The sequence below is a fragment of the Streptomyces sp. NPDC055025 genome (assembly GCF_053608565.1).
Window position 1 is genome coordinate 1 of record NZ_JBSGVS010000039.1, and the last position, 56,729, is coordinate 56,729.

The 56,729-nt window shown below is 69.0% G+C and carries 51 protein-coding genes, 1 tRNA gene and 4 pseudogenes (1 of these 56 running past the window's edge); 24 read left to right on the forward strand and 32 right to left on the reverse strand.

The window, feature by feature from the left end:
• Positions 1-84: 84 nt before the first annotated feature.
• The 3 genes from ACWGDX_RS23330 to nth all read right to left on the reverse strand — a co-directional run bounded on the left by ACWGDX_RS23330 (position 85) and on the right by nth (position 3,337).
• Entirely contained in the window at positions 85-1,284 is a 1,200-nt protein-coding gene (locus ACWGDX_RS23330) for a MarP family serine protease (protein WP_383034269.1), read from the reverse strand.
• 234 nt (positions 1,285-1,518) lie between these two features.
• Positions 1,519-2,223: an NUDIX hydrolase gene (locus tag ACWGDX_RS23335; RefSeq protein WP_453628424.1), complete on the reverse strand. Its 705-nt coding sequence runs from the start codon at positions 2,221-2,223 to the stop codon at positions 1,519-1,521.
• Positions 2,224-2,461: 238 nt separating this feature from the next.
• A complete protein-coding gene (nth, locus tag ACWGDX_RS23340) occupies positions 2,462-3,337 on the reverse strand; it encodes an endonuclease III (RefSeq protein ID WP_453628426.1) in 876 nt (291 codons plus the stop codon).
• A gap of 284 nt (positions 3,338-3,621) precedes the next feature.
• Between nth and ACWGDX_RS23345 the strand changes: the two genes are divergently transcribed.
• A complete protein-coding gene (locus tag ACWGDX_RS23345) occupies positions 3,622-4,296 on the forward strand; it encodes a Crp/Fnr family transcriptional regulator (RefSeq protein WP_015034542.1) in 675 nt (224 codons plus the stop codon).
• Positions 4,297-4,507: 211 nt separating this feature from the next.
• On the opposite strand, the gene ACWGDX_RS23350 is transcribed toward ACWGDX_RS23345, so the two are convergent.
• The 4 genes from ACWGDX_RS23350 to ACWGDX_RS23365 form a co-directional block, all read right to left on the reverse strand.
• Positions 4,508-5,338, reverse strand: coding sequence for an MBL fold metallo-hydrolase (locus tag ACWGDX_RS23350; protein WP_453628428.1), 831 nt, complete (start codon positions 5,336-5,338; stop codon positions 4,508-4,510).
• The gene (locus ACWGDX_RS23355; RefSeq protein ID WP_453628430.1) at positions 5,338-6,375 is read right to left on the reverse strand and encodes an NUDIX hydrolase; all 1,038 of its coding nucleotides are present in this window, start codon (positions 6,373-6,375) and stop codon (positions 5,338-5,340) included. Before ACWGDX_RS23355 ends, ACWGDX_RS23350 begins: the two co-directional genes overlap by 1 nt.
• Positions 6,376-6,666: 291 nt before the next feature.
• On the reverse strand, positions 6,667-7,137 hold the full coding sequence (locus ACWGDX_RS23360) for a RidA family protein (RefSeq protein WP_453628432.1): 471 nt from the start codon (positions 7,135-7,137) through the stop codon (positions 6,667-6,669).
• The gene (locus tag ACWGDX_RS23365; RefSeq protein WP_093601778.1) at positions 7,134-7,295 is read right to left on the reverse strand and encodes a DUF4177 domain-containing protein; all 162 of its coding nucleotides are present in this window, start codon (positions 7,293-7,295) and stop codon (positions 7,134-7,136) included. Before ACWGDX_RS23365 ends, ACWGDX_RS23360 begins: the two co-directional genes overlap by 4 nt.
• 71 nt (positions 7,296-7,366) lie before the next feature.
• Here ACWGDX_RS23365 and ACWGDX_RS23370 point away from each other — a divergent pair, with 71 nt between their 5' ends.
• Both ACWGDX_RS23370 and ACWGDX_RS23375 read left to right on the forward strand, forming a co-directional pair.
• The gene (locus ACWGDX_RS23370) at positions 7,367-8,332 is read left to right on the forward strand and encodes an ArsA family ATPase (protein WP_383034264.1); all 966 of its coding nucleotides are present in this window, start codon (positions 7,367-7,369) and stop codon (positions 8,330-8,332) included.
• A complete protein-coding gene (locus ACWGDX_RS23375; RefSeq protein WP_453628434.1) occupies positions 8,329-9,858 on the forward strand; it encodes an ArsA family ATPase in 1,530 nt (509 codons plus the stop codon). The genes ACWGDX_RS23370 and ACWGDX_RS23375 overlap by 4 nt, the downstream gene beginning before the upstream one ends.
• A 379-nt stretch (positions 9,859-10,237) precedes the next feature.
• Here the strand turns inward: ACWGDX_RS23375 and ACWGDX_RS23380 are convergent, their stop codons facing one another.
• Positions 10,238-10,582: a WhiB family transcriptional regulator gene (locus tag ACWGDX_RS23380; RefSeq protein WP_030353248.1), complete on the reverse strand. Its 345-nt coding sequence runs from the start codon at positions 10,580-10,582 to the stop codon at positions 10,238-10,240.
• A gap of 397 nt (positions 10,583-10,979) precedes the next feature.
• Between ACWGDX_RS23380 and ACWGDX_RS23385 the strand changes: the two genes are divergently transcribed.
• Positions 10,980-13,274 (forward strand): transglycosylase domain-containing protein, encoded by a 2,295-nt coding sequence (locus tag ACWGDX_RS23385; protein ID WP_453628436.1) that lies wholly within the window; start codon positions 10,980-10,982, stop codon positions 13,272-13,274.
• Positions 13,275-13,683: 409 nt separating this feature from the next.
• On the opposite strand, the gene ACWGDX_RS23390 is transcribed toward ACWGDX_RS23385, so the two are convergent.
• Positions 13,684-14,145 carry a GatB/YqeY domain-containing protein gene (locus ACWGDX_RS23390; protein WP_405985243.1) on the reverse strand — a complete coding sequence of 154 codons (462 nt, stop codon included), beginning with the start codon at positions 14,143-14,145 and terminating at the stop codon, positions 13,684-13,686.
• 77 nt (positions 14,146-14,222) lie between these two features.
• Here ACWGDX_RS23390 and ACWGDX_RS23395 point away from each other — a divergent pair, with 77 nt between their 5' ends.
• A complete protein-coding gene (locus ACWGDX_RS23395) occupies positions 14,223-15,149 on the forward strand; it encodes a metallophosphoesterase (RefSeq protein WP_453628438.1) in 927 nt (308 codons plus the stop codon).
• Between the two features lie 85 nt (positions 15,150-15,234).
• Positions 15,235-15,308, forward strand: a tRNA-Pro gene (locus ACWGDX_RS23400).
• A 96-nt stretch (positions 15,309-15,404) separates the two neighbouring features.
• On the opposite strand, the gene ACWGDX_RS23405 is transcribed toward ACWGDX_RS23400, so the two are convergent.
• The 9 genes and pseudogenes from ACWGDX_RS23405 to ACWGDX_RS23445 form a co-directional block, all read right to left on the reverse strand.
• On the reverse strand, positions 15,405-16,574 hold the full coding sequence (locus ACWGDX_RS23405; RefSeq protein ID WP_453628440.1) for a site-specific integrase: 1,170 nt from the start codon (positions 16,572-16,574) through the stop codon (positions 15,405-15,407).
• On the reverse strand, positions 16,574-16,762 hold the full coding sequence (locus tag ACWGDX_RS23410; RefSeq protein WP_453628442.1) for a helix-turn-helix domain-containing protein: 189 nt from the start codon (positions 16,760-16,762) through the stop codon (positions 16,574-16,576). Before ACWGDX_RS23410 ends, ACWGDX_RS23405 begins: the two co-directional genes overlap by 1 nt.
• A complete protein-coding gene (locus ACWGDX_RS23415) occupies positions 16,759-18,039 on the reverse strand; it encodes a replication initiator (protein WP_453628540.1) in 1,281 nt (426 codons plus the stop codon). The genes ACWGDX_RS23410 and ACWGDX_RS23415 overlap by 4 nt, the downstream gene beginning before the upstream one ends.
• A gap of 161 nt (positions 18,040-18,200) precedes the next feature.
• Positions 18,201-18,455: a SpdD protein gene (locus ACWGDX_RS23420; RefSeq protein WP_093500522.1), complete on the reverse strand. Its 255-nt coding sequence runs from the start codon at positions 18,453-18,455 to the stop codon at positions 18,201-18,203.
• A 25-nt stretch (positions 18,456-18,480) separates the two neighbouring features.
• Positions 18,481-18,674: pseudogene (locus ACWGDX_RS23425) on the reverse strand (hypothetical protein).
• A gap of 16 nt (positions 18,675-18,690) precedes the next feature.
• On the reverse strand, positions 18,691-18,882 hold the full coding sequence (locus ACWGDX_RS23430; RefSeq protein ID WP_123975881.1) for a mobile element transfer protein: 192 nt from the start codon (positions 18,880-18,882) through the stop codon (positions 18,691-18,693).
• Between the two features lie 17 nt (positions 18,883-18,899).
• The gene (locus ACWGDX_RS23435) at positions 18,900-19,514 is read right to left on the reverse strand and encodes a DUF2637 domain-containing protein (RefSeq protein ID WP_453628445.1); all 615 of its coding nucleotides are present in this window, start codon (positions 19,512-19,514) and stop codon (positions 18,900-18,902) included.
• Positions 19,515-19,581: 67 nt separating this feature from the next.
• Positions 19,582-20,962, reverse strand: a pseudogene (locus ACWGDX_RS23440) (FtsK/SpoIIIE domain-containing protein).
• Between the two features lie 321 nt (positions 20,963-21,283).
• Complete coding sequence (locus ACWGDX_RS23445; RefSeq protein WP_453628447.1) at positions 21,284-22,072, reverse strand: GntR family transcriptional regulator; 789 nt, start codon at positions 22,070-22,072, stop codon at positions 21,284-21,286.
• A gap of 110 nt (positions 22,073-22,182) precedes the next feature.
• On the opposite strand from ACWGDX_RS23445, the gene ACWGDX_RS23450 reads away from it, so the two are divergent.
• From ACWGDX_RS23450 to ACWGDX_RS23460, 3 genes are read left to right on the forward strand one after another with little or no spacing between them, the layout of a single operon-like run.
• Positions 22,183-22,590 (forward strand): NUDIX hydrolase, encoded by a 408-nt coding sequence (locus ACWGDX_RS23450; protein WP_453628542.1) that lies wholly within the window; start codon positions 22,183-22,185, stop codon positions 22,588-22,590.
• A gap of 46 nt (positions 22,591-22,636) precedes the next feature.
• Entirely contained in the window at positions 22,637-23,065 is a 429-nt protein-coding gene (locus tag ACWGDX_RS23455; RefSeq protein ID WP_453628449.1) for an ATP-binding protein, read from the forward strand.
• Complete coding sequence (locus ACWGDX_RS23460) at positions 23,065-23,442, forward strand: hypothetical protein (RefSeq protein WP_453628544.1); 378 nt, start codon at positions 23,065-23,067, stop codon at positions 23,440-23,442. The genes ACWGDX_RS23455 and ACWGDX_RS23460 overlap by 1 nt, the downstream gene beginning before the upstream one ends.
• 346 nt (positions 23,443-23,788) lie before the next feature.
• On the opposite strand, the gene ACWGDX_RS23465 is transcribed toward ACWGDX_RS23460, so the two are convergent.
• On the reverse strand, positions 23,789-24,580 hold the full coding sequence (locus tag ACWGDX_RS23465) for an SMODS-associated NUDIX domain-containing protein (RefSeq protein WP_453628451.1): 792 nt from the start codon (positions 24,578-24,580) through the stop codon (positions 23,789-23,791).
• A 9-nt stretch (positions 24,581-24,589) separates the two neighbouring features.
• Positions 24,590-26,068 (reverse strand): RNA-directed DNA polymerase, encoded by a 1,479-nt coding sequence (locus ACWGDX_RS23470; RefSeq protein WP_453628453.1) that lies wholly within the window; start codon positions 26,066-26,068, stop codon positions 24,590-24,592.
• Between the two features lie 386 nt (positions 26,069-26,454).
• Between ACWGDX_RS23470 and ACWGDX_RS23475 the strand changes: the two genes are divergently transcribed.
• On the forward strand, positions 26,455-27,150 hold the full coding sequence (locus ACWGDX_RS23475; protein WP_453628455.1) for a DUF4145 domain-containing protein: 696 nt from the start codon (positions 26,455-26,457) through the stop codon (positions 27,148-27,150).
• A 299-nt stretch (positions 27,151-27,449) separates the two neighbouring features.
• Positions 27,450-28,505, forward strand: coding sequence for a YaaC family protein (locus tag ACWGDX_RS23480; protein ID WP_453628457.1), 1,056 nt, complete (start codon positions 27,450-27,452; stop codon positions 28,503-28,505).
• Positions 28,506-28,906: 401 nt separating this feature from the next.
• Here the strand turns inward: ACWGDX_RS23480 and ACWGDX_RS23485 are convergent, their stop codons facing one another.
• A complete protein-coding gene (locus tag ACWGDX_RS23485; protein ID WP_453628459.1) occupies positions 28,907-29,266 on the reverse strand; it encodes a hypothetical protein in 360 nt (119 codons plus the stop codon).
• A 306-nt stretch (positions 29,267-29,572) separates the two neighbouring features.
• Positions 29,573-30,091: a hypothetical protein gene (locus ACWGDX_RS23490; protein ID WP_453628461.1), complete on the reverse strand. Its 519-nt coding sequence runs from the start codon at positions 30,089-30,091 to the stop codon at positions 29,573-29,575.
• 38 nt (positions 30,092-30,129) lie between these two features.
• Here ACWGDX_RS23490 and ACWGDX_RS23495 point away from each other — a divergent pair.
• Both ACWGDX_RS23495 and ACWGDX_RS23500 read left to right on the forward strand, forming a co-directional pair.
• Positions 30,130-30,999: pseudogene (locus ACWGDX_RS23495) on the forward strand (hypothetical protein).
• A gap of 114 nt (positions 31,000-31,113) precedes the next feature.
• Positions 31,114-32,034 carry a phosphorothioated DNA-binding restriction endonuclease gene (locus ACWGDX_RS23500; RefSeq protein WP_453628463.1) on the forward strand — a complete coding sequence of 307 codons (921 nt, stop codon included), beginning with the start codon at positions 31,114-31,116 and terminating at the stop codon, positions 32,032-32,034.
• 33 nt (positions 32,035-32,067) lie between these two features.
• On the opposite strand, the gene ACWGDX_RS23505 is transcribed toward ACWGDX_RS23500, so the two are convergent.
• Positions 32,068-32,550, reverse strand: a complete 483-nt coding sequence (locus ACWGDX_RS23505; protein ID WP_453628465.1) for an NUDIX domain-containing protein — start codon at positions 32,548-32,550, stop codon at positions 32,068-32,070.
• 163 nt (positions 32,551-32,713) lie between these two features.
• On the opposite strand from ACWGDX_RS23505, the gene ACWGDX_RS23510 reads away from it, so the two are divergent.
• The 5 genes from ACWGDX_RS23510 to ACWGDX_RS23530 all read left to right on the forward strand — a co-directional run bounded on the left by ACWGDX_RS23510 (position 32,714) and on the right by ACWGDX_RS23530 (position 42,228).
• Positions 32,714-33,514, forward strand: a complete 801-nt coding sequence (locus ACWGDX_RS23510; protein WP_453628467.1) for a flavoprotein — start codon at positions 32,714-32,716, stop codon at positions 33,512-33,514.
• A gap of 254 nt (positions 33,515-33,768) precedes the next feature.
• Positions 33,769-35,397 (forward strand): TIGR02677 family protein, encoded by a 1,629-nt coding sequence (locus tag ACWGDX_RS23515; RefSeq protein ID WP_453628468.1) that lies wholly within the window; start codon positions 33,769-33,771, stop codon positions 35,395-35,397.
• On the forward strand, positions 35,394-36,719 hold the full coding sequence (locus ACWGDX_RS23520; protein ID WP_453628469.1) for a TIGR02678 family protein: 1,326 nt from the start codon (positions 35,394-35,396) through the stop codon (positions 36,717-36,719). The genes ACWGDX_RS23515 and ACWGDX_RS23520 overlap by 4 nt, the downstream gene beginning before the upstream one ends.
• Positions 36,716-40,960 carry a TIGR02680 family protein gene (locus tag ACWGDX_RS23525; protein ID WP_453628471.1) on the forward strand — a complete coding sequence of 1,415 codons (4,245 nt, stop codon included), beginning with the start codon at positions 36,716-36,718 and terminating at the stop codon, positions 40,958-40,960. The genes ACWGDX_RS23520 and ACWGDX_RS23525 overlap by 4 nt, the downstream gene beginning before the upstream one ends.
• 125 nt (positions 40,961-41,085) lie before the next feature.
• Complete coding sequence (locus ACWGDX_RS23530) at positions 41,086-42,228, forward strand: TIGR02679 family protein (RefSeq protein WP_453628473.1); 1,143 nt, start codon at positions 41,086-41,088, stop codon at positions 42,226-42,228.
• 70 nt (positions 42,229-42,298) lie between these two features.
• Here the strand turns inward: ACWGDX_RS23530 and ACWGDX_RS23535 are convergent, their stop codons facing one another.
• From ACWGDX_RS23535 to ACWGDX_RS23550, 4 genes are all read right to left on the reverse strand, one after another.
• A complete protein-coding gene (locus ACWGDX_RS23535; RefSeq protein ID WP_453628474.1) occupies positions 42,299-44,080 on the reverse strand; it encodes an ABC transporter ATP-binding protein in 1,782 nt (593 codons plus the stop codon).
• A gap of 28 nt (positions 44,081-44,108) precedes the next feature.
• Positions 44,109-45,200 carry a hypothetical protein gene (locus ACWGDX_RS23540; protein WP_453628475.1) on the reverse strand — a complete coding sequence of 364 codons (1,092 nt, stop codon included), beginning with the start codon at positions 45,198-45,200 and terminating at the stop codon, positions 44,109-44,111.
• Positions 45,201-45,227: 27 nt separating this feature from the next.
• Positions 45,228-46,286, reverse strand: a complete 1,059-nt coding sequence (locus ACWGDX_RS23545; protein WP_453628477.1) for a DUF1611 domain-containing protein — start codon at positions 46,284-46,286, stop codon at positions 45,228-45,230.
• A gap of 730 nt (positions 46,287-47,016) precedes the next feature.
• A complete protein-coding gene (locus tag ACWGDX_RS23550; protein ID WP_453628479.1) occupies positions 47,017-47,595 on the reverse strand; it encodes a TetR/AcrR family transcriptional regulator in 579 nt (192 codons plus the stop codon).
• A gap of 90 nt (positions 47,596-47,685) precedes the next feature.
• Between ACWGDX_RS23550 and ACWGDX_RS23555 the strand changes: the two genes are divergently transcribed.
• Positions 47,686-48,132 (forward strand): anthrone oxygenase family protein, encoded by a 447-nt coding sequence (locus ACWGDX_RS23555; protein ID WP_453628481.1) that lies wholly within the window; start codon positions 47,686-47,688, stop codon positions 48,130-48,132.
• 286 nt (positions 48,133-48,418) lie between these two features.
• The gene (locus ACWGDX_RS23560) at positions 48,419-49,141 is read left to right on the forward strand and encodes a dienelactone hydrolase family protein (protein ID WP_453628483.1); all 723 of its coding nucleotides are present in this window, start codon (positions 48,419-48,421) and stop codon (positions 49,139-49,141) included.
• A gap of 535 nt (positions 49,142-49,676) precedes the next feature.
• Here the strand turns inward: ACWGDX_RS23560 and ACWGDX_RS23565 are convergent.
• Positions 49,677-50,450, reverse strand: a complete 774-nt coding sequence (locus ACWGDX_RS23565; RefSeq protein ID WP_453628485.1) for a DUF4328 domain-containing protein — start codon at positions 50,448-50,450, stop codon at positions 49,677-49,679.
• 354 nt (positions 50,451-50,804) lie between these two features.
• Here ACWGDX_RS23565 and ACWGDX_RS23570 point away from each other — a divergent pair.
• Positions 50,805-51,197: pseudogene (locus tag ACWGDX_RS23570) on the forward strand (L,D-transpeptidase); the annotation flags it as partial.
• Between the two features lie 68 nt (positions 51,198-51,265).
• The gene (locus ACWGDX_RS23575; protein ID WP_365903440.1) at positions 51,266-51,514 is read left to right on the forward strand and encodes a hypothetical protein; all 249 of its coding nucleotides are present in this window, start codon (positions 51,266-51,268) and stop codon (positions 51,512-51,514) included.
• A gap of 215 nt (positions 51,515-51,729) precedes the next feature.
• Here ACWGDX_RS23575 and ACWGDX_RS23580 read toward each other — a convergent pair whose 3' ends face one another.
• The 4 genes from ACWGDX_RS23580 to ACWGDX_RS23595 all read right to left on the reverse strand — a co-directional run bounded on the left by ACWGDX_RS23580 (position 51,730) and on the right by ACWGDX_RS23595 (position 54,017).
• Positions 51,730-52,086 (reverse strand): ArsR/SmtB family transcription factor, encoded by a 357-nt coding sequence (locus ACWGDX_RS23580; protein WP_453628487.1) that lies wholly within the window; start codon positions 52,084-52,086, stop codon positions 51,730-51,732.
• A gap of 157 nt (positions 52,087-52,243) precedes the next feature.
• On the reverse strand, positions 52,244-52,552 hold the full coding sequence (locus ACWGDX_RS23585; protein ID WP_453628489.1) for a twin-arginine translocase TatA/TatE family subunit: 309 nt from the start codon (positions 52,550-52,552) through the stop codon (positions 52,244-52,246).
• A 199-nt stretch (positions 52,553-52,751) separates the two neighbouring features.
• Complete coding sequence (locus tag ACWGDX_RS23590) at positions 52,752-53,414, reverse strand: hemerythrin domain-containing protein (protein ID WP_453628491.1); 663 nt, start codon at positions 53,412-53,414, stop codon at positions 52,752-52,754.
• 453 nt (positions 53,415-53,867) lie between these two features.
• Positions 53,868-54,017: a hypothetical protein gene (locus ACWGDX_RS23595; protein WP_453628493.1), complete on the reverse strand. Its 150-nt coding sequence runs from the start codon at positions 54,015-54,017 to the stop codon at positions 53,868-53,870.
• 73 nt (positions 54,018-54,090) lie between these two features.
• Between ACWGDX_RS23595 and ACWGDX_RS23600 the strand changes: the two genes are divergently transcribed.
• Together ACWGDX_RS23600 and ACWGDX_RS23605 are read left to right on the forward strand one after the other, a co-directional pair.
• On the forward strand, positions 54,091-55,953 hold the full coding sequence (locus ACWGDX_RS23600) for a prolyl oligopeptidase family serine peptidase (RefSeq protein WP_453628546.1): 1,863 nt from the start codon (positions 54,091-54,093) through the stop codon (positions 55,951-55,953).
• Positions 55,954-56,108: 155 nt separating this feature from the next.
• Positions 56,109-56,729, forward strand: partial view of an SURF1 family protein gene (locus tag ACWGDX_RS23605; protein WP_453628495.1) — the 5' portion only. The gene runs 132 nt beyond the window's last position; only the first 621 of its 753 coding nucleotides appear in the window; the start codon lies at positions 56,109-56,111; its stop codon lies off the right edge, out of view.

Consider the following 56,729-nt stretch of genomic DNA (forward strand, 5'->3'; position numbering starts at 1 on the left):
GGTCCGTCCGGTCGGACGGACCTGGAGCCCGGGACCAGGACCTGGAGCCCGGGGCCCGGGGCCCAGGACCCGGGAAGCTGATGCCTACAGCGCGCACTGGTCGGTGTCGACCTGCTGGTTGGCGGTCCTGCCGAGCGTGATGTCGTCGCGGATCTCATCGGCCGTCAGGGCGTAGCCGGTCTGCGGGTCATCGAGCGACCTGGCGAAGATGACTCCGTACACCTTGCCCTCCGGGGTGAGGAGCGGGCCTCCGGAGTTGCCCTGCCGCACGGTCGCGAACAGCGAGTAGACATCGCGCCGCACCTCGCCGCGGCGGTAGATGTCCGGGCCGTTGGCGTTGATACGGCCGCGGACGCGCGCGGAGCGCACGTCGTACGCGCCGTTCTCCGGGAAGCCCGCGACGATCGCGCCGTCGCCGCTCACCGCGTCCGCGTCGGTGAACTCAAGGGGTGTCGCCGGAAGGTTCGGCACGTCCAGTACGGCGATGTCGCGCTGCCAGTCGTAGAGGACGACCTTGGCGTCGTACAGCCGCCCCTGACCGCCTATCTGGACCGTGGGCTCCTCCACGCCGCCGACGACATGCGCGTTGGTCATGACCCGGCGGTCGGCGAAGACGAAACCGGAGCCTTCGAGGACCTTGCCGCAGCTCGGCGCCGTACCGACGACCTTCACTATCGAGCTCTGGGCACGGGCGGCGACCGGGCTGCCGGCGAGCGCCGGGTCCGGGGGCCGGACCTCGGTGATGGGCTCGTTGTCGAAGGGGCTGAAGACCTGCGGGAAGCCGTTCTGCGCCAGTACGGAGGAGAAGTCCGTGAACCATGCCGACGCCTGCGTGGGCACCACCCGGGAGACCCCGAGCAGCACCTTGGAGCCGCGGACCTCCTTGCCGAGGGTCGGCAGCGATGTCCCGGCGAGGGCCGAACCGATCAGCCAGGCGACCAGCAGCATGGCCACGACATTGACCAACGCGCCGCCGGTGGCGTCCAGGGCGCGGGCCGGCGACCACGTGATGTGGCGCCGCAGCTTGTTGCCGAGGTGGGTGGTGAAGGCCTGGCCGACGGAGGCACAGACGATCACTATGACGACGGCCACGACGGCGGCCGTGGTCGAGACCTCCGAGTCCGCCGTGAGCCTGCCCCAGACCACGGGGAGCACATAGACCGCGACGAGACCACCGCCGAGAAAGCCGATCACCGACAGGATGCCGACGACGAATCCCTGGCGGTATCCGACGATCGCGAACCACACGGCGGCGAGCAGCAGCAGGATGTCCAGCACGTTCACCGTCAATAGCCTCGCTAGCCTCGCAGATACGTCTCGGTCGCACCGCCCGGCCGGCGGTGCGGGCTGCCGCCCTCCGGCGTACGGACCCCCGGCCGCCGCCCGGCCGACGGCCCGGCAGCACACCGGTGGCCCGGTCAGCGCAAGGGCCCCGCGGCCGGTGGCGGAGATCGCCACGGTCGCAGAGCCCCGGAAGGGTCACCGCCCCCGGAAGGGCACAGCTTGAGGGTCAGCCTGTCATGCGCGCCAGTCCAGCGGGACCTGCTTCGACCGGTCCCATGGACGCTCCCACCCCGCGAAATACAGAATCCGGTCGATCACTCCGGCGGTAAAACCCCAGACCAGGGCAGATCCCACCAGAAAGGCCGGGCCATGATGTCCGCTGGGGTGGTGGGCGGTCGCGCGGTTGGCGGGATCCGTGAGATCCGCCACGGGCACGGTGAAGACACGGGCCGTCTCGGCGGGGTCGACGACGCCGACCGGGGTGGGGGTGCGCCACCAGCCGAGGACCGGCGTCACCACAAAGCCGCTCACCGGGATGTAGAGCCTCGGCAGCACGCCGAAGAGCTGGACCCCCGACGGATCGAGACCGGTCTCCTCCTCGGCCTCACGCAGCGCCGCCCGCAGCGGCCCCGTGGTCGCGGGATCGCCATCCTCGGGGTCGAGAGAGCCACCGGGGAACGAGGGCTGGCCCGGATGCGAGCGCAGGCTGCTGGCCCGTTCCATCAGCAGCAGCTCAGGGCCCTGGGGGCCCTCACCGAAGAGGACGAGGACGGCGGACTGCCGTCCGTCGCCGCTCGCCGGCGGCAGAAAACGGCTGAGCTGCTCCGGCGCCACGGTCTGCGCGGCGCGCTCGACGGGCGTGAGCCAGTCGGGCAGCCCGTCGGTGGTGACGGCGACCCCTGTGACCGAATCGCCGTAGGTCCTGTCCGTTCGTGTCATACGCACCCCTGTCGCTCCCCTGTCCCTCAACGCGTTCCGCCGGTCGGATCGTTCCGCCCGTACGACCGGACCGTCCCGCCCGGCCCCTGCCCGTACGACCCTTGCCCGTACGGCCGGACCGCCCCGTACACGCGGACCGTCCCCCCGTACGTCCCGTCCCCGCGTACGACCGGACCCTTCCGCCCTCGGCGCCGCGACCGTCCTCGGCCCCGCGACGGCAGCGCGCGTAAGGCGTCGCTCATACGGCGCCCATCGGCGGGGCCGCCTTGCCCGGGTAGTCGGGGGGCGGGTTCAGCCGCTGGCCCGGATAGCCGCCCATCTCGTACTTGAGCAGCTTCCGCGCCTTCTCCGGGTCCGTCTCACCCTCGCCGTACGACGGGCACAGATGCGCGATCGGACAGGCGCCGCAGGCCGGCTTGCGGGAGTGGCAGATACGGCGCCCGTGGAAGATCACCCGGTGCGAGAGCATCGTCCACTCGCTCTTCGGGAAGATCGCCGCGATCTCCGCCTCGACCTTCTCCGGGTCCTCCTGCTCGGTCCACTTCCAGCGCCGGACGAGCCTGCCGAAGTGCGTGTCGACGGTGAGACCGGGGACCCCGAAGGCATTACCCAGGACCACGTTCGCCGTCTTGCGCCCCACGCCGGGCAGGGTGACGAGATCCGCCAGCCGGCCGGGCACCTCGCCGTCGAAACGGTCGCGCAGAGCCGTGGAGAGCCCTATGAGGGACTTCGTCTTCGCCCGGAAGAAGCCGGTCGGCCGGATGATCTCCTCCATCTCCTCCGGCGCGGCCGCGGCCATGTCCTCGGGCGTCGGATACTTCGCGAAGACCGCGGGCGTGGTCTGGTTGACCCGGAGATCGGTGGTCTGCGCGGACAGGACCGTCGCGACCAGCAGCTCGAACGGGTTCCGGAAGTCCAGCTCGGGATGGGCGTACGGATAGACCTCGGCCAGCTCGCGGTTGATCCGCCGGGCCCTGCGGATCATCGCCAGGTGCGACTCCGGCTTGACTTTCTTCACTTTTGTAGCTTTTTTCGGTTTCGCCGAGGGCTGTTCGCCCACAGCGGAATTGGGCTCCGCGGACACTCTTTCAGCCCCCTTGGCCTGCGCTGTCATCGGCGGATTCGACACCCGGCCAGCGTAAAGCCCCGCACTGACATCCGCCCCGGCCATGGCCGATCACCACCCGAATCGGCCCCGGGGGCACGCTTCCGGACGTACGTACGTCAAACTTGTGACCGATCGCATGGTTTCGGACAAGCGGAATCCGGTGGAGGGCCGAACGGTCCAGGGGTGCCAAGCCACCCGAGAAGAAGCGGCACGTACGGCATCATGGGGACGACGGTCCCCGCGCAGGTGGGGACCACGGTTCCCTGAGCAGGTCGACAAGGAGAGAACACGTGGACGACGTTCTGCGGCGTGCCCCGCTCTTCGCGGCGCTCGATGACGAGCAGGCGGCGGAGCTGCGCGCCTCGATGAGTGAAGCGACGCTCGCGCGCGGTGACGCGCTCTTCCACGAGGGCGACCCCGGCGACCGTCTGTACGTGGTCACCGAAGGCAAGGTCAAGCTCCACCGCACCTCCCCCGACGGCCGCGAGAACATGCTCGCCGTACTCGGCCCCGGCGAGCTGATCGGTGAGCTGTCCCTCTTCGACCCCGGCCCGCGCACCGCCACCGCGACGGCGCTCACCGAGGTCAAGCTCCTCGGTCTGGGCCACGGCGATCTGCAGCCCTGGCTGAACGCGCGCCCGGAGGTGGCCACGGCCCTGCTGCGCGCCGTCGCCCGCAGGCTGCGCAAGACCAATGACCAGATGTCCGACCTGGTCTTCTCCGATGTGCCGGGCCGGGTGGCCCGTGCGCTCCTCGATCTGTCGCGCCGCTTCGGTGTGCAGTCCGAGGAAGGCATTCATGTCGTGCACGACCTGACGCAGGAGGAGCTGGCCCAGCTCGTCGGCGCGTCCCGTGAGACGGTCAACAAGGCACTCGCCGACTTCGCGCAGCGCGGCTGGCTGCGGCTGGAGGCGCGTGCGGTGATCCTGCTGGACGTGGAGCGCCTCGCGAAGCGCTCGCGCTGACCGCGCCGGACACGGGAAGGGCCCTTCCACCTCGCCTCGGAAGGGCCCTTCCGCATGTCCGGACGACCTGCGGAGGGGCCCTTACGCCTGTTCGGACGACCTCCGGCCGATCGTGTCCGGGCGCCCCCCGGCCGATCGTGTCCGGGCGCCCCCCGGCCGATCGTGTCCGGGCGACCGGACAGGGCCTGGAGGACTAGAGGGCCTGGAGGGCCTAGATGAGCCCGTGCTCGCGCAGATACTCCAGTTGCGCCCTTACGGAGAGTTCGGCCGCCGGCCAGAGGGACCGGTCGACGGCCGCGTAGACATGGGCGACCACTTCGGAGGGCGTGTGGTAGCCGTTCTCGACGGCCGTCTCGACCTGGGCGAGCCGGTTGGCACGGTGGGCGAGATAGAACTCGACCGCGCCCTGCGCGTCGTCCAGTACGGGACCGTGGCCCGGCAGCACCGTACGGACCCCGTCGTCGACCGTGAGCGAGCGCAGCCGGCGCAGGGAGTCGAGGTAGTCGCCGAGCCTGCCGTCGGGATGGGCCACCACCGTCGTGCCGCGGCCGAGGATGGTGTCACCGGTCAGCATCGCGCGGTCGGCGGGCAGATGGAAGGAGAGCGAGTCGGCGGTGTGACCGGGCGTGGGCACGACCCGTAGCTCCAGACCGCCGGTGGTAATGACGTCCCCGGCCGCCAGCCCCTCGTCCCCGAGCCGCAGTGCCGGGTCCAGGGCCCGTACCGGCGTGCCCGTCAGCTCGGCGAAGCGCGCCGCGCCGTCCGCGTGGTCCGGGTGGCCATGGGTGAGCAGGGTCAGCGCGATCCGCTTCCCCGCCTTCTCGGCGACGGCGATGACCGCTCGCAGATGTGCGTCGTACAGCGGGCCCGGGTCGATGACCACGGCGGACTCGGAGTCCGGTTCCGAGACGATCCAGGTGTTGGTGCCGTCCAGGGTCATCGAGGAGGGGTTGGGGGCCAGCACATTGACGGCGCGCGCGGTGGCCGGGCCGGAGAGCACCACGCCGCGCGGCTGACCGGGGAGAGCGGCGGCATCGGTCATCAGGGGCCTCCGGTGGGGTCGACGCGCTTGGTGAACTCGTCATGTCCGGGCCAGCTCAGCACCAGTTCCCCGCCCTCCAGCCGCGCCGTGGCCAGTACGGGGGTCATATCGCGGCCCTCGGCACCGGCGAGCGCTTCGGCAGCAGTACCGTACGACTGGAGCTGACGCAGTGTCGAGACGGTCGGCGGCATCATCAGCAGCTCGCCCCTGTCGTACGCCGCCGTCGCCTCGGCCGGTCTGATCCACACCGTACGGTCGGCCTCCGTGGAGGCGTTCCTCGTACGCTGACCGGTCGGCAGCGCCGCCACGAAGAACCAGGTGTCATAGCGCCGCGGTTCGAACTCCGGCGTGATCCAGCGGGTCCACGCGCCGAGCAGATCGCTGCGCAGCACCAGCCCGCGGCGGTCCAGGAAGTCCGCGAAGGACAGCTCGCGGTCGACCAGGGCGGCCCTATCGGCCTCCCAGTCGTCGCCCGTGGTGTCGCTCACGACGCTCTCCGCGGACTCCCCCGCGAGCAGGACTCCGGCCTCCTCGTAGGTCTCCCGCACCGCCGCGCACACGATGGCCTGCGCGGAGGCGGCGTCGACACCGAGGCGGCGTGCCCATACGTCACGGCCGGGACCGGCCCAGCCGACGAGCCGGTCGTCGTCCCGTGGATCGACTCCGCCGCCCGGGTACGCGTAGGCGCCGGCGGCGAAGGCCATGGAGGCGCGCCGTCGCAGCATGTGCACGGCGGGTCCCGGGCCGCCGGAGGCAACCGTACGGTCGGCGTCGGCCGTACGGTCGGAGCCAGCCGTACCGTCGGCGTCGGCCGGAACGTCGGCGTCGGCCGGAGCGCTGAAGCCGCCCGGAGTGCCCGGCCCCGGGGCCGGAACCGGAACCGGTCCGGCACTCAGCACCGGAACCGGACCGGCGGGACCGTCGCGCAGGAGCATCACCGTCGCGGCCCGCCGGGGAGTCGCCGCGGTGATCTCACCGGCGGCGAGGGCACGGATCCGCACGGGCCATTCGGGCGGGTACCACTGACCATTGGGCATGGCCGGATGCTATGCGGTGAAGCGGTGATGTTCGAGGGGCACCCAGGAGACGTATGTGGTCCGGCCACACAGGCCGTCCACGCCCCGTCCGGCCCGTCCGCCCCGACACGTTCACGCCCCGTACGCCCCGCGACAGGAGTCCCGTCCGCTGACAGAAGATCCCGCCCGGTCCGCGTCCACACGCGCACCGAGCGGGATCTCCGAGGAATGTACGGGTACGTGCGGGCCTCAGACCTCAGGCCTCAGGTTTCAGACCTCAGGTTTCAGACCTCAGTCCTCAGGCCTCGGTCCTCAGTCCTCGGTCAGCTCGACCTGGATCTCGACCTCGACCGGAGCGTCCAGCGGCAGCACCGCCACCCCGACGGCGCTGCGCGCGTGCACGCCCCGCTCGCCGAGGACCTGGCCGAGCAGTTCGCTCGCGCCGTTCAGGACGGCCGGCTGCCCGGTGAAGTCCGCGGCCGAGGCGACAAAGCCCACGACCTTGACCACACGGGCGATACGGTCCAGATCACCGGTGACCGACTTCACCGCGGCCAGGGCGTTGAGCGCGCAGACGCGGGCGAGCTCCTTGGCCTCTTCCGGAGTGACCTCGGCGCCCACCTTGCCGGTGACCGGAAGCTTGCCCTCCACCATCGGGAGCTGCCCCGCGGTGTAGACGTACGCACCTGTCCTGACCGCCGGCTGATAGGCGGCCAGCGGCGGTACCACCTCGGGCAGCTTCAGCCCCAGCTCGGCGAGGGCGGCCTCGACGGCTCCGCTCATGCGGTTTTCTCCCGCTTCAGATAAGCCACCAACTGCTCGGGGTTGTTCGGCCCGGGAACGACCTGGACGAGCTCCCAGCCGTCCTCGCCCCAGGTGTCCAGAATCTGCTTGGTCGCGTGCACGAGAAGGGGCACGGTCGCGTATTCCCACTTGGTCATGGGCCGACTGTAGCCGCACCGCGCGGCGGCCTCGTGCGTAGCCCGGAGCCCTACTGGTTAGGCTCGAATACGTGAGCAGGCTCCAGGTCGTCAGCGGCAAGGGCGGTACCGGTAAGACGACGGTCGCCGCCGCACTAGCGCTCGCCCTCGCGACGGAGGGCAAGCGCACCCTCCTCGTCGAGGTCGAGGGCAGACAGGGGATCGCGCAGCTCTTCGAGACGGAGGCCCTTCCGTACGAGGAGCGGAAGATCGCCGTCGCGTCGGGCGGCGGCGAGGTGTACGCGCTGGCCATCGACGCCGAGCGCGCGCTTCTCGACTATCTCCAGATGTTCTACAAGCTCGGCAGCGCGGGCCGGGCGCTGAAGAAGATCGGCGCGATCGACTTCGCCACGACCATCGCGCCCGGGGTCAGGGACGTACTGCTGACCGGCAAGGCGTGCGAGGCGGTGCGGCGCCGCGACAAGCAGGGACGTTTCACTTATGACTACGTGGTGATGGACGCCCCGCCCACCGGCCGGATCACCCGCTTCCTGAACGTGAACGACGAGGTGGCGGGGCTGGCGAAGATCGGCCCGATACACAATCAGGCGCAGGCCGTGATGCGGGTCCTCAAGTCGCCCGACACGGCGGTGCATCTGGTCACGCTGCTGGAGGAGATGCCGGTCCAGGAGACCGCGGACGGTGTCGCCGAGCTCCAGGCCGCGGAACTGCCGGTCGGCAAGGTCATCGTCAACATGGTGCGGCCGCATCTCCTCGACGAGGCCGCCGTCCGCGCCGCGGCGGGCGACCGTCGTAAGGAGGTCGCCAGGGCGCTCACGGCGGCCGGGGTGAGCGCGCCGACGAAGCTGGTCGGTCCCCTGCTCGAACAGGCCGCGGAGCACGCCCAGCGCGTGGAGCTGGAGCGGGAGCAGAGGGCTGTGCTGACCAAGCTCGGACTGCCCACGTACGAACTCCCGCTGATCGGGGAAGGAATGGATCTCGCCGGTCTCTACCGACTGGCGAGGGAGCTACGGCAACTCGGGAAGGCCTTCTCATGACGCTGGATCCGGCAGCCGCCCCGCTGGAGATCGATCCGCTGCTCGACGACCGGGCCACCCGCATCATCGTGTGCTGCGGCTCGGGGGGCGTCGGCAAGACGACGACCGCGGCGGCCCTGGGCGTCCGGGCGGCGGAGCGCGGGCGGAAGGTGGTCGTCCTCACCATCGACCCGGCCCGCCGGCTGGCCCAGTCCATGGGCATCGACTCGCTCGACAACACCCCGCGGCGGGTGAAGGGCATCGAGGGGCCCGGCGAACTGCACGCCATGATGCTCGACATGAAGCGGACCTTCGACGAGATCGTCGAGTCGCACGCGGACGGACAGCGGGCCCGCGCGATCCTGGAGAACCCCTTCTACCAGTCCCTGTCGGCCGGCTTCGCGGGCACACAGGAGTACATGGCGATGGAGAAGCTCGGCCAGCTACGGGCCCGCGACGAGTGGGACCTGATCGTCGTCGACACCCCGCCCTCGCGCTCGGCGCTGGACTTCCTGGACGCCCCGAAGCGCCTCGGCTCCTTCCTGGACGGGAAGTTCATCAGGCTGCTGATGGCTCCGGCGAAGATGGGCGGCCGGGCCGGGATGAAGTTCCTGAACGCCGGCATGTCGATGATGACGGGCACGCTCGGAAAGCTCCTCGGGGGGCAGTTCCTGCGCGATGTGCAGACGTTCGTGACGGCGATGGACACGATGTTCGGCGGGTTCCGTACCCGCGCCGACGCCACGTACCGGCTGCTCCAGGCTCCGGGTACGGCGTTCCTGGTGGTCGCGGCGCCGGAACGGGACGCGCTGCGGGAGGCCGCGTACTTCGTGGAGCGGCTGGCCGCCGAGGAGATGCCGCTGGCCGGACTGGTCCTCAACCGTGTCCATGGCAGCGGCGCCGCCCGGCTGTCGGCCGAGCGGGCGCGGGCCGCGGCAGAAAATCTTGAAGAGGGCCGCATTGTGGATCAGATGGCTGGGAAAGCTCTTGGTCGTGGCAGTGCTGCCCCGGACGGCTTTTCTCCCGAAGCCGCCGAGGCGCACGAAGCCGGAGAAGCCGCCGTACATCCCTCGCCCGACCCCACCGCGCCCGCATCCCCCCCGTCCGAGCCGCCGCCCACATCAGCACCATCCGACCCGTCGGCATCGCCCGACCCGTCCGACCCATCCGAACGAGCCGCATCCGAACGAGCCGGCTTTGCACGGGCCTCCTCCGCCCAGCCCGAGCATGAGCCCGCACCCGAGCATGGGCCCGCACCCGAGCGTGAGCCCACGCTCGCAGTGGATCCCCCGTCCGCGCAGGCCGCGGTGGGCACTTCCGCCCAGACTTCTGTCACAAGTGTGGAACAACTGACCGCGGGTCTGCTGCGCCTGCACGCCGAGCGTATGCAGGTGCTCGCGCGTGAAGAGCGGACGCGTGACCGTTTCACCGCGCTCCATCCCGAGGTGGCGGTGGCCGAAGTGGCCGCCCTGCCGGGCGATGTTCACGACCTCGCAGGGCTCAGGGCCATCGGTGATCGTCTCGCGAATGGTCGTGCTACGACCTGAGCGGCGAAGACGTCGCATGGGCGGCGCGGCTGATCGAGTCGCGGCGGCCTCGCAGGAATTCCTTCGGGAACCTCCCTCGGGAACGTCCTGAACCAGTTGCTCAAAGACTTCTTGCTTGACGAATTCCTGCTTGATGACTTCCCAGCAGTCCCCCAGGGGCCTTGCAGGGATGGAGACATGACAGCCCGGAACCACGACGGACCGGAGCCCGACGGACCGGACCACAACAGACCGGAACTACGACGGACCGGAACTACAACAGACCGGAACTACGACGGACCGGAGCCACAACGGACCGAGCGCCGGCCATGAGCCCAGGCCGGACCGCGCCTACCCCCTCGTCGGCGTGTCGACCGTGGCCGCGTGGCCCGCGTGGCCGCTACCCGACCGCCGCGTACGTCTCGTACGTTTCGTCATCCTCCAAGCCCACGGGCAGCAGGCCCGCGCTGCGCTCGTACTCCGTGCGCGCGGTCTCAAGCAGCCGTCGCCAAGAAGTGACGGTCGGGCGCCTGCGCAGCAGTGCGCGACGCTCCCGCTCGGTCATCCCGCCCCACACGCCGAATTCGACGCGATTGTCCAGCGCGTCGGCCAGGCATTCCGTCCGCACCGGGCATCCGGTGCACACCGCCTTGGCCCTGTTCTGCGCCGCACCCTGCACAAACAGTTCATCTGGATCGGTAGTGCGGCAGGCTGCCTGCGCACTCCAGTCGGTTACCCAGCCCATGCTGGCGCCGTCCTCTCCCGAATTGAGGCTCCCCCACGGCGGCAGCGGCATATTCACCGTTGCCAGTTGAGGACGTTACGGAAGGCGGGGACAGCGCAACACCCCCTTCGGGCCCAATCTTGAATGGTCCGAACGGACTATGCGTACGCGGCAGATCACCCAGGGGAGTGACCCGAAGGCATAACCGACCCATCCGGCATAGCCGGGCATTTCACTTGAGTCACAACGGGCATCAGATAGCAGGTGGGGGTGTATCGGACATCGCTTCCCGTGCTTCGGGGTTCACCGGAAGTTCATGTCCGAGGCTTGATGCGCAACCGCGTGGCTGTGACAGTTGAGAACAGCTTAGGCCAGAGCCTTGACGCGTGTCCGGCGAATGAGAACGTAGGCTGCCCTCATGCCAAAGAAGCGCTCGGGCGGGGGTCTGACCGGGACCCAGCAGGCCGCCAAGTTCCTCGGTGTCAGCGTGCTCGCGGGAGCGGTGCTGGCAGGAATCGCCCTGCCGGCCTTCGGCGCGCTGGGGCTCGCCGCCAAGGGAACGGTCGAGGGATTCGACGAGATTCCCGCCAATCTCAAGACGCCGCCGCTGAGCCAGCGCACCACGATCCTGGACTCGAAGGGCGGCCGTATCGCCACGGTCTACTCCCGCGACCGTACGGTCGTACCGCTCAAGGACATCTCCCCGTACATGCAGAAGGCGATCGTCGCGATCGAGGACTCGCGTTTCTACGAGCACGGGGCCGTCGACCTCAAGGGCGTGCTGCGGGCACTCAACCGCAACGCGCAGTCGGGCGGCGTCGCCCAGGGCGCCTCGACCCTGACCCAGCAGTATGTGAAGAACGTATTCGTGGAGGAGGCAGGCGACGACCCGGAGAAGGTCGCCGCGGCCACCCAGCAGACCCTGGGCCGCAAGATCCAGGAGCTGAAGTACGCGATCCAGGTCGAGGAGGAGCTGGGCAAGAAGAAGATCCTGGAGAACTATCTGAACATCACCTTCTTCGGGCAGCAGGCGTACGGCATCGAGGCCGCCGCCCAGCGCTACTTCTCCAAGCCCGCCAAGGATCTGAAGGTGGAGGAGGCGGCGATGCTCGCGGGCATCGTCCAGTCGCCGAGCCGCTACGACCCCGTCAATGACGAGGAGGAGGCCACCAAGCGGCGCAACACCGTGCTCCAGCGGATGGCCGACGTCCGCGACATCTCGCAGGCGGAGGCCGACCGCGCGAAGGCCACACCGATCAAGCTCAATGTGAGCCGGCCCAAGAACGGCTGCATCACGGCCGTCAGCGGGGCGGGCTTCTTCTGTGACTACGTACGCTCGGTCTTCCTCAACGACCCCGTCTTCGGCAAGGACCGCGAGGAGCGCGCCAAGGTCTGGAACCAGGGCGGGCTGACGGTCCGTACGACCCTGGATCCGCAGGCGCAGAACTCGGCGCAGGAGTCGGTCAAGGACCATGTCTTCCAGAGCGACGCGGTCGCGACGGCGCTGACCATCGTCGAGCCGGGGACGGGCAAGATCCTGGCGATGGGCCAGTCGAGGCCGTACGGCTTCGGGAAGAACGAGACCCAGATCAATCTGTCCGTCGACCAGAAGATGGGCGGCGGCGCGGGCTATCAGCCGGGGTCGACCTTCAAGCCGATCGTCGCGGCGGCCGCGCTGGAGCGGGGCATCCCGGCGACGCAGACCTTCCCTTCCCCGTACGAGATGACGTACCCGACCCCGGTGCAGACCTGCAACGGTCCGTGGACGGACGAGGACGTCCCGGTCGAGAACGAGAACGAGTCCGAGGTCGGGCCGTACTCGATGAAGGAAGCGACCGCCAAGTCGGTCAATACGTACTACGTGCAGCTCATCAGCCAGATCGGTGTCTGCCCGGTGACCGAGCTGGCCGCGAAGATGGGCGTGAAGCGGGCCGACGGGAAGAAGATCCAGCAGGTTCCGTCGATCACCCTGGGCACGCAGGAGGTGTCGCCGCTGACCATGGCGTCGGCGTACGCCACCTTCGCCAGCCGCGGTACGTACTGCACCCCGATCGCGATCAAGTCGATCCAGGGCCCGAACAAGAAGGCGATGCCGGTACCGAAGTCGAAGTGCCAACGCGCGATGTCCGAGACCACCGCCGACACCATCAACACGCTGCTGAAGGGCGTGGTGGAGGACGGTACGGGACAGCAGGCGGGCCTCGGCAGCCGGCCGAGCGCGGGCAAGACCGGTACGACGGACTTCCGCTACGCGGCCTGGTTCGTGGGCTACACGCCCAACATGTCGGGCGCGGTCTGGGTCGGTGACCCGCGGCACTCCAGGAAGATGGTCGACATCACCATCGGCGGCGAGTACCACGACAAGGTCTTCGGTGGTGAGGTTCCGGGACCGATCTGGAAGGACGCCATGACCGGCGCGCTGGACGGCAGGGAGGCTCCGGGCTTCAACGAGATCAGCATCCCGGACGCGCCGAAGGCCCCGGAGGAGGACCCGAACAAGCCGGGCAACGACGCGGGCCAGGAGAACGGCGGGCAGGACAACGGCGGGCCTGGGGACAACCAGGGCGAGAGCCCGCTCCCGGGCGGACCGGGCGGCTCGTTCCCGCCGGGCGTACTGACCGGCGGCCAGAACGGCGGCGGAAACGGGAACGGCGGCCAGGACGGCGGCGGGAACGGAAACGAAGGCCAGGACGGCGGCGGGAACTTCCCGTAGGCACGTATGACGTATGAGGGGGCGCCCGGTCGGTGAGAAATCACGGACCGGGCGCCTTTTTGTGTACGCGAGGGAAGGCGGCGGGGCGGGCGGTGCGGCGGGGCGGTGGACGAGGGCCGGAGCTCACGGGGAGAGCGGGGAGCTCACGTGCAGAGGGGCGATGTGGAGATGTGAACCATCAGGCCCGGACGCCCCGGACGCCCCAGACGCCCCCGGGCCGCAGGGCACCTCGCAGACCTCGGGCCCCAGGCCCCGGGCACCTCACGAGCCCCGGACACCTCACGGGCCCCAGGCGCCCAGGGCCCCAGGTACTTGGAGTCCTCACGTACCTGAAGTGGTACCTCGCTCGCCTCAGACGTAGGGCCTCACGCACTCAGACATAGGGCCTCACGGCCTCAGACGTAGGGCCTCACGCGAGGGACTGCTTGACGAGGGCGGCGACGCGGCCGCCCTCGGCGCGGCCCGCGACCTTGGGGTTCACGATCTTCATCACGGCGCCCATCGCGCGCGGGCCCTCGGCTCCGGTCGCCTTCGCCTCCTCGACGGCCTGCGCGACGATGGCGCCCAGCTCCTCGTCGGTGAGCTGCTTCGGCAGGTACGCATCAAGGAGTACGCCCTCCGCCCGCTCCCGCTCGGCCTGCTCCGGGCGCCCTCCCTGGGTGAAGGCCTCCGCCGCCTCACGGCGCTTCTTCGCCTCCTTGGCGATCACCTTCTGCACCTCGTCGTCGGAGAGCTCGCGCGCCTTGGTGCCCGAGACCTCCTCCTTGGTGATCGCGGAGAGCGTCAGCCGGAGCGTGGCGGAGCGCAGCTCGTCGCGCGCCCTGATGGCCTCGGTGAGGTCTTCCTTCAGCTTGGACTTAAGGCTGGTCATGGGGCCAAGTGTGGCAGGTGCGCCGTCATGGCCGCCCACGGATTACGCGTCAGTACGGTGTCTGCGACGATGGGCGTATGCGCGCACGCTACGGAGTACCCCTGGGAATCGCGGCAGTCGGCGTGGCCGGCCTCGCCTACGCCGCCGGCTTCGAAGCCCGTTCGTTCCGACTGCGACGGATCTCCGTCCCGGTGCTGCCGCGTGGCATGCGTGATCTTCGGGTCCTCCAGGTCTCCGACATCCACATGGTGAGCGGACAGCACAAGAAGCAGCGGTGGCTCCAGTCGCTGGCGGGGCTGCGCCCCGACTTCGTCGTGAACACCGGCGACAACCTCTCGGACCCGGAAGGCGTACCGGAGGTGCTGGACGCGCTGGGCCCGCTGATGGAGTTCCCGGGCGTCTATGTCTTCGGTTCGAACGACTACTACGGGCCGAAGCTCCGTAACCCGGCGCGCTACCTCTTCGAGAAGGCGCAGGGGCGCCACGGTCTGAACGGCAACGCTCCCGCGGTCTCCGCGGTGCACAACCCGTGGGAGCCGATGCGCGACGCCTTCGACGCGGCGGGCTGGGTGGGCCTGAACAACACCCGGGGCCGGCTCAAGATCGACGGCCAGGAGATCGCCTTCACCGGCGTGGACGACCCGCACATCAAGCGGGACAGGTACGAGCGGGTCGCGGGCGGCCCCGAGCCGGACGCGGACCTCTCGATCGGCGTGGTGCACGCCCCGTATCTGCGCTCCCTGGACGCCTTCACCGCCGACGGCTACCCCTTGATCCTGGCGGGCCACACCCATGGCGGCCAGCTCTGCATCCCCTTCTACGGGGCGCTGGTGACCAACTGCGATCTGGACACGGACCGCGTCAAGGGCCTCTCCACCCACGACTCCGCCGGCCACACCTCCTACCTCCACGTCTCGGCGGGCTGCGGCACCAACCGCTACACCCCCCTCCGCTTCGCCTGCCCCCCCGAAGCGACCCTCCTCACCCTCACATCCCGCCCCTGACCACCCGCAGCCACCCCGAAACCGGATTTCGTCTCCGGCCAGCGGTGGGCTAAAGTAATCGATGTCGCCGCCACACGAGCGACATCGGGGTGTAGCGCAGCTTGGCAGCGCGCTTCGTTCGGGACGAAGAGGTCGTGGGTTCAAATCCCGCCACCCCGACAGCCGAAACAGTAGATCAGCCACCGACTCACATGAGTCGGTGGCTGACTTGTTTTGGCTGCGTGTCTATCTGCGTGACTATCGATTCCCGAGTGTCTACGACCGCTGCGGATCAGCGCCGAAGATCCCGTCCATGACTACCGCGCCAGTCTGGATCACGGGCCGGATCTGCTTCCGATAGACCTCCTCGGTCACAGCCGTACCCGAATGGCCGACTAGCCGGGAGATCTCCTCCAGCGGGACGCCCCGGTCGGAGAGCAGCGACACGAAGCTGTGCCGGAGCTCCCGCGGCGTCCACTCGTCGGCGTTGATCCCGTCGACGTCCTTGAGCGCCTGGCGGAAGGCGCGGCGGACGTTCGCTGCGTCGAGCGGCTTGCCGACAGCCGAGGCGAAGACGAGCCCGTGTTCCTCCCAAGCGTCGTCGGCGGCGAGCCGGTCCCAGCCCTGATCTTCGAACTGCTGCCAGAGAGCTTCGACGCAGCGCGCTGGCAGGGCGAGGGTGCGCCGGGACTTCCGGGTCTTTGTGTCCCCGCTCCGCCGGACCGAGCGCCACACGGCGATGTGTGGAGGTTGCGGCGGGTCGAATCGGGGACGCCCCTTCAGGAAGACGTGGTCCCAGGTGAGGGCGCGCAGTTCCTCAGTACGGGCCCCGGTCAGGAGCGCGACGACGATGTACGCGTACATCGAGGTCCCTTCGGCCCCCTTGAGTACCGCGTCAGCTTGGGCGAACGTGAGCGCCTTGGAGGGGCGCCCAGCCTGCCCCTGCGGCACAGAGCACAACTCGACGACGTTGCGCTTCACCTTGTCCCGTGCCATGGCCCGCTTGACCGCGCGGTTCGGGCAGGAGTAAAGGCCCTGGAGTGTGCGCGTGCTGAGGGCCTTGGTCTTGGTGGCCATCCAGCGGTCTACGTCCTCCGCGCTGAGGTCGCGCAGCTTCCTGGCGCCAAGCGACGGGATGACGTGCTTCTCACTCAGGAGAGTTGTCGTCTCGACAGTGCTGGGGTCGAGGCCGGCCAGGCCGTAGGTGAGCCAGTCCGTCACCGCATCCTTGACGGTGTAGTTGGTGGGGGCGATGGCGAGGCCGTCTTCGTGGTCCCGCAACACCTCCTTGAGCTTGTTCTTCGCCTCTGTCTTGGTCTTGCCGCTCCCCCGCTTCACGATCCGCTTGCCGCTCGGGTCGAAGCCGAGGTTCGCCGTGGCGATCCAGCGCTGTCTCTTCTCGTCCCAGTGCAGACCACCGTCACCGCGACTACGACGCTTCGTCATCAGGCCGCGTCTCCCATCTGGCCTCGGATGAAGGCACGTACGGCGTCCTCGGGGATACGGCGGCAGCCGTCGACCTTGATGGAGACCAGGCGCCGGGTGCGGATGAGGTCGTAGACCTTGGTGCGGCCGACCTTGAGCCGCGTCATGACCTCCGGAACGGTGAGGAGTTCGGGCGCAGCCGTGGTCATGTGGTCGGCTCTCCTTCTGTTCCGGGGGCGGGTTCGAGGGATGCGGCAAGCCAGGTCTCGGCGGAGCTGAGGCCGGTGCCGGCGAAGACCCAGTGGGCGAGGACGTATGTCGTGCCCGGCTGAGGGTTGGCGGCTGCTGTCGCTTGGGCACGGCGCCAGTCGGCGCGGGCGTCGCGGAGGGCGCCGAGGGTGGTGGAGTAGCGGCGGGATTTGGTGGAGAAGTGGCAGCGGAAGCCGAGCATGTGGGCCCAGGCGCGCAGGCGGAGGTGTTCGAGGTCCTTGCGTGCGCCGAGGGTCCAGGCGGTTCGGATGAGGCGGCGGGCGTGGTCGCTGATGTCGAGCTGGGCGAGTTCGGCGGCGAACTTCAGCGGTCGGTCGAGAGCTCCCGTGGCGGTCTCGGCGCCCTTGGTGGCGTACTTCGCGATGTACGCCGCTACGGCCCGTTCGGTCATCTCTTGGCCGTCGTTGAAGTCGGCGGATCGGATGGTGCGTACGTCGAGTTGGCGGCCGAAGGTGAAGGTGTGGATGCGGCCGTCGAGGGTCGGGCCGTCGACATGGACCTTGGCCGTGGCGGCTTGGATGGCGTCGGTGAGGAGTTCGGCGGTGGCCCATGGCGGGGGTGGGGTGTCGCCGCCTTGAGGGCCGTCGAGGCGGATGACGGCGTGGAAGTGGACGGCGCCGCGCTTTTGGTATTCGGCGACCTTGGCGAAGGAAACGCGGGCGTGGTCGCGTAGGCGTCGCTGTGAGAGGCCCGCGCGCTTGGCGACCTCCCGGCGGAGGTAGATCGAGAAGCGTCGCCAGAGGGCGCCTGCGTGGGCGTTCCAGAGCACGGCCGCTTCGTAGTCGTAGGTGTCGGGGTCGAGCGGGGTGCCGAGGCTGTCGTCGTCCTGGTCGTGGTGGGTGCCGCAGCGGCAGGCACGGCCGTCGGTGCGGCGGTTGTGGACGGGGCCGAAGCCGGGCGCGGTGAAGGTGGCGAAGACGCGGGGGTGGGTGGCGACCTGTTCCGGGGTGCCCTTGCCGCCCCGGAGCCCGGCCGTGATCAGGTGGAAGGTGTCGCGGCGGTAGATCTCGGCGCAGGCAGCGCAGCGGGTCGAGCGGCGGTTGTTGCAGCGGACGAGGAGTTGGCCGGCGGGCAGATCGGTCGAGTTGAGGTGCTGGAGGATGCGGCCGATCTCACCGGTCGTGGTGTCGACGTCGTACTCGGTGCGGTTGCCGTCGAGGCGGATGGGGTTGGTGCAGCCGCCGAGGCCGGAGAGTTGGCGGAGGATACCGGGCAGGATTCCGCCGGAAGCGAGGTTGGTGAGTTCGCGGAGCGGGGGCGGGGTGGTGCGGGTGAAGATGGCTGGCTCCTTCTGGCTGGCTCGGTCAGGAGTGACGGGCCCCGGGGCGGCCGGATGCTTGGCGGTGTCATGGCCGCCCCAGGGGTCGGGCGGAGGGATCAGCGCCGGTTGTGTTCGCGCAGCAAAGAGCGCAGGACCACGGCGGCGACGGCCACGGAGACGGCCGACACGGCGACGGCGGTCAGCAGCGCGGTGAGGACCACGCCGCCCGTGATGACGGCGACGACGGCGCCGGTGCTGACGGAAACGGCCGGGAGCGCGGAGCGCCGCGCGGGCGCCGGGCCGGTCGAGGTGGGGGTGTAGGTGTGTGCGGGCGGCGGTGTGGGGTTGTCTGGGTACTTCGGCAGGAACACGGCAGGCATCTCCTTATCTACTCGTCTAGTCATGTGAGCCGTTAATGACGGTCACGCCGCTGCGCGTGCCGGATTCGATGGCGGGGGCGAGGAAGGTGTGTGAGAGCAGAAGCCGAAGAGGGCGACCAGGACGACGATCCAGGTGCGGACGCCGAGGTACTTGATGGCCGCCCAGGCGAAAAAGCCGAGGACGACGACGAGTGGCAAGTTGAGGGTCACGGGGTGCGGGGTCCTTTCAGCGGACGGGGCAGCGGTGGGTACGGGCGGCGAGTTCGGCGGCGGCGCGGCTGTCGTAGTCGGCGGAGAAGCCGCAACGCGGAGCGGTGCAGGCGGCGGTGTGCTTCTCGCGGCCCCGGTCGTCGTAGGCGGTGCCGACCTGGACGGGGCCAATGCGGGTGACGTTGCGGAAGCGGCGGTTGGCGGTCACGAGTCCTGGTTCTCCTTTCAGAGCTGGGCAGCGATGGCTTCGGCCATGGGGGCGGGTACGCCGAGGCGGGCGCGGAGGGTCGGGGTGTCGATGGGATTGCCGGTGCGGGTGTGGTGCTCGCTGGCGACCTTGCGGGCGTGCGCGACGAGGGCGGCCAGGACCGGGACGGTTGGGAGTGCGGACGGTCGTTCTTCGGCCTGCGTCTCCGGAGTCGGTTCGGGCTCTTCCTCCTGGTCGTCATCGGTGGTCTCTATGGCGGTGGGTGCCTTGGGCGTTGTGTGGGCGAGGAGGGTGCCGCCGAGGAAGGCGACGGCCGGCCATCCGGCGACGAGGATGCGCAGCCAGGCAGGAACGTTGCCAAGGTCGAGGAGGCCGGCGGTGGCGACGTTCGCACCGAGGGATGCGACGAGGGCGATGACGAACCAGCACCAGGCGGAGGCCTTCGTGGTGCCGGTCCGCAGTCGGCGCCAGGCGGCGACGAGCAGCAGGTCGACGGAGACGGGGTAGGCCCAGGCTTTCCATCCGTCCTGTCCGGCCGCTGAGGCGACGTCGTGAAGGTGGGCGAAGGACAGGGCGGCGGCGATGAGCGCCTGGACGAGCACCGCGTCGACGCGGGCCAACTGGGCGCGCATGATGCGGCTCCTTCCGGTTTCGGGCATGGGAGGGGTAGGGACACGGCGCGAAGAGGCCGGGAGGGGATCAGTCAGTGACAGGGTGCGGCTGAACGACCGGGCCGGGTGAGGTGTGCGGTCGTGCGGGGACGTCAGGCCGGAAGGGCTTGAGGGCGGGGACGTCGGGGGTCAGGTCGGCCGTGTCCTGGCAGATGGCGGCAGCGTCGGCGAGGGAGAGGTAGGGGGTGCGGATGCGGGACCAGCCGCCGGAGGTGTCGCCCGCGACGGCGAGGCCGGGTGTCTCGGGGGCGATGGAGCAGGCGGCGTAGACGGCTTCGGGGGCGATGTCGCCGAGGGCCATCTTGGCGGAGGCTTCGTCGTTGACGCGGTGGCAGACGCGGCCGGTGAGCTGGGCGCGGAGCATGGTGGCGCCCTTGCCGAGTTCGGCGCCGAAGCGCTGGCCGCAGACTTCGAGGTAGATGCCGGCGGCGCGGCCGAGCTGGGCGAGGCGGATGAGCTGGGTGACCATCTCGTCGCGGCGGTCTTCGTCCTTGCGGGTGGCGGTGAGGAAGAGTTCCGCCACCTCGTCGATGAACAGGACGACGGGGGTGGGGCGTTGGGTGTCGGGCAGGCCCCAGATGTCGGAGGTGATCTCTTCGTCGGGGGTGTCCGGGGCGATGCCCTGGCGGGCCTTGATCAGGTCGTATCGGTCCTCCATTTCCTTGACGAGTACGGGCAGCAGTTCGGCGGCTTCGTCGGGGTCGGTGGCGAGGGCGGAGAGGCGGGCGGCGAAGGGAGCCAGTTCCACGCCCCGTTTGCAGTCGATGCCGACGAGCGCGACGCCTTCTTGCCGGGCGAGTCCGGAGATGAGGTGCCGCAGGTACATGGACTTGCCGGACAGGGTTGCGCCGAGGGTGAGTTGGTGGGGAACGGTGCGGTAGTCGCGGACGAAGGGCATGGCGTCTTCGCGCAGCGCGACCGGAATTTTGAGGAAGCCGCCGCCGGTCTCGCGAGGCATCCGGACCCGGCGCAGGACGTCGTATCCGACGAGCCGCAGTTCCACGACGCCCGGTTTCAGGGTGGTCACGTAGACGGCGTGAACTCCCCAGGCGTGCCGCAGGCGTTCGGCCGAGGCGGCGACGTCTGCAGGTTCCTGCCCGGGGGCGAGGCGGAGGCGGAGCCGTAACCCGGTCGAAGTGGGACGGAGGATGCCCCGGCGGGGCGGGACCGGCCGGACCTCACGCCGGGTGGCGGCCTTGACGGCGAGGACCCTGAGCCGGGAGGGGCGCCACGGTCAGGCCGCAGGCTTCCATGACGGAGGCGTACGAGCTGAGCATGCGGACCGTGGACATCGGGCCGCCAACCACGGACCAGTAGACCGCCGGGCGCTTGGCCCGGGTGTAGGCGGCCCCACCGCCGAACGCGGCGAGGGGACCACCCACCTCCAGGAATGTCGTCAGGTCGGACATCATGCAGCAGCCCCAGTCCCGGCGCTGACCGGGAAGGCGGCCGGGGTGACGGCGGCGGCGCGGTAGGCAATGCCGTGACGCTGCTGGCCGTTGAACACGGACTCCCACGGCCGGGCGATGAGTCCCGGCAGCGAGACGGGCGAGCCGAGGGCGAGCCCTTCCTATCTACTCGTCTATACATGTAGCGATCCATGAACCCGGTCTCCCGGGCTCACGACGATCACCCTGCCACACAACTTGCCCACTCGTCTATACGAGTAAGCGTGTCGGGGTGTACGAGTTGAGGAAGCATCCCCCGCGCACCACCGCAAACCATGACGATCAGGTCGCCGGGAGCTGGTACGACAGCACGTAGGCGTCCGCCGCCATCACGGTGTCGCACACCTCGACCGCCCGTCCCTCGGTGTCGAAGGCGGTCCGGACCAGGTGGATGACGGGCACGCCGGCCGCGAGGTGGAGCGTCTTGACCTCGGAGGGGGAGGGCATCCGGGCGCGGATCTCCTCTTCGAAGTGGTCGAGGCGGTGGCCCAGTTCTTCGAGGCGGGCGTAGATGCCGCCGGGGCCGGGGTTGGGTTCGGCGATCTGGGTGCCGCGGGCGATGTCGAGGGGGAGGTAGGAGGTAGCGAACTCCACGGGTCGCCCGTCGAGGAGATATCGCCGGCGCCGGGCCAGCACGCGCCGGACGGACCCGAGCCGGGTGGAGACGTCCTGACTGGCCTTCTCTTCCTTGACCTCAAGACTGTCGACCTGCGGGTGACTGCCGGCCGCGTCGGCTTCCACGATGAACGCGGACTTGCCCTGCTCGCGGTGGCGCCGGGCGAATCGGTCGGAGGCGAGGCGCCGTACGGGCGGCCGGGGCCGGACGAAGACGCCCTTGCCGTGTTCGGCGTGGACCAGGCCTTCGCCGGTGAGGATGGAGAAGGAGTTGCGGACGGTCATGCGGGAGACGCCGTAGTGCTCGACCAGTTCCGCTTCGGAGGGCAGTTTCTCGCCCTCGCGGAATCGCCCGCGGTCGATGGCCTCGCGCAGTTGGTCGGCGATCTGCCGGAAGACCGCACGATCGCTCGTGGGGTCGAGATCGCCGAGGAGGCCCGAAGAAAGAGGGCTCACTGTGTGTACTCCTTTAGGTATCTAGACGAGTGGGTGAGTGAAGTTGCTACGGTGGAGAGCCTAGCCATCCGGGAGGGCCGAGGAACGTGAGCACAGAACGCCCGCACTCCGTGAGCGTCGCCGGGGTCATTGTCGACGCCCAGGGCCGTGCCCTCCTGATCCAGCGCCGTGACAACGGCAAGTGGGAGCCGCCGGGCGGTGTCCTCGAACGCGAGGAGACCATCCCCGAGGCCCTGCAACGCGAAGTCCTCGAAGAAACCGGCATCAAGATCGCCCTTCCGGCGACCCTGACCGGTGTCTACAAGAACATGACGGGCCTGATCGTCTCCCTGGTCTTCCGCTGCGAGGCCGCCGACGGCACGCCCACAACCGGCGACGAGACCCGCGCACTGCGCTGGGCCACCCGCGAAGAAGTCACCGACCTGGCCGACGAGGCGTACGCGATCCGCGTCACCGACGCACTCGACGCCACGACCCCGCCGGCCGTCCGCGCCCACGACGGCGTGAAACTCGTCTAGCCCGAACCCGCTGCACATGGCGGCCTACCAGCACGAAGGAACTTGTATGCACGAGTATATGAGTCGAGTCCGAGTCTGGGGACTGACTTGCCCAGGATTTCCGGAAGAGGTCAGCCGGGCCCGCCGCTGGACGAGAGACATCCTGCGCGGATCGCCCCTGGCCGACGACGCAGCCCTGATCGTGAGCGAGCTGAGCACTAACGCGCTTCTTCACACGAGCAGCGGAGGGGAACGCGGAAGCTTCCACCTGGCCGTGGCCGTCGCACCACAGGTGATCGCGCTGTCGGTCACGGACGACGGCGGAGGAGGCGGCGCCCCGAAGGTCGAGCACCAAGACCAGGACGCCGAGCACGGCCGAGGCCTGGGCATGGTCAGCGCCCTCGCGCACAGGGTCGTCGTCCAGGGCGCGGGCGGCGGCTACACGGTCACCGCGGAACTCTTCGTGAACGCCCAGCGGGAAGGCCACCCGTGCTGATGGACAAGCCCCAACGAGGCTTCTGGTGCGAGTGCTGGACCGAAGACCTCACCGACGGGATGCAGTGGCCGGCACTCCGGGCATCCTTCGACGCCTACTCCGCACCCCAGGCAGACAGATGGGTCGCCATTGCACTACGCACCATCTCACCCGCACTCGACCCCGACGCCTCGGACGAAGTCTGGGCCTGGCTCCACGACGGCCGCACAGAAACCCGACGAGCCCTGCTCCGCTTAGAACCCTGCACCGTGTCCGTCACCCAGGCCACCACTCGCATCACATGGACGATCCGGCCGGTCATCTTCCTGCCGCTGGCAAACCGCCAAGACGCCGAACCAGCCTGCGCAAACGCCTTCAAGCCCCACAGGCCCAAGTGAGTTACAACTTTCTCTACTGGTTCAAGGCGGCTCGCTCCGCTCCCCGCGCGCGGCCCGGCCCCCGGCCGGGCCTGCGCTCCTGTCTCCGCCCCGCTCCAGCCCGGCCGGCGCCCGTACCGCGCTCAAAGGCATGCAGCCACCTGAGACCAGAGAAGGGGTACGTCGTGGCTGGGGCTGTCGGCTCCGCGGCTTTACGGAGCCGCTTTGGCGCGAGCCTCGAAGATCATGGCCCCAACGTCGTGCTTTACCGGGCAGGTCCACAGACTGCCCGACGCGCCGGAAGCTTACGGGGCCATGATCACTCGCGCCAAAGCAGCGCCACCCCAAAGCCGCTCCGCCGACCTCGTCACAGGATCCGTTGACTGTGTGCCGAGATCTCAATGGCCTGAGGCTGTCCCGCGACGGCGCCACGACGTTTGATCTGTTGCGAGGAGACCCACACGATGTCCGGATGGCCAGTGGCAGCCAGCTGACGAAAAGCGTTCTCTTGTTCTTGAGTCGGCACAAGCTCATAAACGTCCGCCACCAGAATCTCCAGCGATTCAGCCCACGGGCTGTAGCGAATCCGATCCACCTCTCGCCTGAGATAATTATGCATAATATGCGGGAATTTATCTAGCGGCAGAATTCCAGTGGCAAGCAATTCCTCTTGGAACTCTCGCCACGGAGAATCCTCGCGACCTTGCCGAGAGTCGAACCACCGGAAAAACTGAAATATCTTCTTCCCTTGAACGCGTACGCGTAGATCGCCATAACTCACGGAATCAAGAGGGATCAGGTCATCATCCGTTACCCCCATGGCAGAAAGCGAAGCGTTCCCTTGGGGCGAAACCTTATGCACCCCGCCCACTGGCTGGAACTGAGTGCGGTACCGCGATCCCCGGATCAGCAGGTACTTTCCGTCAACGTAGATTTTGAACAGGTATGAGGTCGAGACACGGATGGAACGGTTTCGATAGCGCAGTGAATACCAAAGGTGCCTGATGTTTCCCCAGTTTTGCGCTATCTCGTCAACCACTGGTACGAACAGGCCGACACTGAGGCCAGCCGTCATATTGACCAGAGTGGAGTTAGCAATAAAAAAGCTGGCTACTCCTGATGAAATAGCCAGAAGTGCATAGACAGTAAGCCGCAGCAAAGAATTCTCCTAACGAGGTAGGGGTACTGCGGGGTCGCCGAGGAGATAACGACTCACCCACATTAGTCTGGAATTAGATTGTGCCAGTCTCTCAAGTAGCGGGCGAGAGACCGAACGGGCTTCGTACATTGCGACAAGCAGCGCACGTCGAACATTCACGTCGGATTCGTGCTCGTACTCGCGGCGCAGAAGCTGACCGTCAGCAATCGTACTTACCCTTCCGAGATATCGGGCAGCAAACTCGCGAGGCAGGCTCGACTTATTCTTGTTCTGAAGTATCGCCCAGGCTGCATCCCGGATGTCGGGTGAGTTGATTCTCTGGCGCGTAGCGGCCTGGAGTATACGTTGTTCCAGACTGTCGTACTTGTGGTCGGCGGCCTGCCGCATCGTGGATACGTAGGCCCTGGTTACTGCATGCAAGCGCTCAGGGAAGCACTCAAGGTATCTGATTATCTCAACCACCAAATGATGACTTTCCTTGAGGTGCCGCAGGGCCCAAGGGAGGGCGCGATCATCCTTCAAGTTTCCCATGCGGAAGAGGGTGAACTTAACATCTCGATCTAACTGCTTACCTGCGGTTGCTTCGAGAAAGAGTTTATAGAGTCTTTCGTCGGACCCGATTTCTCCGATCTTCAGTCCATAGTTGATCGCGTCCTTTTCTAGGTCCTCAAGTTGCGAAAGCGCGTTCGCCTCGTCATAGATGCTGGTTTTACTCATAGACATAGAGAGGCGACGCGAGCGCAGAATGGCATTTATTTCAAGCAAGGCGTTCCGGAGAGACTCCCTCTCTGTGTCGAATATCATCATGTCGTCTGAGTAGCGCAGGTACTCGAAATCCGACCTGTGGACGAACTCATCTACAGGCAGGAGATATAGATTGGCCAAAATTGCTGAAGAGTCGGGCCCCTGCGGTATTCCCCAAGCGTGGCTCGAAGACTGGAACATTCGGAGATAGGTAATTAGGCTTTCGGTCACCCGAGGGGATGCGCCCGTGGATTGGATATCGATTGCCAGTGTCTCGATATCGATATGTTCGTAAAATGAAACGACATCGGTCCGGGCTAGCTGAAACGGGGTTTCTGTCGCCAACTGCACACCGCGTTTTTGCATGGAAACCCACGAATTGACAGGCGACCAGAAAGACTTACCGTTGTCACCCCATCTTGCACTGTAAACGCTCTCGCGAAGCTGCGCCTCAACTAGCTCGGCAATGGAGAAGACGAGCGTATCGTAAACGAGACGATCGTGTACTGTCAGGCGTGCAATCGGTCGAACGGCGACGGGATTTTTGGGGAGATCCAGAACCTCGACATAGTCGGGGCCGACTTGGCCGCTTCGGAGCGCGGTCATAACATTTTTGCGGACATCAAACCAGGAAGCGTTTATGTCTGCCCAATTGATGATGTCGGGTATTTCTGACCGTCCTCGCCCATGAAACAGACGGGTCCACGCCTCATCGAGATATGAGAAGAACGGGCGGCGGTTCATGTCCCTTACTGCTCCCCCTGGTCGGCGCCACCGACGCGCGAACACATAGCGTAATAGAAGAGGGGGGTGAGTGACAGACTCAGTTGAGTGCGCCTGCCTGGCTTCCTGAGGTCGAGGCGCGACGAGCCGCTGCCGTCGGTGACAAGCCGCGTGCCAGATCGTGCGGGGAACCACGGAGAACATCGGGGAGTCAACGAGCTGCCCGCCATGCCTCGACTCGCCCCCGCCGCAGCTCAGCAGCACTCCCACGCTCAGAGAACCCCAGCTTCCCAAGCTGAGGGCTCCGAAGCTGATGGCACGGGCCTGCACTGCGGCTTGCTCAGGTCAGCGAGCACAACGGTCACAAACCCCATGCCCCTCGGGGCGTTGCGCACTAGTCTCCGACCATGGCGAGCACGACATGCGGATGGTGCGGACGGCTGGCTCACATGAGACCACTCGGCGGTGCCGAAGTGGTTCCTGATCAGAACAGCCGGCTCAACGTGGGATTCGAAGCCTATCGATGTGCCAACTGCCACCGGCTGGTCCTCGCCCACGGGTGGACCGACTTCAAGCCTACGAATGATTGGGACGACGCACCTTCTGATCTCTGGGACCATCCTCAGGCCCAGCAGCCGCGATGGCTTCCCCCGGCGAAGTCCAACAGGACGTTCCCAGATGTCCCTGCAGCGATCGAGTCGCTCGCGGTTGAGGCGCACGACTGTCTGGCCATCATGGCTGACCGAGCTGCCGTGGCACTTGCTCGTGCAGTGGTCGAGGCGTCCGCGAAGGAAAAGGGTGTTACCAGAGGGAGCCTAATTGCGAAGATCGATGAGCTCCACGAACAGGGTCTGCTGCGCGGGCACATCAAGGAAGCAGCACACGAGGTGCGCTTCGGCGGCAATGAGGTAGCCCATGGCGATCTCTCCCCCGTTGATCACGAGACGGCCGAAGAAATCTTGACCCTCATGGATGAAGTGCTGAACGACTTGTTTCAGTCCCCAGCTCGCGTGGCCCGTGCCCGTCAGCGGCGCCTAGAACGGTCCCAAGCAAGCCCAGAGTCGATGAACGCCACCACGTCGGAAGGACAGCCCAGCACCTGAGCTCGTGTCGCAGCTATCGCGGCAAGGCTCCACGGACCATCGCAGCCGCCCAGTAGGGCATCGGTTGCGGAAAGGTCGCGTGCCACAACCGTGCCAGATGCAAGGGTCAGCCGCAGTCAACACCGGTGCCTCCTCGGCGAGTACGCGCCCGCGTGTTGGTCCGATGAAGCCGCAGCTCAAGCCCGAGATCACCCACCCTCTCTCCCAAAGAGGTGGTCGGCTTCGGGCTACGTTCTTACATCTGCCGGTCGCTGGAGAAATCGCCACGGCGGTGTGCTCAGCACTGGCAGGATGAGGCAATGGTTCGAAGGCCGTATCCCACGTACCGTGATCAGACGTATCCCGCGACAGCGGCAGTATGGAGGGCCCTACGAGAGCTCCGCCCAGAGCCCCCAGGGTATGCGGGCAAAGGTCCGCGTCAGAAGCTGTTCAGCGCAGCATTGGAGCAGTCGGAGCAACTCTTCACCGCAGCTGCCTCGGTTGGGCCGGCCTCCAGGCCCCTCGTACTCTTCTACGGCCTGAGCCAGGCAGGCAGGGCCATCGCAGCGTGTGCGCCCGTCCCCGCCGACAAATGCCGCCTGAACGGCCATGGAATTGTCGCCGCCCAGATGGACCAGCCAGACCTAGGCTCGGTCACCGTCAAAGACAAGGGCGCAGCCGGAACGCAGTCGTTCACTCAAATTGCGGCGATGCTCGGGTCACGATCGCTGCCTGACGAGGCCCGTCTTGCGGACGTGTGGGCATCCATCTTGGAAATTAGTCTCTGGCCTCTGCAGTCGACAACGCGTCCGCAGCTCTCAGTAAGTCGGGAGACGCATCAAGTAGATGCGAACACCTTGCAGGCGATCGTGTCCGGCTTGCCTGGAAGCCTTCAAGACCACGCGAGCTCGCAGGACCGCGAGCAGGCCGTACGTTCGTGGCTCGCCGACTATCCGTCTTTGACGGGGTACCGCTTCCGGTCGATTGGCGCTATCCCTGATAGCGGGCCGGATAGCTGGGATTCGATGCAAGGTACGATCGGCTGCCGCCTGGTATGGGACGTGATAGGCGGAGAAGAGGTCGCCAAGCGTAGGTTCGAGGACATCGCACCATGGAAGGGGCGCAGCCTCTCGGACTCCACCCGAGTGATCCACGCGCGATTTGGCGGTGACGACCGCGTGCTCCACCCTCTGTTGGCCTGGTGGGCGGTGCTCTACGCGCTATCGATGCTTGCTCGTTACCAGCCAGGTCAGTGGACTGCACAGATCGACGTGAACCGCAGCAAGGATGCTGTAGCAATCGAGTACCTCTTGGACAGCGCCCTTGCCGCAGTGCCTGAGTTGATCCTCGCCGCGATCGACGAGGTGACGGCCTAGTTCCCAGCCCCAGGATAAGGCTGACACTGAGTGTCTAACTGCGTGACAACGCCGGCGAACACCGGCGAACGAGCGCGAACGTCTTCGGACCATCAGCGCAGGTGAGAGGCACAGCAGCCCAAGGCACCAGCCCGACCCAAGTTGCTTCGGGACGAAGAGGTCGTGGGTTCAAATCCCGCCACCCCGACAGCCGAAACACCAGGTCAGGGGCCTGATCCGCTTAGCGGGTCGGGCCCCTGAGTGGTTTCCGGGGGCCGTTTTGGGAGCCGTTTGGGAGCCGACCGCGAGAATCGGCTCCCCAGCGGACCGGCGCGGGCCACGCTTGCCGGGCGGCCGTGGATACGGACCTCGCGCTTAACTGATCGTTTCAGGAGCAGACTGCGGCGTCCGCGGGACGCTTGTCAGTCATCGAGGCGCTGAAGGATCTGCGTGAACTCACCGTTCTCGACCAGGCCAACAAGTACTCGGATCATGCTGCTGATGCCGGTGTCGCGGACGATGAGACCGTCCGAGCACCAGAAGTAACGGCCTCCCAGAGCTTCCCCGCTTGCGGCCCATCTCGTCATCAGGATCTCGACCTGATCGAGGGTGATGATGGTCGCGCTCCACTGGGAGCCGTCATTTAGGTTTACAAAGACATCGACGTTGTTCACCGACTCCAGGTCATCGTCGGCATTCGGCAGGAATGCGGCCTCGAACTGGTCCGTGCGGACGCGGTACCAGGGCCCGTCCCATCTGCCCGGCTGTGTGCTGTCGCTCATCGGGGCGAGTGTGCCTGGCTGAACCGCTCACCTCAACCGCGTTCTTCCGGCACGCTTCCGTACAGGAACGGCGATCTTGTGCCCGATAGGAAGTGAACGCGCCCTACCTCTGGTCCTCTGTGTCCGGAAGAGTCACACCACATTCGGCAGCGGGTCGGCAGCAGGGCAGCAGGGACCATCTGCAATCAACCACTGCCTGCCGACGCCATCACCCGATGCGAGTCACTGCGGGCCCCGAAAAGCCGCCGAGGCCGAGGCCAAGAGGAAGGCACGTGCGGAGAAACTGGCGTACGGAGCGGCCCGCGCTCAGGAGGCGGTGGACCGCACCAGCGTGGCCGAGCATGACGCCGAGCAACTTGCTGGGCTGCTGCGCTCATCTGTACTGGATGGGCAGCCGCCGACGTTCGAGCGGCTCAGCAGGACTTCGTCCCCTCGCCATTCGTCCCGCCCAAGGGCTCTACCAAAGCGGCACACAGCGGGCCCGCGCTCGGCCGGGGCGAGGACGGGGCAGGCACCGCCATGGTCCTGGACATGCTGGTCTTCCTCGCCATCGCCGCCGCGCACTGACACGCCCAGCGACACCACGCCCAACAGGCCGAGGCGGCCCGCCGGGCCGCTGAGCAGCTGCGGGCCGCCTACCGGCAGGCAGCCGACGAGCCCCTCGCGGTACTGAGCGAACGTGTCCGCCGTATCGCCCCGTCCCCGCGCCGCCATCACGCCACCACCGTGCGCGCCGCGCTGCCCGAACTCGCCGAGATCGTCCTGGCCGAGCCCGGCTGGGACGCTCTGGCCGCCACCCTCGCCGACGCCGAACGCTCCGGCCACAACCCCCGCGCTCTGTCGTCCGTCGCCATGGAGGTCCAGTGCCGTCTTCTCTGTCCCCTACACCCCACGTCGACCTGCGAGTTGAGCCGGTCGACGTCGTGCTCAACCAGGTTCAGCGCACCTTCCAGACGTCATTGGACCAGGAGACGCCGGTACGTAAACGGCGCTCGCTCGGTGCGTGTACCGGCCGTGGCAGCTGGGTGCGGAGCGAGCGGTGCCGGTTCGACGAGATCGGCAAGGGCTGGAACGGAACCGCATGCGCTGCCCTGCTGGATGGGGTGGCCAGGCCCCAGTGGCACTGGGGCACGGCTTGACGCGAGCCCGATGATGCCGTGATGTGGCGGGCCGACGAGACGGACCTCCTGCCAGGAGCGCCGATCGGCAGCAGTGTTCTGGTCGCCGACCCCCGCCTGCCGGACGAGTGGTGGCAGGCGCTGAATACGTCGTTGGACGCGCCGGCCGTCCAGCACACGAGGCGCGTGGCCACCCCGGACACCGTCACGATCACCCAGAGCGGTGTTGCCGAGGCGATCCAGCGGTTCCTCGCTGCCGGCACCGACACGGCGTTGGACCAGTGGCGGCCAGCGCACGCTGACCTCAACCGGACGAACATGACCGGCCCGTAGTTCTGTCTGTTCGACTGGGAGGACTGGGGCATGGCCCCTGAAGGTCTGGACGCGGCGTCGCTGTGGGGAAACTCCCTCGCCGTCCCGGCGCTGGCCGAGCGCGTCCGCCACGAACGGCGCCACGACCTGGAGAGCCGGGACGGCAAGCTGATGACCTTGTTCTTCTGCGCGACGATCCTGGCCCCGGACGCCCACCCGGAAGACCCTCGCCCCGAAGACCCTCGCCCCGAACCGGCGCGCGACACGGCGGCACAGATCGCGGACGACCTTCAGAGCGCCTGACGGCCTGCCCGTGGGCGGAGGAGCCACGCCGAAGCCCTGGGCCACCAACCCCACCAGCCTCTGCTCGCCAGGTACACAACAGTTCTGTCTGCCGGATGATGGCAGAGTGGCCACGTGACAGGTGACGAACTGTTGAGCGCGCTGGCGACGTTGCGGCGCGCCCAGATAGGCAACCGCCGTGCCCCGCACAAGCCGCTGCTCGTGCTGTGGCTGCTGGGACGATTCGCCGCTTCGGGAAGCACCGCAGTCACGTATGACGAAGCCGAAGAGCCGGTCAGCCGACTGATCAACGACTTCGGGCCCTCAATGGCGAACCGTTCGAGGGCGAGGGATCGGGCCGCCATGCCCTTCGTCCATCTTGAGCGTGACCTGTGGAACCTGCGGGACCGGGACGGCAACCCCCTCGGCCCGGACGCCCCGGAACGCGGAAGCTGGCTGCGTACCAGGGGAGCCCACGGCGGGCTGCATCCTCACATCGAGGCCCTGCTGGCCGGTCCGGGCACACTGGCGGCGGCAGCCCGGCTCCTGCTCGACCAGCACTTCACCCCAGCCCTGGAAACCCCCATCTGCGACGCCGTCGGCCTGGACCTGCTCGAACTGGAGAACACAACACACCACGGACCGGCGAAGAAACGCCGACGGCGAGCCGGGTTCACGGAAGAGGTACTTCAGGCATACGCGTACGCCTGCGCTTTCTGCGGCTACGACGGCGCGCTCGGACGCAACCCCGTCGGACTCGAAGCCGCACACGTCCGCTGGCACAGCCAGGACGGCCCGGACGAGGTGAACAACGGCCTGGCGCTGTGCTCCCTGCACCACGCCCTGTTCGATCTCGGCGTCCTCGGACTGACACCCGCCCTGCACATACAGGTCTCCCAGTCCTACACAGCACGCAGCGACGCGGGCCGGACCATCGACGCCCTCCACGGCCGGCCCGTCACCACGCCCCGCCCCGGACTGCCCGGCATCGAACCCGACCACGTCGTATGGCACGGACTCCAGGTTTTCAAACGCCCCGCGACCCAGGCCGCCTAGGACTTGTCCTGTCCGGACCTGGACACGTGCGGATCAGCCCCCGGCGCCGAAGCCCGCCCCGTTCTCCAGGTAGGCGGTCGCCGATCGCGCACGGGCGCCGATCGCCGCGTGGACACGGCGGGCCAGCCGGGGGATGAGCAGCCCGTCGATCCGGTCGGCCCGGTGGAACGCGAACTGGTCGACTTCCACCCCGTCCAGGACGATCCGGGCCCGCTGGTCAGCCGGGAGGACGCCTCCGTCGAAGACGAACAGCAACTTGTCGCCCTCGGTCGGGTGAGGTGCCCAGTCCGCGACGAGAAGGCGGCCGATGGGCGGGGTGATGCCGATCTCCTCCTTGACCTCCCGAGCCGCGCCTCCGCTCGGCGTCTCGCCCGGGTGGAGGTAGCCGCCGGGGATCTCCCAGCCGGGCTTGTACGTGGGCTTGACCAGGAGCACGCGCCCCGCCTCGTCGAAGAACAGCACCCCGGCGGCGGTGCGGGGCCGGGCTACCGCTTCGTAGGCTTCCGAGTCGCTCATGGCGACGACCGTAGTCGTCGCGCACGGATCACCCGATGACGCGCAGCGGCTGAGCCTCGCCGGCCAGCAGACGGCTCGGTTTGCCGCGCTGTTGTCGGCCCCGTCCGTCACGTTGCCGCGTCGCTATCGTGGGGAACGCCCCTACATCACGGGGGCAGCACGTATGCGTGGTCTCGGAGAGCACCTGAGCATCGGCGAGCGAATCCCCGGCACCAGGACCGCCACGGAGCTGCGCACAGCCGAGCACGCGTCGCCACAGCTCGTACGGAACAATCCCCGTGTACGGGACACGCTGCGCGACCTGATCAAGCAATTCCCGGTCACCGGCAGCGCTCGTTCATCGGAGTTGTTCATGATGGCTCAACGATGCAGGGGCGGTGGAGTGAACACCAAGAAGCGCGGAGTCCTCGGGGTCGTGGGTACGAGCGCCGGCGGAGTCGAAACGTTGCGCACCGGGCTGGTGGAACCGGCCATGGCACGCGGGTGGCAGGTCGCCGTGACGCTCACCCCGACCGCCGGCCGCTGGCTGCGAATGAACGGTGAGGCCGACCGGCTGGAGAGGCTGACCCGCCTGCCGGTGCGAGACGAGCCCCGGCTGCCCGGCGAGGCAAGGCCGCACCCGAGCGTGGACTGTTACGTGGTCGCCCCCGCCAGCGCGAATACGGTCGCCAAACTCGCGATGGGTATCGCCGACAACCAGGCGCTGACGCAGGTCGGGGAAGCCATCGGGACCCTGGGGCTACCGGTCATCGTCTTCCCAAGGGTGAACGCGGCCCATGTACGCCACCCCGCGTGGCGGCGCCATATCGCCGCGCTGCGAGAGGCCGACGTTCACCTCGTCCACGGCCCGGACATCTGGCCCCTGCACGAGCCACGCGCCGCCCCCGCCGGGCGGGACCTGCCGTGGGGGGCGGTGCTGGACACGATCGACCGCGCCACCGAAGCCATGGAAGCCACGGAATGACGGCCCGTCAACTGCCTTGATCTGCGGGAACAGAGGACCCTGCTCAACGAGCTGGAGGAGGGTTGTCCCGTAGTCCCTGGTGGATCGGCGAGCGGCGTCGGATGCGGTGCGTCGCAAGGCGGAGGGGCGCCCGCATACTGTCGTTGTCGGCCGGGGCCGGAGCCGGGGAGACACGGTCGTCAACTCCGCATGGTCTCGGAGCATTTCCAGCCATACCGCAACGACAGCCGAATGCTCCACGTAGCCTCGCAAGCATGGAGGAACCCGCACCACCCGGCACACCGCCGGAACCCCGCCACGACGAGACACGCAGACGGCTGGACGCGTACGCGTACCTGAGCGCGCCGGAGCGGCTGGAGCACGTCGCGATCATGCGGGTCTTCTGCGGGACACTGCTGGCGGATCTGGCCGTCCCGGACGTCATGGCGCAGCTGCGTGAGTCCGGCGGGCCAGGTGCGGGGCTCGACGCCGACACCCTCACGGCCCGGCTGGAACAGCTGGAGCGGTGGGGCAATCTGCTGCGCGGCAGTCATACAGTGAAGGCGTCCAGCATCACCGAGTACCAGCGTTCCCGCGCGCGCTACCAGCTGTCGAGGCTGGGCGAGCGCGTCCAGCGGGACGCCGACGGGGTGCTGGCCGAGGCCGAGGCCGTCCGGGAGGTCAGCAACGAGCTGCTGGCCCTGGTCGAGCGCGGCCTCCGGGAGCTTGCCGAGCTGCTGTCCGAACCGGGCGGTATCGCCCCGCAGGACGGGCTCGAGCGGGTCAGCACGCTGTTCGTGCAGTTCGCCGGGTTCGCGGAATCCATCCGGGACTTCTACGCCTACCTCGGCCAGGTGCTCGCCCGGTACGACCTGGACAGCGCCGAGTACCAGGGCTTCAAGGAACTGCTGCTGGACTACGTCGAGGCGATCACGGAGGACGTGGCCTTCCGCGCTCCCCGGATCTCGGCGGCACTGGACACGCTGTGGCCGCGCCTTCCGGCCCTGCTGGACCGGCTGGACGCCCACGCCCAGGGCCTCGCCGGGCTCTCCTCACAGGGCGAAGGCCGCTCGGAAGCCCGGGTGCAGCGCAGCCGTGGGCGCGACCTCGCGGATTGGCAGGGGCTGCGCGGCTGGTTCAGCGACACCGACGGTCAGGGCAGTCAGGTCGATCAACTGCGGGATGCCACCCTGCGGGCGCTCCAGTCCCTGCTGGCCAACGCCAAGCGGATGCTGCGCTCGGCCACCGGGGAGATGTCGCGGCGCCGGGACCTGCTGCGACTGGCCCGATGGTTCGACGAAGCCGCACCACAGGACGCGCACGACATCGCCGTCGCCGCCTTCGGGCTGTACGGAGCCCGCCATTTGGGCGTCCCGCCTGCCACCGACGAGGTGGTGCCCGCCTACACCAGCTGGTGGACCGGCCCGGTGGTCGAGGTCCCGGTCGCGCTGCGCGAGAGGGGCAGCCGCGCACAGCGGGGCCGGGCGTCGTCGGTGGAGGACCACTCCGCGCAGAAGCACCGCCTGCGGGAAGCCGCCCGCGAGCGGGCGGCGGCCAGGAAAGCGGCGGCGGACGAGCTGCGCAGCGCGTCGGGCCGTTTCGATGACGTACGGCTCACATCGGCGGCGCTGAGCCTGCTCCTGGAGCTGCTGGCCACGGCGCTCGGGAACGCGCGGCTCGAACGGCGTGCCGGCGCGGCCGGGGAGGGGACACCGGGGTTCGGCCTGGACGCGGCGTGGAGCGAGGACGCGGACCTGGGCATCCGGCTCACCGTGTACCGGACGACGGGTGCCCGGACGTACCTCCACTCGGCGGACGGGGACCTGCTCCTGGACGACTTGGAGCTGGTCGTCGGCCGGACCTCCGCCACGGCCGACGGCGAGGCGGAGGTGAGCGTGTCATGACCCTCCCCTCCGCCCACGACGTGGCTTTGGCAGCCGAACGCCGCACCGCCGCACGGCTGTTGCTCGCCCATCCGCTGGTCACGTCGGACGGCCCGCACGCCGACCTCTTCCCGCTGGTCCGCAGGCACGCCGACTGGCTGGGCAAGCGGTTCCAGCAGGTGCTCGGCTATCGCCTCCTCGTCGACAGTTCCTACGCCCGGCTGTTCAAGGCCGGGCTGGGAGCACGGGCGGGACACCGGTTCGCGCGGTCCACCGGTACTCCCTTCACCCCGCACACGTACGCCTGCCTCGCGCTGGCTCTGTCGGTCCTGGTGACCGCGCCCGAACAGATGCTGTTGTCGCAGCTGGTAGCCGATATCCGGGCCGCGGCGGCCGACGCGGACGTCGAACTGGAGGAGACGGGCCGGGCGGCCGGGAAACGGACCCTGGTCGCGGCCCTGCGCCAGCTGGTCGAGTGGGGCGTTCTCGTCGAGACGGAGGGCCAGGTGGCGGCCATCACCCAGGACTCCGGCGGGGAGGCCTTGATCACCGTGGACCGCGAGCTCGCCCGCGTCGTCGTCGCCGGACCGCTCGCCCAGTCCCGGGACGGCGCCGATCTGGTCCGGCGGGCAGCGGACCCGGGCTTCGGCGGACCTCGTACCTATGTGCGCCGGATGCTCGTCGAAACACCCGTCGTCCACCTCGACGAACTGACCGACGCCGAACGCGACTGGCTTCGCACCCGCCAGCGCCGAGAAGCCCAGGCGTTCCTCGAACTCCTCGGCCTGGAGACTGAGATCCGCGCCGAGGGAGTAGCGCTGGTCGACCCCGAGGAAGAGCTGACGGATCTCCACCTTCCCGGTACAGGGACCGTCGCCCAGGCCGCACTGCTGCTGGTGGAGCGGCTCGTCGAACGGCTTCGTCCACCCGATCCCGGACATCCGGCGACCGGCGGCGTCCTCGTCGTCGGAGTGGCCGTTCCGGACGGCCTGGTGAATGAGCTGCTGGCCGACCTGGTCGCCGCGTACGGGGGCCGCAGCAACTGGCAGCGCGGCTACCTGGAAGATCTCCACGCCCTGCGGGAAGCCGTGCTGGACCTGCTGTCCCGCATGCGGCTGCTGGCCCCCGCCGGTCCGCTGCGGGCCGAGGGAAACGGGCTGCCGGAGGGGCACGCCGAAGAGCTGCCGGAAGGCCGCCAGGTGACCGACGTCCGCGGAGCCCGGCCCGGCGGCGAGGGCTGGGTGCTGCTCGCAGCGGCGGCCCGCTACGCCACCCGCGTCACCGTGCGTCCGGCCGACCCGACCCGTAAAGATACCGACGCACAGCAGGAGTTGCCCCTATGACCGCCGACGCCCGTGGCCTCATCCCGCTGCCGCGATCCGGCCCGTCGACGACAACAGCAGGTGCCCGCTTCCGGCTGCACCGCGCGGGCATCCAGAACGTCTGGCAGTACGACGAGCAGGAGTTCGTCTTCGGTGACGGGCGACTGCTGCTGCGCGGCAAGAACGGCGCGGGGAAGTCCAAGGCCCTGGAAATGCTGCTCCCTTACCTGCTGGACGGCGACTCCCGGGCACTGGACGCGACCGGTACCGGGCGGACGACGCTCGCCTGGCTGATGCTGGACGGGTTCGAGCAGACCAACCGCCTCGGCTACCTGTGGGTGGAGTTCCGGGGCACGGCCGAGGGCGGCGACCACCGCTATCTGACGCTCGGTGCCGCCGTCCGCGCCTCGAAGTCGACGCAGAAGGCGGTACCGACCTTCTTCGTCACCCCGCTGCGGGTCGGTGAGGACCTGCGCCTGGTCGAAGCGGGCAGGCCGCTGCCCGTCGACCGGCTCAAGGAGATCGTCGGCTCCGACAACGCGACCGAGCGCGCGGTCGGCCACCGCGCTCGCGTGGCACGGGATCTCTTCGGCATCACCGACGCGACGCGCTACCGCAACCTCACCCAGCTCCTCCACCGGCTGCGGCGCCCCACGGTCGGGGACCGCATCGAACACGGGGGCCTGGCCGTCCTGCTGAGCGAGACCCTGCCGGGGCTCGACGAGGACGTGGTCGAGAAGGTGGCACGCAACCTCCACGACCTGGACGCCGTACGCGACGAACTCGGCCGTCTGGAACGTACCGACGCGGCGCTGCGCACGTTCCTCGCCGACTACCGCCGCTACCTCGCCGGAGTCCTGCGCACCTCGGCCCGGAACGTGAGCAGGGAACTGGACGCCCTGTCCCTACGGCGCCGGACGGCCGGGGACGCCGCGCAGCGAACGAGTGATCTGAAGAGGCGGGAGGAGGAGTCGGAGGCCGGGCTGGAGACTCTCCGCGACGAGGAACAGACTGCCCGGACGGAGCTCGCCGCGCTGCACGCCAGTCACGCCTACCGCGGTCTTCGCGAACTGTCGGAACGCCGCAGCACGGTTGAGGCCCTGCACACCACGGCCATGACCGCCTTCACTGCCCTGTGCAACGCCCACGAGGTGGAAGAGGGCTCGGCCGAACGACTGGCCGAGGGTGTCGAAGATCTGGGGAGCCGGCTCACCGAGCTGGGAACCGAACACCGGGAGCTGCTGTCCCAGGCGGAGAAGGCGGGGCTTCCCACCGGCCATCTCGGCGACGCGGTGGCCCTGCCGCGCACGGTCCGCTCCCAGGCGACGCGGACGGAGCTGACCAGTCCCGACGGGGAACTACGGACCGTGCGGCACCGGCCGGTGGCTCGCGTGGACACGGCCACGACAGAGGCCGGGCTGCGGTCCTGGCAGGGGCAACTGGATGACGCCGAAGCTGTCGTACGGAACCGGACACGGATGGTCCAGGAGGTGACCCGTCTCTCCGTGCAGGCCGGCGAGACCCGGGCCAAGGCAGCTCAGGCCGACACGGAACGGGAACGGCTGGAGGACGAGGCGGAGGAGGCCGCCGGACGTCTCGAAGAGAGTCGCCAGGAGGTCGTCGAGGAGAGCCGTGGGTACGCCGACGAGGTCTCCGCGTGGGCGGAGCGCACGCGTACCGCGGCGGGGCCCGACTGTCCGCCGCTGAATGCCGTCCTCGCCGAAGTAGCCGGTGAGACCTCCCCCGACGCGCCGTTCGCGGACCGCACGCTGCCGCCCGACATCGACATCCGCGCGCGGCGGACGGCTCACGCGGCCCTGGAGCCATACGCCGATGACCTCACCCGGCACCGCGACGCGCTGGCGCTCGACGTCAGCCGACTGGGCGAGGAGATCGACCGCCTGTCGAAGGCGAAGCAGGACTGGGAGGGGCGTACCGACCCCGAGCCTCCGGCTCCCTACCACCGCACCGCCGAAAGGAATCCGGCCGATGGAGCACCCTTCTACCGGCTGGTGGACTTCGCGGAGCACGTGACCTCCGCCGACCGGGCCGGCCTGGAGGCGGCGCTGGAGGCGAGCGGAATCCTCGATGCCTGGGTCAGCGCGGATGGCGCCCTTCTCGACCCCCTCATCCGGGACACGCTCTTTCAGCCCGGTCCCATGTCGCCGGGAGCACAGACCCTTGCCTCGGCCCTGCGCCCGGCCCCGCAGCCGGAGTGCGGCATCACGTCCGAGCACGTGGAGCGCCTGCTGGCCGCCATCGCGCTCGCACCGGCCTCGGAGACCACAGCTACTGCCGGCACGGTCCACTACGACGGAAGCTGGCGTCTGGGCGCCCTCCGTGGCCGACACCACAAGGACGTCACCGAGTACGTAGGGGCCGCCGTACGCGCCGAGACCCGACGGCGCCTCCTCGCCGAGCTGGAGGACCAGCTCGGGCAGACGGAACAGCGGCTCGCCGACGCCCGTACCGAACTCTCCACAGCCGACTCCGGGCGGCGGGCCCTCACACGCGCGGAACGCGACTTTCCCCGAGCCCGGCAGCTCTCCGACGCCTGGACCAGGACCACGGCGCACGAGAAGGCGTCGCAGGACCTGACCGCCAGGGCGACCCGTGCGGCACGGCTGGCCGAGGAGGCCCGCGCTCTCGCCGTGTCGGCGCGTACCGAAGCCGATGCCACCGCGACCGCCCATGACCTGCCCACCGACGCCACCGCCCTGGACCGCGTACGAAACGCACTGGTGGGCCTGCTCAGCGGTACCGGTCACTTGCGCAGAGCGGTCAGCGGCACGGTCGAACGGCTCGGCGGAAGCCAGGCGGACGAGGGGCGGTACGAGCGTGCCCGGCAGGGGCGCCTGGAGGCGGCGGAAAGTTACCGGATTCACCTCCACCAACTGCGCACCGCGCAACAGGATCTCCGGACCCGCGAGGCTGCCGTCGGATCGTCCGAGGAGCAGATCCTCACCCGCGAACAGAACGCCAAACAACGTATCGCGGACGCCGCCGGCGCCATCCCGGCGGCGGAGCGCGCCCACAGCGACCTCCGCGATCTGCGCGTGCGTGCGGAAGAGGAGGAGAAGCGCCTGCGCGCGGAGCTGGCGGGCCAGGAGACGGCGGTCATCGACACCGGCCGCACCCTCCGTGAGGCTCTCGACCGTCCGGAGGTCATCAGCGGCGCGGGACTGGACCGGTCCTCCCTGCCCGAATACGTCTCGGACAACCCCGGCTCGGACGTCCGCGAACGCCTGCGAGCGCTGCGCTCACTGGCCGAGACCGTGGAGCAGGCCCTTGGCCGTCCGAAGGGCGAGGTGTCGGACAACACACTGTTCAACCGGCACACGGAGCTCCGCGACCAACTGGCCGGCGGATACGACGCACAGCTTGAGGAACACGACGGGATCAAGGTGTGCCGCCTGGTCGACGACCATGGTTCCCACGATGTCTCGGCCGTGGGCGAGCGGATCGCCCTACAGTCCGCGGAGGCAAGAGGACGGCTCACAGAGCGCGAGAGCGAGGTGTTCCAACGGTTCCTGACCGGCGAGCTCGGCGATCATCTCTCCTCGCAAGTGATCACCGCGGCCAATCTGGTCGCCACTCTCAACGACACCCTGAAGACCGTACGGACCTCACACGGTCTCGGCGTGGAACTGCTGTGGAAGCTCGACGAGGACGTCGACGCGGATGTGCGGGCGGCCGTCGACCTGCTGCGCAGCCCGTCGAGCCTCCGGACGCGCGAGCAGACCGAACAGCTGCGCGAGGTACTGCAACGCCGTATCGAGGACGCCCGGCGTGCCGACCCTTCGGCTGGTTACACGGCCCATCTGCGGACCGCACTGGACTACCGCGACTGGTTCGGTTTCCACACCTTCGTGGTCGACGACGCGGCCCCCGGACGCAGAAGGAAACTGACGGGACGGACCGGACTCAGCCAGGGCGAGCAGCGCGTGCTCTCCTACCTCGTGCTCTTCGCGGCCGCTGCCGCCCACTTCACCAGCCTCGCCGAGTCGGCGCCGCACGCGCCGCGGCTGATCCTTCTGGACGACGCCTTCGCCAAGGTCGACGAACCCACCCATGGGCGACTGGGCCGTATCCTCGTCGACCTCGATCTCGACTTCGTCCTCACGAGCGAGCGGCTCATGGGCAATTGGGCGGAGGTTCCGTCCCTGCACATCTACGAGTGCCTCCGTGACCCCCATGTGCGCGGGGTGGCCACGTTGCACTACACCTGGAACGGTCGGCACCGCCGTCTGGCGTCGGTATGAGCCGGCTCCCCGCCGCAACACGCGACTGGCTGGCAGGGCCAGGTCTCACCCGGCTCTGGGGGGCGGTTCGCAAACGTCTGGAAGGCAACGGCGTGCAGGCCGCCGGTTCCCTCCGGTTGACCGCGGTGAGCGCCCAGGAACGGAATGACCTGTCACTCCTGCTGGGCAAACCCCTCACAGGTACGGCCGTAACCGTGCGGCTCGACGCGCTCGACGCACGCCTGCGCACCTCTGCCGCGGGGCTCGGGCTCAGGGAAGTACTGGAGGAACTCGGGCCACCGCTCACCGATCGCCGGGCGGCCCGCGAGGACGATGCGGCCCAGCGCCGGCATGTGTGGGCGTCGCTCACCTCGTCTCTCGACGCCTCTCCGCTCGCCAGCCAGGAATGGACCCGGGAGTGGTACGACGTGCTGCGCCGCGCCGGTGTTCCGAGAGGAGTAACGCCCGAAGCGGCGGTACGGACGCTCCAGCAGGCGGTTCGAATCCTCACCGTACTGCTCGATCCGGAACGCGCCGGCACACGGGGCCGAGGAGAACTCGCCGCGATGGCGACGGGTTCGGCGCACGGTCTGGACGACGGCACCTGGCTCGCCCGCCTCGTCCAACGTGGTGTCGCCCTGGCCCACGACGCCGACCTCCCCGGCAACGCGGCAGGTCGGCGCGCGTTGTGGCGGCTGGTGTCCGTCACGCCTGACGAGGTCTCCAGCACGGTGCTGACCTACGGACTGCGCCCTCTCGCCGAGGGCTGGCGGGAGGAGTCTCTACGAGAGCGGGCCGCCCATCACGCGGAAACCCACCTCACGCCCCGCGACCTGCTCGGCCTACGGCTGCAACTGCCCGCCGGAACCGTCGTCCACATCTGCGAGAACCCGCGCGTGGTGGAAGCCGCAGCCGACGCGGCCTGCGCCCGGCCCCTGGTCTGCACCTCCGGCAGCGCCGCCACGGTGGTCCTCACCCTTCTCGACGCCCTCGCCGCCACCGGCTGCCACTTCGCGTACCACGGGGACTTCGACTGGCCTGGCATCGCGCTGGCCAATCGGATCATCCGCCGCTACGAAGCCCTGCCGTGGCGCATGGGCGCCGAGGACTATGAACGCCTCGCCGCTCACAGCCAGGCCGAGGGCATCCCTCAACTACCACTCGACGGCCGACCGGTCGACGCGGACTGGGACCCTGGCCTCGCCCCTGCCATGACCGCCCTCGGCGTCGCGCTCCATGAGGAAGCCACCCTGGATCTGCTGGTCGAGGACCTGTCAGGCCATGCGTAGGAAGGCACGCGCGACCAGCAGGACCCGGTCCTCCAGCGGCAGGCTCCGGCCGCGTCGGGGGCTGGAGCGTTCAGGCGGTCCGTCGGGTTGCGCGGGCGGCCTCCCGGGGGGTCGATGGCGAGGCCGGACTGTGCCACATGCGCAGGGCGCCGTCGTGGAGGTGGATGGTGCGGGTGGCGAGGCGGGTGAGGGCCGGACGGTGGGTGGTCATGATCGCTGTCCGGCTCTCGACCAGGCGGCCGAGCGCGTGGACGACGAGTTCTTCGGCGGCGTTGTCCAGTCCCGTGGTGGGTTCGTCGAGCAGCACGACGGGGGCGTCGGCAAGCATGGCGCGGGCGATGCCGACGCGTTGGCGCTGGCCGCCGGAGAGTCCGGCGCCTCGGTCGGCGAGCCTGGTGCCCAGGCCGTCGGGCAGGCGTTCGGTGAACTCGGTGACCAGGGCTGCCTCCGCCGCCTGGGCGATCTCGTGCGGGCCGGCGTCGGGGCGGGCGTAGCTGATGTTGTCGGCGATGGTGCCGGAGAACAGGAACGTGTCCTGGAGCACGACCGCGATCTGGCGGTGCAGCCAGATGGCGGGGATGTCGGTGAGGGGGAGGCCGTCGAGGAGCAAGTGGCCGCGGGTGGGCGGGTAGAGCCCGGCGATGAGGGAGAGCACGGTGGATTTGCCGGAGCCGTTGGGTCCGAGCAGCGCGAGGTGTTCGCCGGGGTGGACGGTGAGGTCGAAGTGGTGCAGGACGGGGCCGCGGCCGTAGTCGAGGGTGATGTCGCGCAGGTCGATTCGGCCGGTGGCGCGGTCGGGCAGGCGCCGGCGCGATGTCGGGGGCGGCGGCGGCTGGTCGAGGATGGCGGCGACGCGTTCCGCGGAGGCCGCGCCCTGGGGGAAGGTGATCGAAAGGCGGGACATCGATCGCATGGGCTTGATCATGTCTTTGAGGTAGCTGGTCACCACGACCAGCAGACCGACGGTCCACCAGTGGTTCACGACACCGAGGCCGCCCGCCCACAGCAGTGCCGCGGTGGCCACCGCGGCGGCGGCTTCGAGCAGTGGAGTGAATCGGGCCCGCAGTTCGACGCTGCGCAGGCCGGCGTCGAGGGTGGTGCCGTTGCCGGTGGCGAAATGCGCGTCGTGCAGATCCTGGCGGCCGAAGGCATGGATGGTGCGGATGCCTTGCAGGGATTCGGTGACGAAGGCGGCGAGGTGTCCTTCGGCGGCGCGCTGCCGCCGTTCCGTCTGGCGGGTCAACCGGGTGTAGCGGGCGGCCGTGAAGAGTATCAGCGGGGCGCCCCCGATCGCGATCAGCCCCAGGCGCCAGTCGACGGAGAGGATGACGGTGGCGTACCCCGCGAAGGCCAGCAGCCCTGGCAGAAGTGTGGAGAACAGGTCGACCAGAGCGTCCTGGATCCGGGTGGTGTCGACCGCTACGCGGCTCGTCAGTTCCCCGGCCGCCTGTCTGTCGTGGTAGCTCATGGGGAGCCGTTGCATATGGGCGAAGACGTCCGTACGGATCTCCGCGGTGATGCGCTCTCCGGCGCTGTTCATCACACGGTCACCGAGGTAGTCGAAGGCTCCCGAGGCGAGAGTGATCAGCAGCAGTGCGACGGCGGCCACGGTGAGCATGGCCAGCGGGGACTCGCCCACGATACCCGTGAGCCAGACCAGTGGGCCGCTGGTCCGGCCCTTGAGTACGTTGTCGATGACCAGCGCCAGCGGCCAGGGTGCGGCCAGGTCGGCGATCAGTTCTCCGATGCGCAGTCCCACGCCGAGCACGAGTGTGCCCAGGTGCGGGCGGCCGTAGGAACGGAATCGCCACAGGTGTCGCAGCATTCCCACATCGGCACGGCGGCCACTCATCCGCCCACCTCCCCGGTCAGACGGCCACTCATCTGCCCACCTCCCCGGTCAGGTCCGCGCGGGCGGCGTCTTTGAGAGCCGCGTTGCTCGCGCCGGGGCGTATGCCGTGCTCGGCCATGGCGGTCAGTACCACCGGCGCGAGTCCAGGGTCGGCACGCGTGATCGCGGACAGCAGCCATGAGAATTGGCTGCGCTGTTTCAAGGCGTCCCTGGTCGGCTTCAAGGCGTCCTGGGGCAGCCGGGCGGGGCCAGCTCCGGCCGACTCCATACCGCGCAGCAGCGCCGCGTCGAAGCGCGCCGCGTCGGCACCCGTGGCGATGACCCGCTCACGAGCGGACCAGCACGCCGATGCCCACACGGTGCCATCGGTGTGCGGGTCCTGGTCCCGTCCGCCCCAGAAGTGCGCCATTGTCCACCGGGGCAGCAGTTCGCGGCGCCGCTGGTCCCACTCGGCGATGGCCCCGCGGTGCCAGCCGTAGATGTCCGGGGTGCCCAGCAGAATGGCCGTGAAAACATCTGCCGTGCCCTCGTCCAGGGCGACTTTCCGGTTGGTCTGCTGCGCCGGAGGACGCAGCCGGTTGAGCCGGAAGTCCGCGGTGTGCCGGCACAGATGGTGGCCGACCTCATGACAGATGATCGCGACGTTGTGCGCGGGGGCATGGAAATACCGGCTGCCATCCGGTGCCGGGACGAATCCGGCGCCGCCCCCCAGATGGATCTCACCCGCACGGCTGAGAGCGGCGGGCTCGTCCGTGAGTGACGCCCTGGGAAGCCGGTAATGCCCTCCGTGCCAGCGGCGCGGCTGGTTGTGCATCCCGATTCTGACCAGCAGGTGAGGGAGAGGGTGGCCGAGCTGGGCTGAAGCGAACCGCAGGGCACGCTGGACGTGGAAGGCCGTGTTGGTCACGCCGAATGCCCGTGCCTGCCGCTCTGCGGCGGCGTCAGCCAGGGGGCCGCCACCCGCCGCGGGGTCGAACATCAACGTGGAGCCGTCGAACAGCCGCCCGCCGCGCTCGTCACGGACCGTGGCCTCGGGCAGCACCACTTCGGCCGGGCGCAGCTCAAGGACGTCCAGGGCGACTTCGCACAACTCCCCGGGCCGGGGACGCCCGTCAGGCATGTAGACGATCGCCGGGATCACGGGGCATCAGCCCCAGGCGGCAGCGTCGGCGAAGGGTCCCGTCGTGGCGGCGGTCTGCCGGGCCGGTGCGCGCACCAGGTCCACGGCCGCGCCGTTTGCCAGCTGTGGCGGGGACAGGACCGGCAGCCCCGTGGCCGCGTGTGCTTCCTGGGAGGCAAGAGGGCTGGCGGTGACCAGGCCACTCACCATGCGGACCGGGACCCCCAGTCCCCGCAGGATCGTCACCCCGGCCACCGCGTCCAGCGCGTTGGCCGCCGCCAGTACGACACCGTGGGCGAATCCGGGCAGGCACTCGGCGAGCGCCCGTGTCTCGGACTGCAGCAGCCCGTCGGCTATCTCCAGTACGACCACGTCCGCACCGTCGTCGACCAGGGCATCGCGGATGGCGATCATCGTGGTCCGCAGCCGCTCGACCGGATAACCGAACGTGGAAGACATGCCGAAGTCGAGGAACTCGGCTACAGCGCTGGCGCCCGCGTCGATGTACATCCAGCGGTCCTTGCCGCTGCCGGAACCGGTGACCTTGCCCGCACCGGCGGCCAGTCCGGCTCGCGTCCAGCCGGACACCATGGCCGACGCCGTCGTGGTCTTGCCCGCGTTCATCGACGAGCCGAGCACGACGAGAGTGCCCCACTCCGGCGCCGTGTGCGGCGCCGGCGTCCGCGCGTAGTCTTCCAGCGACAGTGGCATCCCGGACCGGTCGTTCAGCGTGCCGATCACCCTCAACTCGGTCGGTGGCAGCCGTCGCGTATGCGCCGAGGCGACCGTTCCCACCAGGCCGCCCGCCGTCAGCAGATGGACGTGGGGCCCGGTCGGCAGATAACCCTCGTAGAAGTCCGTGGCATACCGGTTGCCGTACGCACCCACGACAATGTCGCCCGGGTAGAGACGGACGCGCCGACCGTGGACATCCTCCAGATGGTCAAGCTCGCCGAGGTGGGCCACGGTGGCGACCACGAGATCCCCGAGCTGCGGTTCGCGAACCGACCCTCCGGGTACGGTCGCGTCCCGGTCGTTGATTCTGCGTGTCACATAGCCCCACTTGGCCCCAGCAAAGTCTCTCATTCCAGATCCCTCACGGTGCAGGTCGGGCCCGTGCCGGCGCCCGAACGAGTGGTCGTCCATTCGATCGCTCCCACCCATGTTCCGTGCTCCCGGGGTCGATCGCATTGTGGTGGTGGCTCCGGCGGTGACTGGTGAGGCGAAAGTCCAGGGCCAGGGCGGGAGTCCGCGGGTCCCAAAATTCTCGGCGGGTGCGATGGTCAAGGCGCTGCCGCGGGCCTACCGGGAAAGCTACGAGTTCAAGCAAATTCCCACCGATGCCGGATTCGTGTACGACACACCCATAGAGACCGAAGACTTGAGAGACCGAACATGTGGGAAACCGAACACGTGGCAGACTGAACACGTGGGGGACCAAAGAATTGGGAGACCCAAGGCTCGCGGGACACGCTCGATACAGCCTTTGGTCGGCGTTCTTGAAGGCCAAGAAGCGAAGCACGCAAGGGCATGGCGCGAAAAGACGAGAGAAGAACCGATAGCACGAGACGCTCTCGCCTGAGACCCTCTGAAGACGGTCCATCAGCCTTTGTGGGTGAGTTCGACCATCAGGGGACACAGAACTATAAGTACGGCGGCAAAGCACAGCAACCGCTGCGACTAACAGTGACCGTCAACAACCCCGCATGATCAGCCGGGCCGCGAGACCCCGGCTGCCGCCCGTCCGCCCGTCCGCCCGTCCGGACGCCCGGACGGGCGGACGCCCAGACGCCCGGACGGACGCCCGAACGGTGTGTCAGACCACTGCGAGCCGGTCCACCAGCAGCTCCACCCTCCGCTCGGCATCCCCCGGCGGCAGCCGTCCCGCCCGGGTGAGGGTCGCCAGCCCGTGCAGGGCCGCCCAGAACACCTCGGTGAACAACCCCGGGTGGACGCCGTCCCCGGCGACCTCACCGAGGTTTTCCAGCAGGGCGGCGAAGGCGTCCTTCAGCGGCTCCGGGGTGTCCTCCCTCGCGAACGCCAGGCCGCCGTCGAGCCGGAACATGGCGTCGTAGACCGCCGGGTTGCGTTCGGCGAAGTCGAGGTAGGCGCGGGCGAGGGCGGTGACCCGGGCGCGCGGGCCGTCCACGGCGGAGGCCGCGGCCCGCAGCGCCGCGGCCATCTCGGCGGCGCCCTCAAGGGCGACGGCACCGATGATCTCGCGCTTGCCGCGAAAGTGGCTGTAGAGGACGGGCTGGCTGTACTCGATGCGCTCGGCGAGGCGACGGGTGGTGACCGCGTCCCAGCCCTGCCGCTCGGCGAGTTCACGGGCCGTCGCCACGATGAGACGTTCGCGGCCCGCCCGTTCGCGCTCCTTGCGTTCCTGTACCGACATGATTCGATCCTAGCACCGCTAGACAATCGAGCGGCAGCAATACTAGCGTTGCCTCGCCGCCTAGCAACGCTAGATTCAGGAGGGGTCATCATGCTCAACGCACTTGAGGTCTTCACCACCGTGGCCGTCGGCGTGATGGTGGGGGTGGAGTTCTCCGTCGCCTTCTTCGTCAATCCGATCCTTGACGGCCTCCCCGGCGACAACGGCCTGCGCGGCCGTACGCACGGGGCCCGGCTGCTCGGCGCCGTGATGCCGTTCTGGTACATCGGCTCGCTCGTCCTCGCCGCGATCTGGGCCGTCGCCGGATGGCACCACCACGGCGCCGGCCTCGTCGTCACCGCCGCCGCGCTGCTGATCCTCAGCGTGGTCATGTCGATCCTGCTGCTCGTCCCGATCAACAACCGGGTCAAGACATGGACCGCCGACGGCCCGCCGGCCGACTGGAAGCAGCAGATGAACCGCTGGGACCGCTTCCACCACGTCCGCGTCGCCGTCATCATCGCCGCCTTCGCCCTGCTCGTCGCCGCCCTCGGCTGAGCCTGGGGGCCGAGGCCGTAGGCAGAGGCCACGGGCCGAGACCGCGGGCCGAGACCGCGGTAGCCCGAAGGGCGTGGCCCCCTGGCATGCGGCCACAGAGCCTCCGCGAAAACCCGTTGGCGGACCACGGCGGCCACTGCTACCTTCCCGGAGGCCGTGCGAGAGAACGAGGAGGTGGTACCCGTGAACGCAGTATCGACATGGGTGCTCCCCTCCGGGGTCACGGTCGGACGTCAGACAGGTCGTCCGGGAGCGCCGTTCAAGCGCACTCCCGAAAGGCACGACCGTGCACTTCACTTCCGAACAGCGTCTCGACGACGGCGTCCTCGAACGCGAATTCACCCTCGGCGAGATCCCCGGCACGCTGTGGACGCCTGAATCCGCCGCACCGGCCCCGCTGGTCCTGATGGCCCACAACAACGGCCTGCCCAAGGCGGAACCCCGGCTGGTGACCCGGGCCCGCCACACTGCGGCGCGCGGTTACGCGGTGGCCACCATCGACGCCGCCGGGTGCGGTGACCGTCCCCGTTCCGCCGCCGCCGAACAGGCCCGCGCCGACCTCCGCCGGGCGATGCGGGCCGGCGAGCCGGTCGACGAGATCTTCGAGTCCTTCATCGGCCCGCTGGTCGAAAACGCCGTCCCGGAATGGCGGACCACCCTGGACACCCTCCTCGCGCTGCCCGGGATCGGCAGCCCGGTCGGGTACTCGGGGTGGATGGCCCTCGGCATCCGCCTGGCGGTGGCCGAGCCGCGCATCGCGGCCGCGGGCTTCTTCGCCGGAGGGTACGTGCCCCGCGCGCAGCGCGAAGAGGCCCGGCAGATCACCGTTCCGCTGCTGCTCCTGGTGCAGTGGGACGACGAGGGGAACCCCCGGCAACGGGCCCTGGACCTGTTCGACGCCTTCGGCAGCAAGGAGAAGACCCTGCACGCCAATCCGGGCGGGCACACCGGCACACCGTGGTTCGAGTTGGAGGACGGGAACCGGTTCCTGGACCGGCACCTGAAGTAAGGCGGGGCCGCCAGGCGAGCAGCAGACGCTGGGCGGCGCCGGCCAGGCTGCCGCCATCGAGGACAGGTCTCGGCCCTCCTCGATGGCGGTGGCCGGCAGACGCACAACCGCCCCGATCACGGCGGTAGCGGCCAACCCGGTAGCGGCCAACGGCGGTACCGGGATCGGGGCGGCGCTCAGCCACCGGCGCCGCCACCACCTGGGCCCACGCCGCGACACCACCTCTGCCCGTCTCCACCACCGCCTGCCCAGCCCCCAGGCCCGCCCGGCGACCAGGTCACATCCCCGGCATATGGCGTGAACGTCGGCTGGGGCTCGGGCCCCGAAAGTGGCGCCAGTTCCTCAGGGGCACGCATCGAGCGGCTGGAACAGCGCGTCAAAGAGCTTGAACGGCAAGGGGAGGGCTATGTGTGGCAGAGCAACTGACGGCCGGGCAGTTCGAGAGCGTCCGGGCCGCCGCGCGACGCCGGCTTCAGGGGCAGTGAGTCGTGTGGCTCACTGCCCCTGATGTGCTGTGCGTGACCAATTCGTGTGGCTAACGGTCCGGATCGGTTGTGACCGTGCCGTTCGTCGTGACCGCGCCGGTTTCGGGTTCGTCCTTCGTGGCCGGCGCCCGGAACGGGCCCTGGAGTGCCTTGAGTCGCTGCATGGCGGTCAGTCGGACGACGAAGTACACGGCGGCAGCGGCGGCGGCGATGTGCAGCGCGTCGGCGGTCATGTACTGCGCCACCCCGTCCCTGATCTCCGTCAGTGTCTCGGCGTCGTCGTACTTCGCCCTGGCGTACCGGTTGAACAGCATGCTGAAGACGAACAGACCCCACCACAGGTTCACCGGCCAGGTCCGCGCCCGGTACCGCTCGCCGTCGGCCGGCAGCTGGGACGCGGCCCCCCACATGCCGAGGGCGATGCGGTACGGCATCCAGAAGTTCACCAGCGGGACGAGCCAGGCTCCGATGGCCCACCCGGGTCCGTTGCGGAACCGGTCCGGTGCCATCAGTCCGGTGTCGCGGCGCATCCGGAAGAACCAGACGACGAAGACGATCGCGCAGGGCAGGTACACGGTGACCTGGTACCTCGCGGCCGTCTCGTACAGCGAGGCGGCTGCCTCCAGCTTCTGCTGCGGCGCCGTGACGAAGCCGTCGTCTCCGTCGATGAGCGCCCGGAGCCGGGCTCCGGCAAACAGGCTGTACAGGTCGCTGAGGGCCGCGAGAGCGAGCCCCGCGACGGCTGCGGTCAGGAGTCCGGGCGACGACGGGGCCGCTCCTCCGGGCAGCGGCGGACGCGAACGCGGTTCACTGGATACGGACATGACGAGGACGGCCCCCCACGGGCGAGAAATGGAACGGCTCGCGAAAGATCGCGGCCGACGCACAGTACGCCGGACATGAGGGTCCAGTCCATGACAATTTTTGCAGGTGAGCCGGTCCGCCGGCCTCTGTGGCCGGTGTCAGTGGCGGTGCCCCCGCGAGCGCCTGCTCGATCAGCGCCGGTCCCGCCCCGCCAGTCCCGGCCCACCTCCGCCCCCCTCGCCTCGCCCGCCCCGCCCCGTGAGCTGCGCGCCGTGCCGCGCCGCGCCGCGCCACACCGCGCCCGCGCCACGCAACGCCGCACCGCACCGTGCCCGCGCCGTGCTCAGGCTTCAGCGTAGGACGGCACCACCCGGCGCGTCCCCATCACCGCGGGCGCCCCCGGGATGGACACCTGGAACGGCACCATGGTCGTCTCCGACAAGCAGCGCCGGGTGCTGATGGACTCCCGTACGGTCGGCTACGGCGACGCGTACAAGGGCTACTACGCCTACGCCGTCCATCTCACCACCTCCGGCACCTACCTCCACCAGAACCCGAAGGCGGACACCTACGCGGGCCGGCGGAACGTCACCCACGGCTGTGTCGGGCTCGCGACGGACGGCACCGCGCGGCGCTTCTACGAGGAGGTCATCCCGGGCGACGTCGTGCGCGTCACCGGGTCCACGGACACCGTGGCGGCGGGCAACGGATACGGGGACTGGAATCTCGATTGGGATGAGTGGCGGGCGGGGAGCGCACTACGCTGACTTCGGTGACCGCGCCCCCCGTAAAAAGCCGTATAGGTCAAAAGTTGCGCACGCTTTAAAGTGTCCGCATGGGCATGCGCATGGGCGATCACGATCACAGCGGAACGGAATGGGAGACCGCGGTCCTCGACGGGGGCCCCGCGGACGGGGTACGGATGCGGGTCACCGACCGGCCCGCCGTGGTGCAGGTGACGTACCCCTGTGAGGTGGACGGACCGGCGGGCGGGGCGCAGGTGGAGGCGCTGTACGTGTACCGGCGCGATCCGCGCGTACAGGAGCAGCCACTGCGGTACGGGTTCGACCAGGCGAGCCCCTGACACCGGGCCACACCGGGCCCCTCGCGGATCTCCTGACACGGATCCTCTGACGCGGATCCTCCAACACACCGACGGACAGGCATAGGGACAGAAAGCGGAGGGGGCGACGACCGGGGGCCGACGACCGGTTCCCGGTCACGCCCGCGCGCACGCACACGCCCGCGCGTACACACACGCGCACGCGCGGAATCAGCCATGCGCCAGGCCACGCGCGATCAGATGTGGCGGACCGGCGCGTGGCGGACCGGCGCGTGCGCCGCCCGGTCGGTGAGCTGCCCGACCATCAGCCGGACCACGGTGACGACATCGGGATCGTCGACGAAGTAGACCTGTCTGCGGCCTTCGCGGCGCGACCGTACGAGCCCCGCCAGCTTCAGTTTGGTCAGATGCTGGCTCACGGCGGGGAGCGCGCCGCCCACCCGTTCCGCGAGTCCGGTGACATCGCTCTCGCCCTGGGACAGCACCCATACGATGTGCAGCCGCGCCGACGACGCCAGCAGCCCGAACGCGGCAGCCGCTTCCGCGAGCACCTCGGCGGACGGGTCGCCGGAGCCGCCGACTTCTGCCGTCACGATCGCTCTCCCGTCCCGCGCGGTCCTTCGACCCGAATTGCCCGGACCCGAACCCGACGGCTCAGTCTAGGCGTCGGGGTCGGGGACGGGCCTGAAGCGTCGGCGAGCAGCGGGAGCCTGGGGTCAGGACCTCATGGCGGGGGCGGGCCCCAGCGGGTCAGGACTGTGCGGGCGGGTCGTTCCGCTCGACGATCGTGCCGGTCACGACGCGACGCCCGGACGCGGCGGCCTCCGACCCGGACGCCGACCCCGCCCCTGCCCCTGCCCCTGCCCCTGCCCCTGCCCCTGCCACGGTCCCCGGGGTCTGCCCGCCGTCGCCGTCGCCCTCCTTCTTCAGCGCCTTCGTCTCGCTCTTGAGTATCCGCGCGGCCTTGCCTGCCGAACGGGCCAGCTCAGGCAGCTTCTTGGCGCCGAGCAGAACGACGATGACGATGAGGATCAGGGCCAGTTCGCTCAAGCCGAACATCAGATCTGCTCTCTCCCGGGATCGGACGGGACCGTTACATGGCCGCCGGTGCCGTGTCCCGGCGTCGGCGGCCATAGGTATCTACAGTGCTGTAGAACTATCGCGTACCGTACGACCGTCCGACAAGACCACTTTCCGGCCCGGACGCACCACCAGCCATGCCCACGCACCATCCGTCACGCCACGCGGGCGGTGTGGACTACGTGGGAACTCCCAGCGCCCTCTTCGACGAGCGGTACCGCGTGATCAGCACCGGACGCATCCAGCGCATGGCCGCGGGGAAATTGCTCACCAGGGGCGCGTAGCCCGGGACTTCCTCCGGATCCTCCATCAGACCGAACACCAGATGGGGTCCGGTATGCGGGGCTCCGCCGACGATCGCCGCCCGCAACCGGGCGACCTCGTCGTCCGCGATCTGCGGGATCAATTCCTTGAATACGGCTTCCTCGTCATCGAAATGCTTGTTCAGAACGGACTGGACCCGCTGCGCCGACGGCAGCCCGGACAGCGCGGCCTGGCCCACGACCACGAGGGCCGCGTCCCGTTCGCCCGTGACCTGCTGGGCGGCGATCGCGTCGACCGTCCTTTCGAGTTCGTGCAGTTCGGCATCGAGCGCTTCGAGCGCGAAGCTCAGTCCGTCGATCCTGGCGGCATCGGTGGGAACGACCTCCCGCAGCGCCGGCCAGAACAGCACATCCTCGCTCGCGTGGTGGCGGCGGATGGACTCGATCAGCCAGCGAGCGGTATTGACCAGCGCCTTGACACCGACGGGCTCACCGCCGGCGAGGCGCCCGAATGATTCGGACACGAGGGCGGTGCCCCGACGCAGGATCGTGTGCACGGCGAGCAGTTCGTCGTACATGCATGAACGACCGACGCAGAGCCTAGGTGGAGCAGCCATCGTTTATTCCTGCCTGTCCCAAAATTGAGTAACATTTGGGGTAAATGAGAGAGTATTGAAAGCATCTTTCTCGTGATAAGTACCCACCAGACATAAGATATGCGTATGTCCGAAGTGCGTTCGTACAATTCACCGCGGTCGGCAGGCCCGCCATATTCCGGGGGTCCGTCCACCGTGCGGCCGCGCAATCGGGCGGCACGGAAACCGTGCGATTGATACGGAATTCAGAGGATGGACCTTCCGCGATCGCTCTGCCGGCACCGCACATGTCTCAGCAACGAGGAACACCGCGCATCCGTCGCCATCCTCTGCGGCGCCCTGCCCGCACACCAAACCGTGGCGGAACTCAGGGAACTCCGGAAACTCCGGGAGGAGGGCACCTCTCTTTACTTCTGTGCCCTCCGGGAGATCGCCTCACACCTCGACCGTCCCGGTGCCGACGGTCCCGGTGCCGACGGTCCCGCTGCTCTCGGACCGGGGCCGACCGTGGACATGGGGTCGGGCCGAGGCGGAGCCGACCGCCATCGCCACGAGAATCCTGATCCGCGTACGGGAGTTATCCACAGGCTGAGGGGGACGCCGACGGGATGTCGGGGTTCCGGCGCAGAATGGGGGCATGAATCAGATGGCCGGTTCGATGCCGGAGTGGGAGAAGCGCTTCCGGGCGCCGCGGGTTTCGCTGCCGGACTGGGCGGAGGACGCGCCGGAGCGGGCGCTGTTCGTGTCCAATGCGACGGGGACGTATGAGCTGTACGCATGGGATCGCACGACCGGCGCCCAGCGGCAGGTGACGGACCGGCCGAACGGGACGACGGACGGGGTGCTGTCGCTCGACGGCGAGTGGATCTGGTGGTTCTCGGACACGGACGGGGACGAGTTCGGGGTCTGGATGCGCCAGCCGTTCACGCCCGGGTGGAGCGGTGCCGGGCAGAAGGACGGCGGAGAGACCGGCGCTGTCGGTGAGGGGGGCGGGGCAGGGGCCGAAGGCGGCGCCGGGGCCGGGACTTCCGCGCTCGACGAGCCGGCGGCACCGGGGCTCGGTCCTTCCTATCCCGCCGGGCTCGCGCTCGGGCGGGACGGCACGGCGGTCGTGGGGCGGTCGACCGACGAGGACGGCTCGACGCTGCATGTCGTACGGCCGGGGGAGGTGCCCGTCGAGATCTACCGGCACCGGGAATCGGCCGGAGTCGGGGATCTGTCGTACGACGGCACACTGCTCGCGATCGAGCACACCGAGCACGGGGACGCGATGCACTCGGCGCTCCGGGTGCTGCGGCTGGACGGCTCGACGGTGGCGGAGCTGGACGACACCGAGGGCGGTACGCGCGAGCTCGGGCTGGAGGTGCTGGGCTTCGCGCCGGTGGCCGGGGACTACCGGCTGCTGGTCGGCCATCAGCGGCGGGGGCGCTGGGAGCCGATCGTCTGGGATCCGCTGACGGGTGTGGAGACCGATCTCGCCGTCGAGCTGCCCGGGGACATCAGCGCCGAGTGGTATCCGGACGGGTCGGAGCTGCTGATCGTGCACAGCTTCGAGGGCCGCAGCGAGCTGTGGCGCTATGACTTCGCCAAGAGCGCGCTGATCGAGGTGGAGACCCCGCCGGGGACGGTGTCGGGGGCGACGGCCCGGCCGGACCGCAGCGTGGAGTATCTCTGGTCGTCCGCGGCCGAGCCGCCGCGGGTACGGTCCACGGCGGGCGGGGTCGTGCTCGATCCGCCGGGCATGACGGCGCCCGCGTCGGTGCCGGTGGAGGACGCGTGGGTCGAGAGTCCCGGTGGCAGGGTCCACGCGCTGGTGCAGCGACCGGCGGGGAAGGGTCCGTTCCCGACGGTCTTCGAGATCCACGGCGGTCCGACATGGCACGACAGTGACGCGTTCGCCGCGGGACCCGCGGCCTGGGTCGACCACGGGTTCGCGGTCGTTCGGGTCAACTACCGCGGATCCACGGGCTATGGGCGCGAGTGGACGGACGCGCTCAAGCACCGGGTCGGGCTGATCGAGCTGGAGGACATCGCGGCGGTCCGGCGGTGGGCGGTGGACTCCGGCCTGGCCGATCCGGCGAAGCTGGTCCTGGCGGGCGGCTCCTGGGGCGGCTATCTGACCCTGCTCGGTCTCGGCACCCAGCCGGACGACTGGGCCGTCGGGCTCGCGGCGGTGCCGGTCGCCGACTATGTGACGGCGTACCACGACGAGATGGAGGCGCTGAAGGCGATGGACCGCACCCTGCTGGGCGGTACGCCGGAGGAGGTGCCGGAGCGTTTCGAGGCGTCGTCGCCGCTGACCTATGTCGACGCGGTCCGGGCTCCTGTCTATATCTCGGCGGGTGTGAACGACCCGCGCTGCCCGATCCGCCAGGTGGAGAACTATGTGGACCGGCTGGCCGCCCGCGGCGCGGTCCACGAGGTGTACCGCTATGACGCCGGCCACGGATCGCTGGTCGTGGAGGAACGGATCAAGCAGGTCCGGCTGGAGCTGGACTTCGCGATGAGACACCTGAAGTAGCGGGATAGAGCGAAGGGGAGAGCGAGGCGCCGGACGCGCGGGCCGGGCCCGGGAGACCGGGACCGGCCCCGGGCCCGGCGGACGCGCGGACGGGCGGACGGACGGGAGCGGGACCCGGGAAGTGGGGGTTGGGGGGCGTTCCGTACGGTGGAGGGGTGTACCGATTCCTGGTGACTCCGCGCTGGTGGGGAATCAATGCCTTCGTCCTGCTGGCGATCCCCTTCTGCGTCTTCATGGGGACCTGGCAGCTCGGCCGCTTCGAGGACCGTGTCGATACCCACCAGGCCGCACAGGAGCGGCCCGATCCCGGGAAGCGGGCCGCGGTGGCGGTGCGGACGCTGCTGCCCGTCGATCAGGAGACGTCCGGTCGTCATGCCACGGCGACGGGGCGGTACGGAGAGCAGTTCCTCGTTCCGGACCGGGAGCTGGACGGCAGGAACGGCTCGTATGTACTGACCATGCTGCGTACGGACGGCGGCAAGGCGCTTCCCGTGGTGCGCGGGTGGCTGGCCGAGGGCAGGAAGGCGCCCGCGCCACCGGCCGGCGAGGTCAGTGTGACCGGCGCGCTCCAGGCCTCCGAGTCCGTGGGGTCCGACGGGGTGCGGGCGGGCGGGGGTCTGCCCCAGGGGCAGCTCGCCATGATCAGCGCGGCGTCGCTGGTCAATGTCGTGCCGTACGAGGTGTACGACGCGTGGATCACCGTGACCCACGCGTCGGACGGACTGCTGCCGGTGCCCGCCGCCACACCGCAGAACACGGGGCTCGACCTCAAGGCG

Coding starts and splice junctions, on each gene's coding strand:
- ACWGDX_RS23365 (WP_093601778.1), bottom strand. CDS start 7,295: ATGACCAAGTGGGAATACGCGACCGTGCCCCTTCTCGTGCACGCGACC.
- ACWGDX_RS23510 (WP_453628467.1), top strand. CDS start 32,714: ATGCGTGGTCTCGGAGAGCACCTGAGCATCGGCGAGCGAATCCCCGGC.
- ACWGDX_RS23480 (WP_453628457.1), top strand. CDS start 27,450: ATGGTTCGAAGGCCGTATCCCACGTACCGTGATCAGACGTATCCCGCG.
- ACWGDX_RS23460 (WP_453628544.1), top strand. CDS start 23,065: ATGGACAAGCCCCAACGAGGCTTCTGGTGCGAGTGCTGGACCGAAGAC.
- ACWGDX_RS23335 (WP_453628424.1), bottom strand. CDS start 2,223: ATGACACGAACGGACAGGACCTACGGCGATTCGGTCACAGGGGTCGCC.
- ACWGDX_RS23585 (WP_453628489.1), bottom strand. CDS start 52,552: ATGTTCGGCTTGAGCGAACTGGCCCTGATCCTCATCGTCATCGTCGTT.
- ACWGDX_RS23455 (WP_453628449.1), top strand. CDS start 22,637: ATGCACGAGTATATGAGTCGAGTCCGAGTCTGGGGACTGACTTGCCCA.
- ACWGDX_RS23550 (WP_453628479.1), bottom strand. CDS start 47,595: ATGTCGGTACAGGAACGCAAGGAGCGCGAACGGGCGGGCCGCGAACGT.
- ACWGDX_RS23540 (WP_453628475.1), bottom strand. CDS start 45,200: ATGCCTGACGGGCGTCCCCGGCCCGGGGAGTTGTGCGAAGTCGCCCTG.
- ACWGDX_RS23485 (WP_453628459.1), bottom strand. CDS start 29,266: ATGAGCGACAGCACACAGCCGGGCAGATGGGACGGGCCCTGGTACCGC.
- ACWGDX_RS23355 (WP_453628430.1), bottom strand. CDS start 6,375: ATGCCCAATGGTCAGTGGTACCCGCCCGAATGGCCCGTGCGGATCCGT.
- ACWGDX_RS23380 (WP_030353248.1), bottom strand. CDS start 10,582: ATGGGCTGGGTAACCGACTGGAGTGCGCAGGCAGCCTGCCGCACTACC.
- ACWGDX_RS23375 (WP_453628434.1), top strand. CDS start 8,329: ATGACGCTGGATCCGGCAGCCGCCCCGCTGGAGATCGATCCGCTGCTC.
- ACWGDX_RS23555 (WP_453628481.1), top strand. CDS start 47,686: ATGCTCAACGCACTTGAGGTCTTCACCACCGTGGCCGTCGGCGTGATG.
- ACWGDX_RS23390 (WP_405985243.1), bottom strand. CDS start 14,145: ATGACCAGCCTTAAGTCCAAGCTGAAGGAAGACCTCACCGAGGCCATC.
- ACWGDX_RS23575 (WP_365903440.1), top strand. CDS start 51,266: ATGGGCATGCGCATGGGCGATCACGATCACAGCGGAACGGAATGGGAG.
- ACWGDX_RS23525 (WP_453628471.1), top strand. CDS start 36,716: ATGACCGCCGACGCCCGTGGCCTCATCCCGCTGCCGCGATCCGGCCCG.
- nth (WP_453628426.1), bottom strand. CDS start 3,337: ATGACAGCGCAGGCCAAGGGGGCTGAAAGAGTGTCCGCGGAGCCCAAT.
- ACWGDX_RS23535 (WP_453628474.1), bottom strand. CDS start 44,080: ATGAGTGGCCGCCGTGCCGATGTGGGAATGCTGCGACACCTGTGGCGA.
- ACWGDX_RS23515 (WP_453628468.1), top strand. CDS start 33,769: ATGGAGGAACCCGCACCACCCGGCACACCGCCGGAACCCCGCCACGAC.
- ACWGDX_RS23600 (WP_453628546.1), top strand. CDS start 54,091: ATGCCGGAGTGGGAGAAGCGCTTCCGGGCGCCGCGGGTTTCGCTGCCG.
- ACWGDX_RS23565 (WP_453628485.1), bottom strand. CDS start 50,450: ATGTCCGTATCCAGTGAACCGCGTTCGCGTCCGCCGCTGCCCGGAGGA.
- ACWGDX_RS23385 (WP_453628436.1), top strand. CDS start 10,980: ATGCCAAAGAAGCGCTCGGGCGGGGGTCTGACCGGGACCCAGCAGGCC.
- ACWGDX_RS23360 (WP_453628432.1), bottom strand. CDS start 7,137: ATGAGCGGAGCCGTCGAGGCCGCCCTCGCCGAGCTGGGGCTGAAGCTG.
- ACWGDX_RS23520 (WP_453628469.1), top strand. CDS start 35,394: ATGACCCTCCCCTCCGCCCACGACGTGGCTTTGGCAGCCGAACGCCGC.
- ACWGDX_RS23505 (WP_453628465.1), bottom strand. CDS start 32,550: ATGAGCGACTCGGAAGCCTACGAAGCGGTAGCCCGGCCCCGCACCGCC.
- ACWGDX_RS23475 (WP_453628455.1), top strand. CDS start 26,455: ATGGCGAGCACGACATGCGGATGGTGCGGACGGCTGGCTCACATGAGA.
- ACWGDX_RS23410 (WP_453628442.1), bottom strand. CDS start 16,762: ATGACCACGGCTGCGCCCGAACTCCTCACCGTTCCGGAGGTCATGACG.
- ACWGDX_RS23470 (WP_453628453.1), bottom strand. CDS start 26,068: ATGAACCGCCGCCCGTTCTTCTCATATCTCGATGAGGCGTGGACCCGT.
- ACWGDX_RS23350 (WP_453628428.1), bottom strand. CDS start 5,338: ATGACCGATGCCGCCGCTCTCCCCGGTCAGCCGCGCGGCGTGGTGCTC.
- ACWGDX_RS23405 (WP_453628440.1), bottom strand. CDS start 16,574: ATGACGAAGCGTCGTAGTCGCGGTGACGGTGGTCTGCACTGGGACGAG.
- ACWGDX_RS23395 (WP_453628438.1), top strand. CDS start 14,223: ATGCGCGCACGCTACGGAGTACCCCTGGGAATCGCGGCAGTCGGCGTG.
- ACWGDX_RS23590 (WP_453628491.1), bottom strand. CDS start 53,414: ATGTACGACGAACTGCTCGCCGTGCACACGATCCTGCGTCGGGGCACC.
- ACWGDX_RS23545 (WP_453628477.1), bottom strand. CDS start 46,286: ATGAGAGACTTTGCTGGGGCCAAGTGGGGCTATGTGACACGCAGAATC.
- ACWGDX_RS23435 (WP_453628445.1), bottom strand. CDS start 19,514: ATGCGCGCCCAGTTGGCCCGCGTCGACGCGGTGCTCGTCCAGGCGCTC.